The 55,867-nt window shown below is 73.5% G+C and carries 53 protein-coding genes (1 of these 53 cut by a window edge); 36 read left to right on the top strand and 17 right to left on the bottom strand.

The annotated features are described in order from the left end of the window. The 7 genes in view from ABD296_RS20410 to ABD296_RS20380 are tightly spaced (at most 57 nt apart) and all read left to right on the top strand, a layout consistent with a single transcriptional unit that may run on beyond the window. Window positions 1-84, top strand: the 3' end of a protein-coding gene (locus ABD296_RS20410; RefSeq protein ID WP_344269187.1) for an AMP-binding protein. The gene continues 1,572 nt to the left of window position 1, outside the view; the window shows 84 of its 1,656 coding nt (coding positions 1,573-1,656); its start codon lies off the left edge, out of view; it ends in the stop codon at window positions 82-84. 57 nt (window positions 85-141) lie between these two features. Beyond that, window positions 142-1,305, top strand: coding sequence for an acyl-CoA dehydrogenase family protein (locus tag ABD296_RS20405; protein ID WP_344269184.1), 1,164 nt, complete (start codon window positions 142-144; stop codon window positions 1,303-1,305). Further along, window positions 1,302-2,261: a bifunctional MaoC family dehydratase N-terminal/OB-fold nucleic acid binding domain-containing protein gene (locus tag ABD296_RS20400; protein ID WP_344269181.1), complete on the top strand. Its 960-nt coding sequence runs from the start codon at window positions 1,302-1,304 to the stop codon at window positions 2,259-2,261. The genes ABD296_RS20405 and ABD296_RS20400 overlap by 4 nt, the downstream gene beginning before the upstream one ends. After that, complete coding sequence (locus tag ABD296_RS20395) at window positions 2,261-3,331, top strand: acyl-CoA dehydrogenase family protein (protein ID WP_344269178.1); 1,071 nt, start codon at window positions 2,261-2,263, stop codon at window positions 3,329-3,331. The genes ABD296_RS20400 and ABD296_RS20395 overlap by 1 nt, the downstream gene beginning before the upstream one ends. Continuing rightward, window positions 3,328-3,762, top strand: a complete 435-nt coding sequence (locus ABD296_RS20390) for a MaoC family dehydratase (RefSeq protein ID WP_344269175.1) — start codon at window positions 3,328-3,330, stop codon at window positions 3,760-3,762. The genes ABD296_RS20395 and ABD296_RS20390 overlap by 4 nt, the downstream gene beginning before the upstream one ends. After that, the gene (locus tag ABD296_RS20385; protein WP_344269172.1) at window positions 3,759-4,934 is read left to right on the top strand and encodes a lipid-transfer protein; all 1,176 of its coding nucleotides are present in this window, start codon (window positions 3,759-3,761) and stop codon (window positions 4,932-4,934) included. The genes ABD296_RS20390 and ABD296_RS20385 overlap by 4 nt, the downstream gene beginning before the upstream one ends. Further along, the gene (locus tag ABD296_RS20380; RefSeq protein WP_344269168.1) at window positions 4,931-5,719 is read left to right on the top strand and encodes a MaoC/PaaZ C-terminal domain-containing protein; all 789 of its coding nucleotides are present in this window, start codon (window positions 4,931-4,933) and stop codon (window positions 5,717-5,719) included. Before ABD296_RS20385 ends, ABD296_RS20380 begins: the two co-directional genes overlap by 4 nt. A 61-nt stretch (window positions 5,720-5,780) precedes the next feature. Here the strand turns inward: ABD296_RS20380 and ABD296_RS20375 are convergent, their stop codons facing one another. Then, the gene (locus ABD296_RS20375; RefSeq protein ID WP_344269165.1) at window positions 5,781-6,566 is read right to left on the bottom strand and encodes an SDR family NAD(P)-dependent oxidoreductase; all 786 of its coding nucleotides are present in this window, start codon (window positions 6,564-6,566) and stop codon (window positions 5,781-5,783) included. A gap of 130 nt (window positions 6,567-6,696) precedes the next feature. On the opposite strand from ABD296_RS20375, the gene ABD296_RS20370 reads away from it, so the two are divergent. Continuing rightward, the gene (locus tag ABD296_RS20370) at window positions 6,697-7,344 is read left to right on the top strand and encodes a TetR family transcriptional regulator (protein WP_344269162.1); all 648 of its coding nucleotides are present in this window, start codon (window positions 6,697-6,699) and stop codon (window positions 7,342-7,344) included. Window positions 7,345-7,372: 28 nt separating this feature from the next. On the opposite strand, the gene ABD296_RS20365 is transcribed toward ABD296_RS20370, so the two are convergent. Beyond that, a complete protein-coding gene (locus ABD296_RS20365) occupies window positions 7,373-8,089 on the bottom strand; it encodes a MerR family transcriptional regulator (protein ID WP_344269160.1) in 717 nt (238 codons plus the stop codon). A 63-nt stretch (window positions 8,090-8,152) separates the two neighbouring features. Here ABD296_RS20365 and ABD296_RS20360 point away from each other — a divergent pair, with 63 nt between their 5' ends. Beyond that, complete coding sequence (locus ABD296_RS20360; RefSeq protein ID WP_344269158.1) at window positions 8,153-8,614, top strand: DUF6194 family protein; 462 nt, start codon at window positions 8,153-8,155, stop codon at window positions 8,612-8,614. Window positions 8,615-8,647: 33 nt separating this feature from the next. Here the strand turns inward: ABD296_RS20360 and ABD296_RS20355 are convergent, their stop codons facing one another. The 3 genes from ABD296_RS20355 to ABD296_RS20345 are packed head-to-tail and all read right to left on the bottom strand — an operon-like array spanning window position 8,648 to window position 11,110. Then, window positions 8,648-9,847, bottom strand: coding sequence for an MFS transporter (locus tag ABD296_RS20355; RefSeq protein WP_344269155.1), 1,200 nt, complete (start codon window positions 9,845-9,847; stop codon window positions 8,648-8,650). A 51-nt stretch (window positions 9,848-9,898) separates the two neighbouring features. Continuing rightward, window positions 9,899-10,375 carry an RrF2 family transcriptional regulator gene (locus ABD296_RS20350; RefSeq protein WP_344269153.1) on the bottom strand — a complete coding sequence of 159 codons (477 nt, stop codon included), beginning with the start codon at window positions 10,373-10,375 and terminating at the stop codon, window positions 9,899-9,901. A gap of 24 nt (window positions 10,376-10,399) precedes the next feature. Then, window positions 10,400-11,110 carry a TetR/AcrR family transcriptional regulator gene (locus tag ABD296_RS20345; RefSeq protein ID WP_344269150.1) on the bottom strand — a complete coding sequence of 237 codons (711 nt, stop codon included), beginning with the start codon at window positions 11,108-11,110 and terminating at the stop codon, window positions 10,400-10,402. 85 nt (window positions 11,111-11,195) lie between these two features. Between ABD296_RS20345 and ABD296_RS20340 the strand changes: the two genes are divergently transcribed. Further along, window positions 11,196-12,590: an MFS transporter gene (locus tag ABD296_RS20340; RefSeq protein WP_344269147.1), complete on the top strand. Its 1,395-nt coding sequence runs from the start codon at window positions 11,196-11,198 to the stop codon at window positions 12,588-12,590. Beyond that, a complete protein-coding gene (locus ABD296_RS20335) occupies window positions 12,587-12,919 on the top strand; it encodes a nuclear transport factor 2 family protein (RefSeq protein ID WP_344269144.1) in 333 nt (110 codons plus the stop codon). The genes ABD296_RS20340 and ABD296_RS20335 overlap by 4 nt, the downstream gene beginning before the upstream one ends. 146 nt (window positions 12,920-13,065) lie before the next feature. On the opposite strand, the gene ABD296_RS20330 is transcribed toward ABD296_RS20335, so the two are convergent. After that, entirely contained in the window at window positions 13,066-14,925 is a 1,860-nt protein-coding gene (locus ABD296_RS20330) for a CocE/NonD family hydrolase (RefSeq protein WP_344269142.1), read from the bottom strand. A gap of 205 nt (window positions 14,926-15,130) precedes the next feature. Between ABD296_RS20330 and ABD296_RS20325 the strand changes: the two genes are divergently transcribed. Further along, entirely contained in the window at window positions 15,131-16,699 is a 1,569-nt protein-coding gene (locus tag ABD296_RS20325) for a FadD3 family acyl-CoA ligase (RefSeq protein WP_344269139.1), read from the top strand. Window positions 16,700-16,770: 71 nt separating this feature from the next. Here the strand turns inward: ABD296_RS20325 and ABD296_RS20320 are convergent, their stop codons facing one another. After that, window positions 16,771-17,673, bottom strand: a complete 903-nt coding sequence (locus tag ABD296_RS20320) for an acyl-CoA dehydrogenase family protein (protein ID WP_344269137.1) — start codon at window positions 17,671-17,673, stop codon at window positions 16,771-16,773. Then, window positions 17,670-18,800 carry an acyl-CoA dehydrogenase family protein gene (locus ABD296_RS20315; RefSeq protein ID WP_344269135.1) on the bottom strand — a complete coding sequence of 377 codons (1,131 nt, stop codon included), beginning with the start codon at window positions 18,798-18,800 and terminating at the stop codon, window positions 17,670-17,672. Before ABD296_RS20315 ends, ABD296_RS20320 begins: the two co-directional genes overlap by 4 nt. 189 nt (window positions 18,801-18,989) lie before the next feature. Between ABD296_RS20315 and ABD296_RS20310 the strand changes: the two genes are divergently transcribed. After that, complete coding sequence (locus tag ABD296_RS20310; RefSeq protein ID WP_344269132.1) at window positions 18,990-20,159, top strand: acyl-CoA dehydrogenase family protein; 1,170 nt, start codon at window positions 18,990-18,992, stop codon at window positions 20,157-20,159. Next, on the top strand, window positions 20,156-21,163 hold the full coding sequence (locus tag ABD296_RS20305; protein WP_344269129.1) for an acyl-CoA dehydrogenase family protein: 1,008 nt from the start codon (window positions 20,156-20,158) through the stop codon (window positions 21,161-21,163). The genes ABD296_RS20310 and ABD296_RS20305 overlap by 4 nt, the downstream gene beginning before the upstream one ends. 17 nt (window positions 21,164-21,180) lie before the next feature. Here the strand turns inward: ABD296_RS20305 and ABD296_RS20300 are convergent, their stop codons facing one another. Next, a complete protein-coding gene (locus ABD296_RS20300) occupies window positions 21,181-22,014 on the bottom strand; it encodes an SAM-dependent methyltransferase (protein ID WP_344269126.1) in 834 nt (277 codons plus the stop codon). A 160-nt stretch (window positions 22,015-22,174) separates the two neighbouring features. After that, window positions 22,175-22,900 carry a TetR/AcrR family transcriptional regulator gene (locus tag ABD296_RS20295; RefSeq protein WP_344269124.1) on the bottom strand — a complete coding sequence of 242 codons (726 nt, stop codon included), beginning with the start codon at window positions 22,898-22,900 and terminating at the stop codon, window positions 22,175-22,177. Window positions 22,901-22,977: 77 nt separating this feature from the next. Between ABD296_RS20295 and ABD296_RS20290 the strand changes: the two genes are divergently transcribed. Continuing rightward, complete coding sequence (locus ABD296_RS20290) at window positions 22,978-24,819, top strand: ABC transporter ATP-binding protein (RefSeq protein WP_344269121.1); 1,842 nt, start codon at window positions 22,978-22,980, stop codon at window positions 24,817-24,819. Continuing rightward, a complete protein-coding gene (locus ABD296_RS20285) occupies window positions 24,816-26,594 on the top strand; it encodes an ABC transporter ATP-binding protein (protein WP_344269118.1) in 1,779 nt (592 codons plus the stop codon). Before ABD296_RS20290 ends, ABD296_RS20285 begins: the two co-directional genes overlap by 4 nt. An 8-nt stretch (window positions 26,595-26,602) precedes the next feature. Here the strand turns inward: ABD296_RS20285 and ABD296_RS20280 are convergent, their stop codons facing one another. Further along, window positions 26,603-27,211 carry a TetR/AcrR family transcriptional regulator gene (locus ABD296_RS20280; protein ID WP_344269115.1) on the bottom strand — a complete coding sequence of 203 codons (609 nt, stop codon included), beginning with the start codon at window positions 27,209-27,211 and terminating at the stop codon, window positions 26,603-26,605. Between the two features lie 158 nt (window positions 27,212-27,369). Here ABD296_RS20280 and ABD296_RS20275 point away from each other — a divergent pair, with 158 nt between their 5' ends. Then, window positions 27,370-28,821, top strand: a complete 1,452-nt coding sequence (locus ABD296_RS20275; RefSeq protein ID WP_344269112.1) for an MFS transporter — start codon at window positions 27,370-27,372, stop codon at window positions 28,819-28,821. Here ABD296_RS20275 and ABD296_RS20270 read toward each other — a convergent pair. Next, window positions 28,816-29,838: a DUF5954 family protein gene (locus ABD296_RS20270; RefSeq protein WP_344269109.1), complete on the bottom strand. Its 1,023-nt coding sequence runs from the start codon at window positions 29,836-29,838 to the stop codon at window positions 28,816-28,818. The genes ABD296_RS20275 and ABD296_RS20270 overlap by 6 nt on opposite strands. Window positions 29,839-30,058: 220 nt before the next feature. Between ABD296_RS20270 and ABD296_RS20265 the strand changes: the two genes are divergently transcribed. The 3 genes from ABD296_RS20265 (at window position 30,059) to ABD296_RS20255 (ending at window position 33,870) form a co-directional block, all read left to right on the top strand. Further along, window positions 30,059-32,320 carry a SpoIIE family protein phosphatase gene (locus ABD296_RS20265; protein ID WP_344269107.1) on the top strand — a complete coding sequence of 754 codons (2,262 nt, stop codon included), beginning with the start codon at window positions 30,059-30,061 and terminating at the stop codon, window positions 32,318-32,320. A gap of 43 nt (window positions 32,321-32,363) precedes the next feature. Further along, window positions 32,364-32,864 (top strand): inorganic diphosphatase, encoded by a 501-nt coding sequence (locus ABD296_RS20260; RefSeq protein WP_344269104.1) that lies wholly within the window; start codon window positions 32,364-32,366, stop codon window positions 32,862-32,864. 118 nt (window positions 32,865-32,982) lie between these two features. Further along, window positions 32,983-33,870, top strand: a complete 888-nt coding sequence (locus ABD296_RS20255) for an RNA polymerase sigma-70 factor (protein ID WP_344269101.1) — start codon at window positions 32,983-32,985, stop codon at window positions 33,868-33,870. A 35-nt stretch (window positions 33,871-33,905) separates the two neighbouring features. On the opposite strand, the gene ABD296_RS20250 is transcribed toward ABD296_RS20255, so the two are convergent. Next, complete coding sequence (locus ABD296_RS20250; RefSeq protein ID WP_344269098.1) at window positions 33,906-34,412, bottom strand: hypothetical protein; 507 nt, start codon at window positions 34,410-34,412, stop codon at window positions 33,906-33,908. 38 nt (window positions 34,413-34,450) lie between these two features. On the opposite strand from ABD296_RS20250, the gene ABD296_RS20245 reads away from it, so the two are divergent. Further along, the gene (locus ABD296_RS20245; protein ID WP_344269095.1) at window positions 34,451-35,395 is read left to right on the top strand and encodes an HpcH/HpaI aldolase/citrate lyase family protein; all 945 of its coding nucleotides are present in this window, start codon (window positions 34,451-34,453) and stop codon (window positions 35,393-35,395) included. 51 nt (window positions 35,396-35,446) lie between these two features. Next, a complete protein-coding gene (locus ABD296_RS20240; protein ID WP_344269092.1) occupies window positions 35,447-36,883 on the top strand; it encodes a CPBP family intramembrane glutamic endopeptidase in 1,437 nt (478 codons plus the stop codon). Here ABD296_RS20240 and ABD296_RS20235 read toward each other — a convergent pair. Further along, entirely contained in the window at window positions 36,869-37,264 is a 396-nt protein-coding gene (locus tag ABD296_RS20235) for an NUDIX hydrolase (RefSeq protein ID WP_344269090.1), read from the bottom strand. The two genes, ABD296_RS20240 and ABD296_RS20235, sit on opposite strands and share 15 nt — an antisense overlap. Before the next feature lie 83 nt (window positions 37,265-37,347). Between ABD296_RS20235 and ABD296_RS20230 the strand changes: the two genes are divergently transcribed. The 4 genes from ABD296_RS20230 to ABD296_RS20215 are packed head-to-tail and all read left to right on the top strand — an operon-like array spanning window position 37,348 to window position 40,599. Beyond that, on the top strand, window positions 37,348-37,995 hold the full coding sequence (locus ABD296_RS20230) for a DUF6758 family protein (RefSeq protein ID WP_344269088.1): 648 nt from the start codon (window positions 37,348-37,350) through the stop codon (window positions 37,993-37,995). A 37-nt stretch (window positions 37,996-38,032) separates the two neighbouring features. After that, the gene (locus ABD296_RS20225) at window positions 38,033-38,920 is read left to right on the top strand and encodes a PHP domain-containing protein (RefSeq protein WP_344269087.1); all 888 of its coding nucleotides are present in this window, start codon (window positions 38,033-38,035) and stop codon (window positions 38,918-38,920) included. A 10-nt stretch (window positions 38,921-38,930) separates the two neighbouring features. Next, complete coding sequence (locus ABD296_RS20220) at window positions 38,931-39,641, top strand: MBL fold metallo-hydrolase (RefSeq protein ID WP_344269084.1); 711 nt, start codon at window positions 38,931-38,933, stop codon at window positions 39,639-39,641. Between the two features lie 37 nt (window positions 39,642-39,678). Then, complete coding sequence (locus ABD296_RS20215) at window positions 39,679-40,599, top strand: RecB family exonuclease (RefSeq protein ID WP_407061490.1); 921 nt, start codon at window positions 39,679-39,681, stop codon at window positions 40,597-40,599. Between the two features lie 117 nt (window positions 40,600-40,716). Here the strand turns inward: ABD296_RS20215 and ABD296_RS20210 are convergent, their stop codons facing one another. Then, window positions 40,717-41,625 carry an oxygenase MpaB family protein gene (locus ABD296_RS20210; protein WP_344269080.1) on the bottom strand — a complete coding sequence of 303 codons (909 nt, stop codon included), beginning with the start codon at window positions 41,623-41,625 and terminating at the stop codon, window positions 40,717-40,719. 125 nt (window positions 41,626-41,750) lie between these two features. Between ABD296_RS20210 and ABD296_RS20205 the strand changes: the two genes are divergently transcribed. The 3 genes from ABD296_RS20205 to ABD296_RS20195 are packed head-to-tail and all read left to right on the top strand — an operon-like array spanning window position 41,751 to window position 43,966. Next, window positions 41,751-42,209 carry a MarR family winged helix-turn-helix transcriptional regulator gene (locus tag ABD296_RS20205; RefSeq protein ID WP_344269079.1) on the top strand — a complete coding sequence of 153 codons (459 nt, stop codon included), beginning with the start codon at window positions 41,751-41,753 and terminating at the stop codon, window positions 42,207-42,209. 26 nt (window positions 42,210-42,235) lie between these two features. Further along, window positions 42,236-43,654, top strand: a complete 1,419-nt coding sequence (locus ABD296_RS20200; protein WP_344269077.1) for an MFS transporter — start codon at window positions 42,236-42,238, stop codon at window positions 43,652-43,654. Window positions 43,655-43,672: 18 nt separating this feature from the next. Next, window positions 43,673-43,966, top strand: coding sequence for a DUF1330 domain-containing protein (locus ABD296_RS20195; RefSeq protein WP_344269074.1), 294 nt, complete (start codon window positions 43,673-43,675; stop codon window positions 43,964-43,966). Between the two features lie 115 nt (window positions 43,967-44,081). Here the strand turns inward: ABD296_RS20195 and ABD296_RS20190 are convergent, their stop codons facing one another. Further along, window positions 44,082-45,293, bottom strand: a complete 1,212-nt coding sequence (locus ABD296_RS20190; protein ID WP_344269071.1) for an extracellular solute-binding protein — start codon at window positions 45,291-45,293, stop codon at window positions 44,082-44,084. Window positions 45,294-45,590: 297 nt separating this feature from the next. On the opposite strand from ABD296_RS20190, the gene ABD296_RS20185 reads away from it, so the two are divergent. The 4 genes from ABD296_RS20185 to galT are packed head-to-tail and all read left to right on the top strand — an operon-like array spanning window position 45,591 to window position 50,536. Continuing rightward, window positions 45,591-48,488: a nitrate- and nitrite sensing domain-containing protein gene (locus tag ABD296_RS20185; RefSeq protein WP_344269068.1), complete on the top strand. Its 2,898-nt coding sequence runs from the start codon at window positions 45,591-45,593 to the stop codon at window positions 48,486-48,488. A gap of 6 nt (window positions 48,489-48,494) precedes the next feature. Continuing rightward, on the top strand, window positions 48,495-48,872 hold the full coding sequence (locus tag ABD296_RS20180; RefSeq protein ID WP_344269065.1) for a DUF742 domain-containing protein: 378 nt from the start codon (window positions 48,495-48,497) through the stop codon (window positions 48,870-48,872). Beyond that, window positions 48,853-49,464 carry a GTP-binding protein gene (locus tag ABD296_RS20175; protein ID WP_344269062.1) on the top strand — a complete coding sequence of 204 codons (612 nt, stop codon included), beginning with the start codon at window positions 48,853-48,855 and terminating at the stop codon, window positions 49,462-49,464. The genes ABD296_RS20180 and ABD296_RS20175 overlap by 20 nt, the downstream gene beginning before the upstream one ends. Before the next feature lie 10 nt (window positions 49,465-49,474). Then, window positions 49,475-50,536, top strand: coding sequence for a galactose-1-phosphate uridylyltransferase (gene galT, locus ABD296_RS20170; protein WP_344269059.1), 1,062 nt, complete (start codon window positions 49,475-49,477; stop codon window positions 50,534-50,536). On the opposite strand, the gene ABD296_RS20165 is transcribed toward galT, so the two are convergent. After that, the gene (locus tag ABD296_RS20165; RefSeq protein WP_344269056.1) at window positions 50,523-51,974 is read right to left on the bottom strand and encodes a hypothetical protein; all 1,452 of its coding nucleotides are present in this window, start codon (window positions 51,972-51,974) and stop codon (window positions 50,523-50,525) included. The genes galT and ABD296_RS20165 overlap by 14 nt on opposite strands. 136 nt (window positions 51,975-52,110) lie before the next feature. Between ABD296_RS20165 and ABD296_RS20160 the strand changes: the two genes are divergently transcribed. From ABD296_RS20160 to ABD296_RS20150, 3 genes are all read left to right on the top strand, one after another. Beyond that, window positions 52,111-53,022, top strand: coding sequence for a WD40 repeat domain-containing protein (locus ABD296_RS20160; RefSeq protein ID WP_344269053.1), 912 nt, complete (start codon window positions 52,111-52,113; stop codon window positions 53,020-53,022). A gap of 743 nt (window positions 53,023-53,765) precedes the next feature. Continuing rightward, complete coding sequence (locus ABD296_RS20155; RefSeq protein ID WP_344269051.1) at window positions 53,766-55,043, top strand: HNH endonuclease signature motif containing protein; 1,278 nt, start codon at window positions 53,766-53,768, stop codon at window positions 55,041-55,043. A gap of 260 nt (window positions 55,044-55,303) precedes the next feature. Continuing rightward, complete coding sequence (locus tag ABD296_RS20150) at window positions 55,304-55,732, top strand: hypothetical protein (protein WP_344269048.1); 429 nt, start codon at window positions 55,304-55,306, stop codon at window positions 55,730-55,732. Window positions 55,733-55,867: the final 135 nt, after the last annotated feature.

The following is a 55,867-nucleotide window of genomic DNA, read 5'->3' as shown; positions in this document are numbered from 1 at the left end:
GAGTACGAGCCCATGACCGAGGCGGGCAGGGCGGCGCTCCGCGAGGAGTTCGCCGCCAGCGGCCGCGAACGCTTCCTCCCCTGACCGACCCGGCCGACCCGGCCGACCCCTGATCCGACCGACCGACACGAGAGGGCTTACATGGATCTGCGTGAGTCCGCGGCGCACCAGGAACTGCGCGCGGAACTGAGGGCGTACTTCGCGCGCCTGCTGCCCCCGGACGTCCGCCGCCGGGCCGGTGAGGAGGGTGTCGGCGGCGGCACCTTCCGCGAGATCGTAAAGATGCTCGGCAAGGACGGCTGGCTCGGCTACGGCTGGCCCACCGAGTACGGCGGGCAGGGGAAGTCGATCGCCGAGCAGTACGTGTTCTTCGACGAGGTGCAGCGCGCGGGCCTGCCGTTCCCGTTCGTCACGGTGAACACGGTCGGCCCGACCCTGATGCGGTACGGGACCGAGGAGCAGAAGAAGAAGTACCTGCCCGGCATCCTCGCCGGCGACATCGTGTTCGCGATCGGCTACTCCGAGCCGGACGCGGGCACCGACCTGGCGTCGCTGCGCACCAGGGCCGTCCTGGACGGCGACCACTACGTCATCGACGGAAACAAGGTCTTCACCAGCGGCGCCAACACCGCCGACCACATCTGGCTCGCCGCCCGCACGAACCCCGACGCGCCCAAGCACAAGGGCATCTCGATCATCATCGTGCCGACCAGCGCGGACGGGTTCTCCTGGAGCCCGATCCAGACGGTCGGCGGGATGGTCGTGACGGCGACGTACTACAACGGCATCCGCGTCCCGGCCTCGGACGTCGTCGGGGAGGTCGACGGCGGCTGGAAGCTGATCACCACCCAGCTCAACCACGAGCGGATCGGCCTCGCCGCGCTCGGCGGCCGCATGATCCGGCTGTGGGAGGACGTCCGGGACTGGGCCCGCGAGAACGGCGTCATCGACCTGCCCTGGGTGCGCGCCGACCTCGCCCGCACCTACGCGCGGCTCGAGGCCATGCGGCTGATGAACTGGAAGATGACGATGGCCGTCGAGGCGGGCGAGCTGACCGGCGCGCAGGCCGGCGCCGCGAAGTCCTACGGCACCGAGACGCACATCTTCGTGCAGCGGACGCTGACCGGGATCCTCGGCGCGGCCGGGCGGATCCGCCCCGAGTCGCCGGGCGCGGTGCTGTACGGGCAGATCGAGCAGCTGTCCCGGCAGGGCATCGTCAACACCTTCGGCGGCGGCGTCAACGAGGTGCTGCGCGACATGGTCGCCGTCCAGGGGCTCGGGCTGCCGAGGTCGAGGCGGTCATGAGCGAGGACGCGGCCGTGAACGAGAAGTACGAGGCCCGCCTGCAGGCGTGGGTCGGGCGGGAGCTGGTCGCGCGGCGCCCCGGCCAGGACCCGGTGAACGTCCCGATGATCCGGCACTGGGCCGAGGCGATGGAGGACGCGAACCCGGTCTACCTGGACGAGGGCGCCGCGAAGGCGACGGGACGCGACGGCGTCGTGGCGCCCGCGTCGATGATCCAGGCGTGGACGATGCGGGGCTACGCCGCCACCGTCCGCCCGCCGGACGAGCCGAGCGGGTTCGACGAGCTGGTCGCGCTGCTCGCCGAGGGCGGCTACACCTCCGTCGTCGCGACCGACTCGGAGCTGGAGTTCGAGCGCGAGCTGGTCCCGGGCGACCACGTGTCCGTCGAGGAGCACGTCGAGTCGATCTCCCCGGAGAAGAAGACCGGCCTCGGCACCGGACGGTTCGTCAGCACCGTGAAGACGTACCGGGACGCGTCCGGCGCGGTCGTCGCGACGCAGCGGTGGCGGACGCTGCGGTTCCGCCCCGCCGAGAAGCCCGCGCCGAAGGCGCTGCGGCCGCGGCCGGCGGTCAACCCGGACAACGCGTTCTGGTTCGAGGCGGCCCGCGAGCACCGGCTCGTCATCCAGCGGTGCGCCGACTGCAAGTCGCTGCGGCACCCGCCCGGCCCGTGCTGCCCGCAGTGCGGCTCGTTCGCCTGGGACACGGTCGGGTCGTCCGGCGCGGGCCACGTCTACACCTTCACGGTCAACCACCACCCGAAGCACCCCGCCTTCGACTACCCGCTGGTCGTCGCGGTGATCGAGCTGGCCGAGGGCACCCGGCTGATCGCGAACATGACGGGCGTCGAGCCCGCGGACGTCGAGGTCGGCATGCCCGTCGTCCTCGACTGGATCGACCCCGACCTCGACCTTTCCCTGCCGGTGTTCCGCCCGGCCGCACGTGAGGAGCGCTGATGGACTTCACCCTTGGCGAGGAGCTGGAAGCGGTCCGGGACCTGGCCCGGCAGATCTTCACCGACCACGCCACGCAGGAGCGCGTCCGCGCCGCCGAGCAGTCCGAGACCGGCGTCGACCACGCGCTCTGGAACGAGCTGGCGTCCGCCGGCCTGCTCGGCGTCGCGCTGCCCGAGGACGCGGGCGGCGCGGGCCTCGGGGCCGAGGCGCTGTGCGTCCTGCTGGAGGAGCAGGGACGCGCCGTCGCGCCCGTCCCGCTGTGGCCGTCGCTCGTCGCGGCCCTCACCCTGGCCTCGCACAAGACGTCCGGGCTGCTGGTGTCCGGGGTCGTGGACGGGACGGCCCGGCTGACGCTCGCGCTGGAGGAGTTCGCGCCCGCCGACCCGGCGGAGCCGCGCTGCGAGGCCGTCCGCGACGGCGACGGATGGCGCCTGACCGGGACGAAGGCCACCGTGCCGTCCGCCCGCGGCGCCGACTTCATGCTGGTCGCCGCCCGCACCCCCGACGGCCCCGGCCTGTTCCTGCTCGGCACCGGCGTCGCCGGGACGGGCTGGGAGGACGTCGACACCACCGCGCACGACGGCGCCGCCACCCTCGTCCTCGACGGGGCCCCCGCGCAGCAGCTCCCGGCCGGGTCGCTCGCGACCGCGCTGCGGCTGTCGCGGGTCGCGCTCGCCGCGATCCAGGTCGGCGTCACCGAGGGCGCGCTGCGCATCGCCGCCGGGTACCTCGCCGGGCGCGAGCAGTTCGGCCGGCCGCTCGCCGCCTTCCAGGCCGTCCAGCACCAGCTCGCCGACTGCTACATCGAGATCGACGCGCTGCGCGTCTGCCTCTGGCACGCCGTCTCGCTGATCGCGGCCGGCGAGGACGCCGAGACCGCCGTCCTGGTCGCCAAGTGGTGGTCGGACGAGGGCGGCCTCAACGTCGTGCACCGCGTCCAGCACCTGCACGGCGGCATCGGCGTGGACGTCGACTACCCCGTCCACCGGTACTTCCTGTGGGGTAAGCACATCTCCGGGATGCTCGGCGGCGCGTCCGCCGACCTCGAGACCTTGGGCGCCGCCCTGTGAGCCGTACCTACGACGAGGTCGCGGTGGGGGAGGAGCTCCCCGAGCTGCCGATCCCGCTGACCCGCACGATGATCGTCGCGACCGCCATCGCGAGCCGCGACTACCAGGACGTCCACCACGACCCGGCGCTCGCCGGGGAGCGCGGATCCCAGGACGTCTTCATGAACATCCTGACCACCAACGGGCTCGTCGACCGGTACGTCACCTCCTGGGCCGGGCCGGCCGCCGAGGTGAAGGCGATCAGGATCAGGCTCGGCGCGCCCAACTACCCGGGCGACACGATGGTGCTGACCGGCACCGTCTCCGCCAAGCACGACGAGGACCGCCGCGTCGAGATCGCCGTCCGCGGCGTCAACGCGATCGGCCCGCACGTCACCGGAACGGTCGTCGTCCGACTCCCCGTCGTTCAAGAGCAGGGGGAGACCGAATGAGCGTGCTGCCCGGCGCCGCCGCGATCGCCGGCATCGGCGCCACCGAGTTCTCCAAGGAGTCCGGACGCAGCGAGCTGCAGCTCGCCTGCGAGGCCGTCCTCGCCGCGATCACCGACGCGGGGCTGGAGCCGTCCGACGTCGACGGCCTGGTCACCTTCACCGCCGACACCAGCAGCGAGATCCACATCGCCCGCAACCTCGGCATCGGCGAGCTGACGTTCTTCTCCCGCGTCGGATACGGCGGCGGCGCCGCCTGCGGCACCGTCCAGCAGGCCGCGATGGCCGTCGCGACCGGCGTCGCCGACGTCGTCGTCTGCTACCGCGCGTTCAACGAGCGGTCCGGCGAGCGCTACGGCCTCGGCCAGGCGAACCGTCCGATGGACGTCAGCGCCGACCGCGCCGCCTACTCGTGGATGACCCCTTTCGGGCTGTCGACCCCGGCCCAGTGGGTCGCCATGTTCGCCACCCGCTACATGCACGAGTACGGCGCGACCAGCGAGGACTTCGGCCGCGTCGCCGTCGTCGACCGCGCCCACGCCGCCACCAACCCCAAGGCCTGGTTCTACGAGCGGCCGATCACCCTCGAAGAGCACCAGGCGTCCCGCTGGATCGCCGAACCCCTGCACCTCCTCGACTGCTGCCAGGAGAGCGACGGCGGCCAGGCCCTCGTCATCGTCTCCGCGCAGCGTGCCCGCGACCTCCCGCACAAGCCCGCCCTGGTCTGGGGCGCCGCGCAGGGCTCGGGCAACGACCAGCACATGATGACGAGCTACTACCGCTCCGAGATCAGCGGCATCCCCGAGATGGGACTCGTCGGACGGCAGCTCTACGCCCAGTCGAGCCTGACGCCCGCCGACATCCAGGCCGCGATCCTCTACGACCACTTCACGCCGCTCGTCCTGCCGCAGCTCGAAGAGCTCGGCTTCTGCGCCAGGGGCGAGGCCAAGGACTTCATCGCCGACGGCAACCTCTCGCTGACCGGCCGCCTCCCCGTCAACACCCACGGCGGCCAGCTCGGCGAGGCCTACATCCACGGCATGAACGGCATCGCCGAGGCCGTCCGGCTGCTGCGCGGCACCTCGGTGAACCAGCCCGGCGACGTCCACAACGTCCTGGTCACCGCCGGAACCGGCGTCCCGACCAGCGGCCTGATCCTGGGAGCCGACCAGTGAACGAATGGAAGGGCCGCCCCCTCGGCACCCGCACCGTCTCCTACGACGAGACGCGCCCCATCCTCTACGCGCTCGCCGTCGGCGCCCACGCCACCGACCTCGACCTCGTCTTCGAGGAGCGCCTGCGGGTCCTGCCGACGTTCGCGCTGACGCTCGCCCAGTGGGCCCCGGACGCCCTCGGGTCCGCCGGCGCCTTCGACGTCCGCACCGCCGTCCACGGGACGCAGCGCCTCCGCGTCCTGCGGGACCTCCCGCGCTCCGGGGCGGTCGAGATGTCGGCGCACGTCTCCGACGTCTGGGACAAGGGCCGCGCCGCCGTCTTCGACGTCACCGTGACCAGCGACTACTTCGAGGCGACCTGGTCGCTGTTCGCCCCCGGCGGCGGCGGCTTCGGCGGCGACCGAGGCCCGTCCGCCCGCCCCCGCCCGTCCACGGCCCCGGACATTTCCCTCCCCGTCCGAACGAACCCGGACCAGGCGGCGCTCTACCGCCTCCTGGGCGACCGCCACCACATGCACATCGACCCCTCGGCCGCCGAGGCGGCGGGCATGCCCCGCCCCTTCATGCACGGCCTGTGCACCCTGGCCGCAGTGATCCTGCCCCTGGCCGCCGAGGTCGGCGCCCACCCCGCCGACCTGAAGGACCTCGAAGCCCGCTTCGCCTCCCCGGTCTTCCCCGGCGACGAACTCGCCGTAGAAGGCTGGAAAACCGATGACGCAACGACCTTCGAGGCGTCCGTTAACGGCAAACCCGTCCTCACCGCAGCCCAAGCCCGCTTCACCTGACCCGGCCACCCCGACCTGTGGCGTTCTCGTTCTCGCCCGGGGGCGGCGGCTCGTACTCGGGTCAGAAGTGGGTGCCGCCGTCTATGCGGATTTCGGTGCCGGTGATGAAGGCGCCGTCTTCGGAGGCGAGCATGGCGACGACGCCCGCCACCGACTCGGGGCCGGCGAATCCCTTGCCGAGGGCGGGGGACAGCTTCGCGAACAGGCCGAAGTCGGCGTCCTCGGGGAGGCCGGGGCCCAGGCTCTGCTTGCTCTCCCCCGAGCCGTCCGTCATGCCGGAGGAGATCGAGCCGGGCTGGACGGCCGTGAAGCGGATGCCCTGCCCCGCGTACTCGGCGGCCAGGGCGTGTGTCATCGACTGGATGCCGCCCTTGCTGGCTGCGTAGGCCGCCATGTAGGGGTGGGCGAACATCGCGGAGGTCGAGCTGAAGTTGACCACGGCCGGTGCGGTGCCCTCCAGCAGGGCCGGGATCGCCTCGCGGATCATCAGGAAGGTGCCGGTCAGGTTGACCGTGATCACCTTGGTGAAGTCGGCGAGGGACGTCTCGTGCGTGTGCGAGGAGCGCAGGATGCCGGCCGCGTTGACCAGGACGTCAAGGCCGCCGAGGGTCGCGAGGGCGGAGGCGACGGCGGCGCGGACGGACGCCTCGTCCGCGACGTCCACGACGACCGTGGCCAGACGCTCGGCATGGGCGCCCGCCTTGGCGACGGTGTCCTTGAGGCCCGCCTCGCTCACGTCGGCGGCGACCACGTCGCCGCCCTCCGCGAGCAGGCGCAGCACCGTGGCCTGGCCGATGCCCGAGCCGCCGCCCGTGACGAGTGCCCGGCGTCCGTTGTAACGGTCCATGTCGTCTCCGATGTCCTGGTGGGAGGGGGCCTCGACTGGGGCCCTCGATGTCCACGGTACGTCAAGATGGCATGTTTTGTCATAGCGGCTTGTCGTGCCTGACTGTCGTCGCCGGACGTAGGCTTCCCTCATGGACCGCCCCAGGACGAAGCAGGGCCGGACGCCCTCGCTGACCGAGCGCCGCAAGGCCGCGACGCAACTCGACATCGCCCGCGCGGCGGCCGAACTGTTCGCCGACAAGGGCCCCGACGGCACGACGGCCGAGGAGATCGCCGGTCGCGCCGGGGTCGCGCTGCGCACCTTCTACCGGTACTTCCGCAGCAAGCAGGACGCCATCGGACCGCTGCTCGCGTCCGGTGGGGACCGCTGGCGCGCGCTGCTCGCCGAGACCGGCCCGGACGCCGGTCTGGCCGAGGCGCTGGAGTCCGCGGCGGTCGCATCGCTCTCCGCGCCGGGTGACGTGGCGGTCGAGGGCCTGCGCTGGACGCGCGGCCTGCTGCGCGCGGCCCAGGACGACCCCGCCCTGCGGGCGGTCTGGGCCCAGGTGAACCACGATTCGGAGGAGCGGCTCATCCCGGTGGTGGCCCGGCTGGCCGGGCCGGACACCGACCCCTTGGAGGTCCGGCTGGTCGCCGCCGCGGCGACCAGCGCGATCCGTGTCGCCCTGGAGGCGTGGGCGGCGGCGGATGAGGATTCCGCCGAGTCCCCGGCGGACCTGGTGGTGCGGTGCCTGCGCGAACTGACGGGCGGGCTGCGCCTGCTGACGCCCGAACGCTAGGTCCGCTCCCGCAAGGAGACGTTCGAACTCAGGGCATGGGGAGCGCGAGGACGGAGTCGAGGGCCGCGGTTGCTTTGAGGAGGGCCTTCGAGCGGGCGTCGATGGTCGCGTCGCGGGCGGCGAGTGCGGCGGTCAGGTCGTGGTGGCTGCCCGCGCTGCGCAGGTCCGGCATCAGGGCCTTGAGCGGGGTGATGCGGTAGCCGGCGAGGCGGAGTTGGTGGACGATCCGGGCATCTCGGACGTCACCGGGTGCGTACGCGCGCGCCCCGCGCGGAGTGGTCCGGCCCGGCACGACGAGGCCTTCGGCGTCCCAGTGGCGCAGGGTCGAGGCGCGGACGCCGAGGGCGGCGGCGAGTTCGGCGATGCCCATGGAGTCGGACGGGCGGACGTCCTCGATCGGCTCCGCCTTGATCGCCTCGGCGGCCCGCCTGGCCAGGGCCAGGTCGCGGCGCTCGGCGGCGAGGCGGGCGTGCGCGGCGTCCAGGAGGGCGAGCAGGCCGGAGTCCGGGTACGCGTGGGCGGCCCGCATGATCGTCTTGGCCTGGACGGGGCCGGTGCCGGCGGCGAAGGCCCGGTACGCCAGGGCGGAGTGGACGTGGGCCTCGCCGTAGACCCGGTAGCCGGAAGCGGTGCGCGTCGCAGGCGGCAGGACGCCGTCGCGTTCGAGGTTGCGCACCTGCTGGACGGAGTACCCCGCACGGCGCGCGACGTCCACCGTTCTCAGGCCGGAGTTGCGACTTGTCACCTCTCTAGCTTGGTGTCTACGGCACGAAGTCTCCACAAGCACTTGAATGGAACGCTGGAACACATGAGCATCGACGAGATCCTGGAGTTCGTGGGCGGGTTCGATGGCGTGCTGGTCCTCCGGCCGCAGCCCGGCGACGGTTCGCCCGAGATCGCCTGGGGCGACGCGTTCGTCTATTACGCGCCCGACGGGAACGTCCCGAAGGCGACGCAGCCGTACGCGACGATCGTGACCAAGGACTATCCCGGCGACGAGCGCTCGCGGCTCGACCGGCCCGGCGCGTTCCGGCTGAACATCGCCGCCGGGAAAGACGCCTCCGCGCGCTGGGCGGGACGGGAGCCGGACCCGAGCGCGGCGGACGTCCTGATGGCGCACCCCGTCTACGGGAGCGCGGGGTGGCTGGCCGTGGTGAATCCGGGGGCGAGCACCGAGACGGCGGTCCGGGAACTGCTCCGCACGGCCCACGACCTCGCGCGCTCGCGCTACGAGCGGCGTTCCCCCGCCGGTCACTCGCCGGCGGGGTGACGCGCGAACGGCTGAGCCCTGCTGCGGGCGGGGTCAGTGCCGGCGGGTGAGGAACAGGTGGACGAGGCAGAGGGCCGCCAGCCCGGCGCAGGTCGCGAGGGCCGCCGTGGCGCCGAGGGGGAGGAGGGCGCCGCCGAGGACGGTGCCGAGGCCGATCCCGGCGTAGAGGGCGGAGGCGTTCAGGCCGACGACGACGGCGGTCTCCTGCGGGGCGGCGCTGATGAGGCGCACCTGCTGGGCCGGGGTCTGGAACCAGGTCGTGGCGCCCCAGGCGATCATCAGGAGCGCGGTGAGCGGGAGCCGGTCCGCGCCCGCGGCGACGGCCCAGGTGAAGGCGGCGAGCGTCGCGGCGAGGGCGGCGTAGCCGGCGAACTGGACGCGGACGGGGCCGTGCCGGTCGACCCGCGCGCCCGCGACGAGGTTGCCCGCGACCGCGCCGGCGCCGTAGAGGAACAGGAGCCACGGCTCGGCGTCCTCGCCGGCGCCGAGGGCCCGCATGATCGGGACGGCGTACGCGTACAGGCCGTACCCGGCGGCCATGCCGAGGACGGTGAGCGGCAGGACGGCGACGACGCCGGGGTGGCGCAGGGCCGCGAGGCGCCGGCGGAGCGGGATCCGGGGGCCGCCGGGAAGCGCGGGCATAGCGGCGAACACGCCCCCGGCGGCGATCGCGCACAGGGCCGCGACCAGCGCGAGCGCGGCGTGCCAGTCGAGGGCCCGGGCGGCCAGGTTGCCGAGCGGGACGCCGAGGGCGGTGGCGACGGTGAGCCCGCCGATGACGACGGCGAGGGCGCGGGCCCGCTGGGCGGGGGCGACGAGCGAGGAGGCCACCGCGCCGGCGTTGGGGGTGAAGGCCGCCGCGCCGGACGCGGCGACGATGCGCGACACCATGAGGAGCGCGAAGTTCGGCGCCAGCGCCGAGCCGAGGTTGGCGAGCGCCAGCACGGCGAGGGCGGCGACGAGCAGCGCGCGGCGGGGGACGCGGGCGAGGACGGTCGCGAGGATCGGTGACAGGACGGCGTAGGTGACCGCGAACGCCGTGGCCGACTGACCGGCGGTCCCTTCGGACACGTGCAGGGAGGACGCCATCTCGGGGAGGAAGCCCGCGACGACGTAGGCGTCCGTCCCGACGGCGAAGGTGCCGAGCGCGAGGATGAGGGTGGAGTGCAGGCCGCGCGGGGCATCGGCCGGCGGCGCGGTGCGCTCGGCTTGGCGATGTATCGGGGTATTCAACGTCCCTGTTTCTTCCATGGGAGGGCCAGGACGCGTCCGGGCCGGAACGGGTCAGTCCGTGAGGCGGCTGTAGTTGCGGCGGGTACGGGCGGCGCCCTCGGGGGCGTTCTCCATCAGGTCGGCGATGGTGCGGTCGGCCAGCTCGCGGCGCCACGCCAGTTCGGCGCGGCGCATCATGGCGGAGATGCCGCAGGGGCCGTCGAACTCCCGCCCGGCGTCACGGCCGCCGGTTCCGCGCTGCCGGATCTCGGTGCAGCGGAACGCCTCGAGCGGCCCTTCGAGCGCGGTGACGACGTCCATCACCGTGATCTCCGCGGGCGGGCGGGCGAGGGACCAGCCGCCCCGCACCCCCGGGCCGGAGGCCAGGATTCCGGCCCGGGCGAGCGGCTGGAGGCGCTTCTTGAGGTACTCCTGCGGCAGGTCGAACCAGCCCGCCAGCCGCCGGATCGACACCGGCGCCCGGTCGTCCAGCCAGCCGAGCGTCACGCAGCAGTGCAGTCCCCATTCGACGCCTTCGCCCATCCGCATAACCGGGACTATACATGTCCCTGTTTACGCGGTCAGGCCCAGTGAGGCGATCAGGTCGCGCATCTCGTCCCGGTAGACGGCCGCCGGATCGTGGACGAGCGGGCGCAGGTGCCCGTAGATCTCCAGCGCGACCAGGCCGTGCATCCGCCCCCACGTGCGCAGGGTGACGGCGAGCGCCTCGGGCGGCAGGCCGGGGAACTCCTCCCGGACGTGGCGGACGAGCCCGGGGTCGAAGTCGTCCCAGGTGTAGCGGCGGCCGTCCGGCTGGAGCGCGGCGGCGGCCGGCCAGGCGGCGGCGACGAGGCCGACGAGGCCGGTGCAGGCGCGCAGCTCGGCGTCCTTGCCCGGGCCGTCCTCGGGCGCCCGGTAGCCGGGCACCGGGTCGCCGTAGATCAGCCGGAAGCCCTCGGGGTTGGCCACCGCCCACTCCCGCACGGCCTGCGCCCAGGCCATGATCCGGCCGCCCGGGTCGGACGCGGGGACGGCGTCGCGGGCGGCCTCCGCCGCGTCCACCACCGCGCCGTACACGTCGCCGATCAGCGTCGTGACCAGGTCGTCGCGGGTGGCGAAGTAGCTGTAGATCGCGCCGGCGGTCATGCCCATCTCGCGGGCGATGGCGCGCAGCGAGATCGCGTCCGGGCCGCCCTCCGCCATCAGCTTGAGCGCGATCGCCTTGATCTCGTCGCTGGCCTGCGCGCGCAGCCGGGCGCGGCGGCTCGGGGTCGGGTCGTTCACGCTTGACACTCTACAGCGTTGGACTACTGTACGGCGTGCTTGAACTGAACGGTGTGTATTAAATCAACGGCATGTAGGAGATGGCATGGAAACGCACCGGCTGCGGCTCGGGCTGCTGGCGTTGACGCAGCTCATCGTGGCTCTCGACTACAACATCGTGTACGTGGCGCTGCCCGGCATCGGGACGGCGCTCGGCTTCGGACCGTCGTCCGTCCAGTGGGTGGTCAGCGCCTACTCGGTCGGGCTCGGCGGGCTCCTGCTGTTCGGCGGGCGGGCCGTGGACCGGCTCGGCGCCCGCCGGATGTTCATGACCGGCCTGGCGCTGTACGGCGCCGCCTCGCTCGCGGGCGGCCTGGCGTCCGACGCGGGGACGCTCGTCGCCGCCCGCGCGGTGCAGGGCGCGGGCGGCGCACTGCTCACCCCGGCGACGCTCACCCTCATCTACCGGGGATTCGCCGAGGGCCCCGCGCGCAACAAGGCGCTCGGCGCCTGGGGGATGGCGGGCAGCGCGGGGCTCGCCGCCGGCTCCCTGCTGGGCGGCGTGCTCACCAACTACCTGGGCTGGGAGTGGGTGTTCTTCGTCAACGTGCCGCTGGCGCTCGGCTGCGCCCTCGCGGCGCCGCGGCTGCTGCCCGCCGATCCCGCCCGCGCGCCCGGCTCGTTCGACGTCCCGGGCGCGGTGCTGGCCACCGCGGGGTCGGCGCTGCTGGTGTTCGGGCTGGCGAGCGGGCCGGACGCCGGATGGGCCTCCCTTCGCGCCGCCGGATCGCTGGCCGCCGGCGCCGTCCTGCTCGCGGCGCTGCTCGCGGTGGAGGCCCGCACCCGCGACCCGCTCATCCCGCTGCGGCTGGCCCGCGGCCGCGGCCTCGCCACCACCATGATCGTGATCGCCGTCTTCCAGGGCACGCTCGGCGGCGGCTACTACATCCTGACCTCCTACCTGCAGCCCGTCCTCGGCTACAGCTCGCTGGAGGCGGGGCTGACGTTCCTGCCGCTCACGCTGGTCTGCATGCTCGCCGCGCTCAAGGCCACCCCGGTGCTGCTCGGACGCTGGGGCATCCGCACCACGCTCGCCGTCTCGACGATCGGGACCGGCGCGGGCATCGCCGCGATGGTCGCCGGCACCACGGCCGGCGGCGGCTTCTGGACGCTGCTGCCCGGCAGCGTCGTCTGGGGCCTGTTCGGCGGCGTCGCGTTCGTGACGCTGTTCGCGTCCGCGGGCGCGGGCGTCCCGCCGGAGCAGCAGGGCGTGACGTCCGGGATGGCCGGCAGCGCCAAGGAGATCGGCGGCGCCATCGGGCTGGCGGCGTTCGTCGCGATCGCGGGCGGGCCGGACGACCTCCTGCACGGCCTGCACGCCGCCGGATGGGTCGCCGCGGCCGCCACCGCGGCGGGCGGCCTGATCGCCCTCGCCCTCAAGCCCTCCCGTCCCGGCATCGGGGACCGGGAGCCCGTCTCTCTCGAAGGAGCCGTCAAGTGACCACCACCGACCTGATCAACGCCTACCTCGACGTCTGGAACGAGCGGGACGCCGCGGCCCGGGAGGCGCTGATGAAGTCCGTCCTCACCGGCGACTCGGTCTACAGCGACCCCGACTACGCGGGCCTGCGCGGGCACGCCGAACTGTCGGAGGCGATCGGGCGCGCCCAGGCGAACTTCGGTGACCTGCGCTTCGCCCTCGGCGACGTCATCGGCGCCCACCACGACCGGGCGCTGTTCACCTGGCGGCTCGGCACGGCGGCGACGGGCTACGACGTCGTCGAGTTCGACGGCGACCGCATCCGCAGCGTCGTCGGGTTCTTCGCATGAGCCGGAAACGTGACTGGGTCGCAGCCTGGACCACCGCGCCGCAACGCCCCGGCCCCAGCTTCGCCCCCAACCGGTCCGAACAGGGCCTCGGCGGACGAACGGTCCGCCAGACCGTCCGGCTCGGCACCGGTTCCGGGCGGCGCGGGTCAGGGGAGGGTGGACAGGTCGATGGTCGAGACGGCCGCGGCGTCGTGGTGGATCGCGTACCGGCCGCCGAACAGCGACGGCAGGTCGGCGAGCGGGACGAGGTGCGGGAAGTCGGCGGTCGCGACGCGCACGCGAAGGCGGTGACCTGCGGGGACGGTGGCGAACGCCGGGCGGATCTGGATGTCGTACCGGGTGACCTTCCCCGGCGCGACGGGACGCTGCGCCGCGCGGGTCAGCGGGTGGTACGGATACACCCAGCCGCCGGACGCGCCCTTCCAGCTGCGCGCGCCGTCGACCGCGCGCATCGAGCCCATGAGCGCGCCGCCGCTGAGGTCGGTGGACGTCCCGTCGGGTGCGACGTCCTCAAGGGTGAGCGCCCACAGTGTCTCCGGACGGGTGGACGCCGCGCGCAGTGTGACCCCGATCGGCCCGGCGAGCTTCAGTGGCTTGCCCATCGCCGGTGACGTGTAGGTAGTCTCGCCCGGTCCATTGACGGGTTTGCGCTGGGAGCCGGTGCAGGGCGAGGGGATGCCCGCGCTGGCGAAGAGCTGCGACAGCATTCCGGCGGCGAACTGGTCGGTGGACCGGGTGCACGGGTTCGACAGGCCGGTGAAAGCGATGGAGTCGGCCGGTTCCGCGCCGGTCGGTGCCGCAGAGGCCAGGCGTCCCTGCGAGCGCAGGAACATTCGAGTCGGGCGCGCCTGCGCAAGGGGGTAGTCGGCGGTGTCGTAGCGCTTTCCGCCGGGCTCGATCACATGGAAAGGGGTGGAGGTGGAAACGGTGCCGCGTCCCTTGAGCCAATGGTCGAACCAGTGCAGCTGGATTTCGTCGAGGTTCTGCCCGCTGCCCATGTTGCCGTGCGTCCACGGGCCGTAGAGCAGTTGATACTTGTCGGAGACGGGCTGGCCGGGCGTCATGGGCGCGGTCACCGGACGGCCCGCCGCCGCGTTCTGCAAGCCGCTGTAGAGGAGCGGTTCGCCGCGCTGGAAAACGTCGTAGAGCCCGCCGACGAGATAGACGGCGACGTCGTTGGCGACGATTCTGCGGAGGACGCTTTCGGGCGCCCGTTTCTTCCACCACGCGTTGTCATATCTGCGCGGACCATTGGTGAGCATGTCGCGGGCGATCGTCAGCTCGAACGGCCCGGCCTGCATCAGGTGCTCATAGGAGAGGATGAGCGCGGCCGTCGGGTCCTTGGGCAGTTCCAGGAACGGCGTGGCGACCCGCGTGACCCCGTAACCGAACACCAGGCCGAGCGGCGATTCGACGTTCAGCGCGCCGCCGCTGACGAACAGGTCGCGGTAGGGGTCCGCCGAGGCGGCCATCGGGAAGATCGCCTTGAGCGGGGAGTGCGGGCCGACCGCGGCGGCGGTGAACAGCTGGTCGATCGCCAGGTACGACAGGCCGAGCATACCGACCTTCCCGCTGGAGTTCGGCAGGCGTGCCGCCCAGTTGACGATCTGCGCCCCGGCCTGCGCCTCGGACGGCTCGAACAGGTCGAACTTCCCCTGCGAGCCGCCGGTCCCGGGGACGTCCACGACCAGCCCCAGGTAACCGCGTTCGATCAGGTACGGGTTGAGCCCGCCGGTGCCGGGGGAGCCGGTCTGCGCCGACGGCGTCTTGCCGTACGGGGTGAACCCGACGATGACCGGGAACGGGCCGCGCGCCGGCTTCCCGGTGCCCCGGTCGGTGGGCACGTGCAGGTCGGCGCGCAGCAGCGTCCCGTCCTTCAGCCGCAGCGTGAGGTTGCGCTGCACGGCGATGCCGTAGGGCGCCGCCGGCGCGGGAGCGGCCGGAGCCGGGGCGGCGAGCGCGGCGAGGGCCAGGATCAGGGAGCACACAACGGCGAAGCGGCGCATGGCGCGACTCCCGGGGTCGGAGGTGGTGCCTGAGCGGGACGCTAACAACCCGCGCGGCGCCCGGGAACCCCAAACGAACAAATATGTTCCTTTGATTTGCCACCCGGCCCTGGAGCTGCGAGCCGGTTCGGGAACGGTGCGCCCGAGTACCGGTGAGCGGGACGGTCTAGCCGACGGCCGGGGCACCGGGCCACCATGTGGTGTCATGGGCGAGCTGACGATTCCGGCGGTGTTGGGACGGGCGGCGGAGGCGTTTCCGGACGCCGAGGCCGTGGTGGACGGGGACGTCCGGGTGACGTTCGCGCAGCTGCGGGACCGGGTGCGGGAGGCGGCCGCCGCGTTCGCCGGCGCCGGGATCGAGCCGGGCGACCGGATCGCGATCTGGGCGCCGAACGGGCTGCCGTGGATCGTCACCGTGCTCGGCGCGATGGGCGCGGGCGCGACGCTCGTCCCGCTCAACACCCGGTACAAGGGCGACGAGGCGCGGTGGCCGCTGACCCGCGCCCGCGTGAAGATGCTGTTCGTCGCCGACGGGTTCCTCGGCATCGACTACCCCGGCATGCTCGGGGTCGATGAGACCGGCGCCTACCCGGGCCTGCCCGACCTGAAGGCCGTCGTCACGTTCAACGGCGACGAGCGGCCGGGCGTGACGTCGTGGTCCGGGTTCGTCGGCAAGGCCGTCCCGCTCGCGGACGCGGACGCGCGGGCCGCCGCCGTCCGGCCGGGCGACGTCGCCGACATCCTGTTCACGTCCGGGACGACCGGGCGGCCCAAGGGCGTGATGTGCACGCACGAGCAGAACATCCGGACGTTCGAGGCGTGGGCGGCGCGGACCGGCGTGCACGCCGGCGACCGGTACCTGATCGTGAATCCGATGTTCCATTCGTTCGGCTACAAGGCCGGCGTGATCGCCTGCGTGCTGAAGGGCGCCACGATGGTGCTCCAGCCGGTGTTCGAGGTGGCGGAGACGCTGCGGATCATCGAGGCGGAGCGGATCACGGTGCTGCCCGGCCCGCCGACGATCTACACCACGCTGCTGGACGCCCCCGGCCGCGGGGAGCGCGACCTGTCGTCGCTGCGGCTCGCGGTGACCGGTGCCGCCGACGTCCCGGTCGCGCTGGTGCGGCGGATCCGCGAGGAGCTGTTCCCGCAGGTCGTCACCGCCTACGGGCTGACGGAGTGCACCGGCACGGTGACCGCCTGCTCGGTGGACGACGATGACGAGACGATCGCGACGACCTGCGGCAAGCCCATCGACGACGTCGAGGTGAAGATCGTCGACGACCAGGGGGACGCGGTCCCGGCCGGTGCCGACGGCGAGGTCCTCGTCCGCGGCTACAACGTGATGAGCGGTTACCTCGACGACCCGGAGGCGACCGCCGAGACGATCCGGGACGGCTGGCTCGACACCGGCGACCGGGGCCGGCTCGACGAGCGCGGCAACCTGTCGATCACCGGCCGGTCCAAGGAGATGTTCGTCGTCGGCGGTTTCAACGTGTACCCGGCCGAGGTGGAGGACGTCCTCGCGCGGCACGACGCGGTCGCCGAGTCCGGCGTCATCGGCGTCCCGGACGCCCGCATGGGCGAGGTCGGCCGCGCCTACGTCCGGCTGCGCCCCGGCCGCACCGCGACGGCGGACGAGCTGGTCGCGCACTGCCGCGAGCGCCTCGCGAACTTCAAGGTCCCCAAGGAGGTCGTCTTCGTCGACGACCTCCCGAAGACCGCCTCCGGCAAGGTCCGCCGCGTCGAACTCAAAGAGCAGGCCGACGCCTGACTCGTTGACTTGCGGCGAGTCGTCGTTTTGAGCGGCTCCATAACGACGACTCGCCGCAACTCAACGGATTGCTAGAGGGCGGCGACGACGCGGGCTCGGTGGTGGGTGGGGGCGCCCCAGGCGGAGTGCAGGGCGCGCGCCTTGCGGATCCACAGCGACGGGTCGTACTCGTCGGTGTAGCCGATGGCGGCGTGCACCTGCAGGGCCGTCTTCGCGGCGAGGTACGAGGCGTCGGACGCGGCGACCTTCGCGGCGGAGGCGTCCCGCGCGAAATCCGCCGTCCCGTACGACAGCGCCGCGCCGTAGACCAGCGGCCGCGCGAACTCCAGTTCCACCATCGCGGTGGCGAGGTGGTGCTTGACGGCCTGGTACTCGCCGATCGGCCGCCCGAACTGCTGCCGCGTCCTGGCGTACTCGACCGAGACGTCCAGCAGCGCGCGGCCGAGCCCGATCTGCTGCGCGGCGCACAGCATCACGCCGAGGTCGGTGAGGCCGGACGGCGCGCCGTCGACCCGGAACAGGCGGCGGGCCGGGTCGAGGGACGCGACGCGCTCACCCGGCTGAACGGCGGACCCGTCGGCGGCGATGACCAGGTCGGCGACGTCGGCGTCCAGCGCGTGCGGGACGGCCATCGACACCAGCGCCTCGCCTTCGGCGATCCTCGCCCGCAGGTCGCCGTCGGTCACGACCTCGGCGGCGGCGAGCGTCTCGACGTACGGGCCGGGCGCGGCGGCGCGGCCCAGCTCCTCCATCGCGACGGCCAGCTCGACCGGCAGCGGTCCGATGCCGCCGTGCTCCTCCGGGACGGCCAGCGCGAACACGCCCGCCTCGGCGGCCTGCGACCACACCGCCCGGCCCGGAGCGGCGTCGCCCGCCGCCCATGCGCGGATCGCCTTGGCGGTGCCGGCGTCGGCCAGCAGCCGGCGCAGCGTCTCGCCGAACATCCGCTGCTCGGCGGAGAGAACGAACTTCACCGGGACCCCCTCGGGAGGCCGAGCAGCCGCTCGGCGATCACGTTGCGCTGGATCTCGTTGGTGCCCGCGTAGATCGGGCCGGCCAGGGAGAACACGTAGCCCTCCAGCCAGTCGGAGTCGAGCTCGCCGTCCGGGCCGAGCAGGTCGAGCGCGGTCTCGTGCAGCGCCACGTCCAGCTCCGACCAGAAGATCTTGTTGAGGCTGGACTCCGCGCCGATGTCGTCGTCCCGCGAGATCGTCTCGAAGCCCTTCAGCCGGTACGCGCGGGACCGGATCCACGCGTCCGCGACCCGGTCGCGCAGCGCGGTGTCGGCCGGGTCGGCGCGCTCCTTCCACAGCTCGACGAGCCGCTCGGTCGCGGCGGTGAACCGTCCGGGGCTGCGCAGCGTGAGGCCGCGCTCGTTGCCGGCGGTGCTCATCGCGACGCGCCATCCGTCGCCGGGGGCGCCGATGACGTCCTCGTCCGGGACGAACACCCTGTCCAGGAACAGCTCGGCGAACGCCGGCTTGCCGTCGAGGCGGCCGATCGGGCGGACCGTCACGCCCTCGGCGTCCAGCGGGAACATCAGGTACGTCAGGCCCTTGTGCCGCGACGACTCCGGGTCGGAGCGGAACAGGCCGAAGCCCCGGTCGGCGAACGCGGCGCGGGAACTCCACGTCTTCTGGCCGTCCAGCAGCCAGCCGCCGTCGGCGCGGGTCGCGGTCGAGCGCAGCGCGGCGAGGTCGCTGCCCGCGCCGGGCTCCGACCACGCCTGCGCCCAGATCACCTCGCCGGCCGCCATCGGCGGCAGGATCCGCGCGAGCTGCTCGGGCGTGCCGTGCTTGAGCAGCGTCGGGGCCAGCAGGTTGATGCCGTTCTGGCTGACCCGGCCCGGTGCGTTCGCCGCGTAGTACTCCTCCTCGAAGACCAGCCACTGGAGGAGCGAGACGCCGCGCCCGCCGTACTCCTCCGGCCACGACACGACACCGAACCGCGCATCGCCGAGCCGGCGCTCCCACGCGCGGTGCAGCGCGAAGCCCTCCTCGGTCTCCAGCGACGGCAGCGGCTCGGCCGGCACGTTCGCGCGCAGCCAGTCGCGCACCTCGGCGCGGAACTCCTCGTCCGCCGCCCCGAACTCAAGATCCATGCGGTGCCTCCTCGTCGTCCCCGGCGGCGGCGCGCCGCTCGTGCTCGACGACCACGCTTCTTTCTAACAACTGTTTGGTAGAGTAGCCGCCGCCGTCCACCGCCCCCGCCATCGCCTCCCGTCCAGCGGGACGCGTCGCGGGCCGGTGCCGCCGAATCCCGTTCTGGCGGCATCCGGTAAGAAGGTGCCGTGCCCGCACTGAGACTGGACGCGGCGGCCCTGCCGCCCGAGCTGGACGACCTGCGCCGGGACGTCCGCGCCTTCCTCGCCGAGGAGACCGCCGCCGGACGGATCGCCCCGCACGCCGACAACTGGCTGGCCGGCTGGGATCCGGCGTTCAGCCGGCGGCTCGGCGAGCGCGGCTGGATCGGGATGACGTTCCCGCGCGAGTACGGCGGGAGCGAGGCCGGGTCGCTCGCCCGGTTCGTCGTCACCGAGGAACTGCTGGCGGCGGGCGCGCCGGTCGCCGCGCACTGGATCGCCGACCGGCAGTCCGGGCCGTCGCTGCTGAAGTTCGGCACCGAGGAGCAGCGCCGCGCCTACCTGCCCGGCATCGCGCGCGGCGAGACCTCGTTCGCGATCGGCATGTCCGAGCCCGACTCCGGCTCCGACCTGGCGTCCGTCCGGACGCGCGCCGAGCGCGCGGACGGCGGCTGGACCGTCAACGGCACCAAGGTGTGGACGAGCGGCGCCCACCTCGCGGACGCCATGATCGCGCTGGTGCGGACGGGCCCGGCCGGGGAGAGCCGGCACGAGGGCCTCACCCAGCTGATCGTCGACCTGCGCTCGCCCGGCCTGCAGATCCGCCCGATCCGGCTGCTGACCGGCGAGCACCACTTCAACGAGGTCGTCCTCACCGACGTGTTCGTGCCCGACGACCGCGTCCTCGGCACGGTCGGCGACGGCTGGCGGCAGGTGACCAGCGAGCTGTCGTTCGAGCGCAGCGGCCCCGAGCGGATCCTCAGCACGTTCCCGCTGCTCGCGGCCGTCGCCGGGCGGCTCGCCGAACGCGGCGCCGACGCCGCCGACCGCGCCCGCGTCGGGATGGTCGTCGCGCGGCTGTGGGCGCTGCGGCGGATGTCCCTCGCGGTCGCCGCGCGGCTCGCCGCCGGGGACGCGCCCGCGACCGAGGCCGCCGTCGTCAAGGACCTCGGCACCCGGTTCGAGGGCGCGCTGACCGAGACCGTCCGGCTGCTCGCCCGCGTCGAACCCGATCTCGCGTCGTCCGATCCGCTCGCCCGTCTGCTGGCCCAGTCCGTCCTGCACGGTCCCGGGTTCACGCTGCGCGGCGGGACGAACGAGATCCTGCGCGGCGTCGTCGCCAAGGCGATGCTGGCCGGAGCAGGGGAGGCGCGATGAACGACGTCGTCGAGGCGCTGGTGTCCACGGTGGACGCGGTGTGCGCCCGGTACGCCGACCCGGAGCAGACCTGGAACCCGCGCCTGTGGGACGAGCTGGAAAAAGTCGGCGTGACGCTTCTGCCGGTGCCGGAGGAGCGCGGCGGCGCCGGAGCCGACCTCGCCACCACGGTCGAGGTGCTGCTCGCGGTGGGACGGCACGCGGCGGCCGTCCCGCTGGCTGAGACCGCGCTGCTGGCCGGGTGGCTGCTCGCCGATGCCGGCGCCGACGTCCCGTCCGGGCCGCTGACCGCCGCGCTCGCCGGATCCGACGTGACACTCCGGCAGGACGGCGACGCATGGAGGCTGTCGGGCACGCTGCCGCGCGTCCCGTGGGCCCGGCACGCGGAGGGCATCGCGGTACTGGCCGACGGCCATGTCGCGTACGTGGTGCGCGGCGGCTTCGAGGTGGAGGAGGGCGCGAACCTCGCGGGCGAACCGCGCGACACCGTCCACCTGCGCGACGCCGCTCCCGCGCAGGTGCTCGCCACGACGGCGACCGCGCAGGCGTTCCGGGAACGCGGCGCGCTCGGCCGGACGGCGCTGATGGCCGGCGCGATGGAGACCGCGACCGGCCTCGCGCTGCGCTACGCGGGCGAACGCGTCCAGTTCGGGCGCCCGCTGGCGAAGTTCCAGGCCGTCCAGCAGCACCTCGCCGAGATGGCGGGCGAGACGCTGATGGCGCGGGTCGCGGCGCAGGCGGCGGCCGCCGAGGGCACCGGCCTCGCCGTCGCGGCGGCGAAGGCGGCGGTGAGCGAGGCCGCCGGGACCGTGTGCCGGCTCGCGCACCAGGTCCACGGCGCGATCGGGTTCACCGACGAGCACGGCCTCCGGCACGCCACCACGCGGCTGTGGGCCTGGCGCGACGAGTCCGGCAACGAGGCCGAATGGGGCGAACGCCTCGGCGGCCTGGCCCTCGACGCGGGCGCCGGCCTCTGGCCCCTCGTCACGGGCGGGGACGCCTAGGGCACGGGCGGGGACGCCTAGGGGACGCGGGCGACGCCGCAGAACGCGTCGACCTCGGCGGGCTCGCCGAACGGCGACGGCTCGGGCCGCCACCGCGACACCGGGACCACGCCGGGCTCCACCAGCTCCAGGCCGTCGAAGTACGCGGTGATCCGCTCCGGTGGGCGCAGGTTGTAGGCGACCCCGCCGGCCTCCACGTACCGGGCGATCGCGCGGGCGCGGGCCGTCTCGTCCGGCCCGTCATCCTGCCCGCCGTCATCGTCCTCGCCGCCGAACACGTTCGTGCCGTCGTTGACGACGACGTAGCTGCCCGGCGCCAGCGCCTTCACCAGCTGCGCGAGGATCGCCTCCGGGTCCTCCTCGTCGGTCACGTGGCCGAGGATTCCGAGCAGCAGCAGCGCGACCGGCTCGCCGAAGTCGAGGGTCTCGGCCGCCTTCGTCATGATCGCGCCGGGCTCGCGGATGTCGGCGTCGATGTAGGAGGTGGTGCCCTCGGGGGTCGAGGTCAGCAGCGCGCGGGCGTGCGCCAGCACCAGCGGGTCGTTGTCGACGTACACGATCCGGGCCTCGGGCGCGACGCGCTGCGCGACCTCGTGGGTGTTGTCGACGGTGGGCAGCCCGGTCCCGATGTCGAGGAACTGCCGGATGCCCGCCTCGCCCGCCAGGAACCGCACCGCCCGGCCGAGGAACGCGCGCGAGTGCCGGGCGATGTCCACCTGGCCCGGGAAGATCTGGACGAACGCGTCGCCGACCTCTCGGTCGATCGGGTAGTTCTCCTTGCCGTCCAGCCAGTAGTTCCAGATCCGCGCCGAGTGCGGGACGGACGAGTCGATCTCCGGATGATCGGGCATGGAGCCTCCGTCGGGACGGGGAAGACCGGTCGCCCGCCAGTCTTCACCGCGATGCCGCGCCCGCCACCCCGGTTGGCCAAGATCGGCCGAGCGCGCGCCGGGCCCCGGGAGAACGCGTAGCCGTCGCGGATCGCGAACGCCGGCCCGTCCCCGTCCACCGTCACTCCGTCCGCGACGCCGAGTCGGGCACGCCGCCGGGTGCGGTGTCGGTGAGGGCGGCCGCCGCGCGCTGGAGCGCGATCGCGCGGGCGTCGTCCGGCTCCGGATCGGGACGCATGCCGCGCAGCAGCAGCTGGACGGTGAGGACGGTGAGCGGCAGCCCGGTCCGCTCCGTGACGCCGGCGGCCCGGGCCATCGCGGCCTCGCGCTGCCCGGCGGCGATCGTGGCGTGCACCAGCACCGCCGCCAGCGACTCGGCGGGCTCTCCGGCCGTAATCTCGCCGCGCCGCTGCCCGGCCGCCAGCACCTCGCTCAGCGCGAGCACGGGGTTCGGGACATCCTCGCCGAGATGGTCCGACAGGCGTTCGGGCCGGTCGGCGATGCCGCGCATGATCGCGTCGCGCAGCGGGCCGGGCGCCGGCGCCGCGCGGCGCAGGGCCGTGAAGGCGTTGCCGACGATCACGCTGGTCCCCGCGCCGCTCGCCAGGCCCGTGCGGCAGGCGTCGGCGAACGCCGCGCAGGTGGCGATGGCGGCCTCCAGGACCACCTCGTCCTTGCTGGGGAAGTAGGTGAAGAACGTGCCCCAGCTGACGCCGGCGGTGGCCACGATGTCCTCGATCCGGGCGGCGTCGACCCCGACCCGCTCGAACTCGGCGATCGCCGCCGCGTAGACGCGGCGGCGCGTCTCGATGGCGCGGGCCTGGCGCGGACGGCGGGCGGTCGGCATGCGGGAACCCTCTGGTGCGGCGGGCCGGACGGTTCTATTCTGCCAAAGTTGATGCGCATCAACTTTTGGAGGCGCCGATGATCACGCGTTTGGCGGCACTGCCCGGCCGGCTCGCCGAATCCGGCCGGGTGCGCGCGCTGCGGATGCTCTGGGGCGCCGGCAAGGGCTGGACGGCGGCGGTCGCCCTGCTGGTCGCGGCCAACGCGGTGCTGCCGAACGCGAGCCTGGTCGCCCTCGGCTACGCGGTCGGGCGGATCCCGGCCGCTGCCGCCGCGCACCTGCACGGCGCCCCCGGACGCGCCCTCGCCGTCGCGTTGCTGGTCGCGGGCCTGGTCTACGCGGCGACGCTGCTGACCGGCCCCTACCAGGAGTGGCTCAGCGCCTGCGTGAAGGCGCGCCTGGTGGACGACCTGCAGAGCCGTCTCATGGCGGCCGTCAGCGGGCCCGTCGGCGTCGCGCACCTGGAGGATCCGGAGACCCAGAACCAGCTCGAACTGGCCAAGGGAAGGTTAACCGGCCACGTCCCGGCGGACGCGCCGGTCGCGCTCGCCTCGGCCGCCGGGTCCCGGCTCGCCGGGATCGCGGCGTGCGCGGTGCTCGCCACCTTCCGGTGGTGGCTCGGCCTCGCGCTGCTGGCCGTCTGGCTGCTGATCCGGCGCCCGCTCCGGAAGATCGTCCTCACGCAGATCGTCGGGTTCCGGACGAAGGCCGAGGTGCTGCGGCGCGCCTGGTACTTCCTGTACCTGGCGATCCGTCCGACCGCCGCGAAGGAGTTGCGCGTCTTCGGCCTCGGCGACTGGACGATCGACCGGTACCGCGAGCACTGGGCGCGCGGCATGGCGACGACCCGGGAGAGCTACGCCCGGCTCGGCCGCCGCGCCTACCTGCTCGCCGGCGTGGTCCTCGCCGTGTACCTCGTCGCGTGCGGCACCCTCGCGTACGCGGCCCTGCACCACCAGATCGGCCTGCGCGAGCTGTCGGTCATGCTGCCGCTGCTGCCCGCCACCATGTACGCGGGCACGGTCACCACCGGCGACATCTCCGCCGAGTGGATGGTCTCCGCCCTGCCCGACCAGGCCGCGCTGGAGACGCGCCTGCACGCCGCCCGCGCGGAGCTGAGCGGCGGCCGGGACGCGGCCGGCCTGCCCGAGCGCGGCATCCGGCTGGAGGGTGTCCGCTTCGCCTACCCCGGCGGCGAGCCGGTGCTGGACGGCCTCGATCTGGACGTCCCGGCCGGACGCTCCACCGCGATCGTCGGCGTGAACGGCGCCGGCAAGACCACGCTGGTCAAGCTGCTCGCCCGCATGCACGACCCGACCGGCGGGACCATCACCGTGGACGGCGTCCCGCTCCGCGATCTGGACCCGGCGCGCTGGCAGCGCCGCTTCGCCGCCGTGTTCCAGGACTTCAACCGCTATCCGCTGACGCTCGGCGAGAACATCGCGCTCGGCGCCGTCGAGCACGCCGCGGACGAGGACGGACGCGCCCGCGCTGCCGAACGCGCCGGCGCCCTCGCCCTCGCCGAGGAGATCGGCTGGGACACCGTCCTGTCCCGGCAGTACGCGGGCGGAACGAACCTGTCGGGCGGGCAGTGGCAGCGCGTCGCGCTCGCCCGCGCGCTGTTCGCCGTGGAGCACGGCGCGAAGCTGCTCGTCCTGGACGAGCCGACCGCTTGGTTGGACGTCCGCGCCGAGGCCGCGTTCTTCGACCGGTTCCTCGACCTCACCCGCGGCCTGACGTCCATCGTCATCTCGCACCGCTTCTCGACCGTGCGCCGCGCCGACCGGATCTGCGTGCTGGACGGCGGCCGCCTCGCCGAGCAGGGCTCGCACGACGAGCTGATGGCGGCTGGCGGGATCTACGCGGAGATGTTCCGTCTCCAGGCCGCCCGCTTCCACGCCCCGGAGGAGGACGCATGACGAGGGTCCGCCGCACGTTCCGCGTCCTGGTCGCCGATGGGTTCCGCGCGGCGCCGCGCCCGATGGCCGTCGCCGCGCTGACCACCCTCGCGACGGCACTCACGCAGGTCACCTACCCGATCGGCATCCGCACGATGGTCGACGCACTGGCGCGGCACGACGTGTCCGGCGAGATCGCCGGGACGGTCACCGTCGCCGTGCTGTTCACCCTGTCCTGGACGCTGATGATCGTGTCGGCGGGACGGCTGATCGCGCTGACCGACGAGGTGTCGGTGTGGCTGTCGGCCCGGATCGCCGGGCTCGTCAACGCCGTCCCCGGCCTGGAGCACTTCGAGCGGCCCGACTACCTGACCGAGCTGGAACGGCTCGAACGGCGCCGCCCGATGCTCGCCGCCGGGCCCCGGCAGGCGCTCACCCTCGCGTCCGTCGCCGTCCGGACCGCCGGGATCGCCGTGCTGCTGGCGACCGTTTACTGGCCGCTCGCCCTGCTCCCGCTCGCCGGGCTGCCGCCCTACCTCGCCGACAAGCGATCCGTGAAGCTGCGCGAGCGCGCCGAGTCCGCCGTCGCGGCCGAGCGGCGGCTCGCGGGGGAGCTGTTCGAACTGGCCGCGACCGCCGGGCCCGCCAAGGAGCTGCGGACCTACGGCCTCGGACCCGAACTGCGCGCCCGGCACGACCGGCTCAGCGCCACGGCCCGCCGCGCGACCGTCCGCGCCGCGTCCGCCGGCGCGCTGTGGAGCGCGCTCGGCTGGTTCCTGTACGCCGCCGCCTTCTCCGGCGCGATCGCGCTCATCGCCGTCCGGGCCGCGCGCGGCGACGCGTCGGCGGGCCAGGTCGTCCTGGCGGTCAGCCTGCTGCGGCGCGCGCAGCTCACCGTGTCGCAGGCGTCCAACGCCATCGGCCAGATCGTCACCACGGCGTTGGCCGCGCAGAGCCTGCTGTGGCTGGAGGACCACGCGGACGCGCAGCGCTCCCCGGGCGCGCCCGCGCCCGACCGGCTCGACCACGGCATCACGCTGGAGAACGTCGCGTTCACCTACCCCGGCACCGACGCGCCCGTCCTGCGCGACGTGGACCTCACCCTGCCCGCCGGCGGCACCGTCGCGCTGATCGGCGAGAACGGCGCCGGCAAGACCACGCTGGTCAAGCTGCTGACCGGCATGTATCCGCCGACGGGCGGGCGCATCCTGCTGGACGGCGCCGACCTGGCGGCCGTCGACCGCACCGCGTGGCGCGCCCGCACGTCCGCCGCCTTCCAGGACTTCGTGAAGTGGAACCTGCTCGCGGGCGAGACCGTCGGCATCGGCGACCTGCCTCGCCTCGGCGACGAGGACGCCGTCCGCACCGCCCTCGACCGCGCCGCCGGGACCGGCGTCGTCGACGAGCTGCCGGCCGGGCTCGACACCCCGCTCGGCCGGTCGTTCCAGGGCGGCGCCGACCTGTCCGGCGGGCAGTGGCAGAAGCTCGCCCTCGGGCGCGCGATGATGCGCGACCGCCCGCTGCTGCTCGTCCTGGACGAGCCCACCGCCGCCCTCGACGCGCCCACCGAGGACGCGCTGTTCCGCCGCTACCTCGACGCCGCCCACCGCACCGCCGCCGGGACGGGCGCGATCACGGTCCTGGTGTCGCACCGCTTCTCGACCGTCCGGATGGCCGACCTCATCGTCGTCATGGACGGCGGCCGGGTCGTCCAGGCCGGCGACCACGCCGCCCTCCTCGCCGAGGGCGGCCTGTACGCCGAGCTGTTCGAGCTTCAGGCCCGCGCGTACCTCTAGGGGAGCCTCTAGGGGAGCCGGACGCCGACGAGCTTGGTGAGCAGCCGGTCGACCTGCCGGTCCAGCGGCTCCCATGAGGCATCCGGCTGGTTGAAGCGCATCGAGACCGCGCCGTGCACGGCCGCGCGCAGGTCGAGCGAGACGGCCGCCGCGTCACCGGCCGGGGCCAGGCCCTCGTCCATGCACCGCTGGACGGCCGCCGAGGTGCGCTTGCCCAGCTCCATCTTGAACGACACGTCGCACCGCTGGTTGACCGCGCTCTCGTGCAGCACCTTGTACAGGCCCGGGTGCTCGTACGACCAGGTGCCCATGACCTGCACGCGCGCGCGCAGCCCGCCGACCGGGTCGCCGGCGGCTGCCTCGGCCTCGTCGCAGGCCCGGACCAGGTCGGCGTGGCTGCGCTCCATCGCGGCGAGGACCAGCGCGTCCCGGTCGGCGAAGTGCAGGTAGACCGACGTCGCCGCGATGCCGACCTCCCGGGCCACCGCGCGCAGCGACAGCGCCTCGTCGTCGCCCAGCTCGTCCAGCAGCCGCAGCGCGGTGGTGACGATCTCCTCGCGCAGCCGTTCGCCCTCGCCCCGCCGGTTCCGCCCGCGCGAGGGCCGCGTCGTTCCCATGCCCGCCATTCTATTCGGACGACCGTTGCGCTACAGTCGTAGCGCTACAACTGTTCAGTCAACGGAAGGGCGCACCATGTCCACCACGACCGCAGCCACGGCTCCGCACGACACCGAGGCGACCGCCGCGAACGACAACGGAATGTTCTGAGGCGGCCATGAGCACCGAAACGGTTCCCGGGCGGCGGGACGGCACGGAGCGGACCGCGCCCGACGCGCGGCGGTGGTGGGCGCTGGCCGCCGTCGCCACCGCCCAGCTCATGATCGGCATCGATATGACGATCATGAACATCGCGCTGCCGTCGCTGCAGCGCTCCCTGCACCTGTCCGACCCGGGCCGGCAGTGGGTGATCACCGTCTACGCGCTCGGCTACGGCGGCCTGCTGCTGCTCGGTGGCCGGCTGTCGGACCTGATCGGCCGCCGCCGCGCGCTGCTCATCGGCCTGACCGGGTTCGCGCTGGCGTCCGCGCTCGGCGGCGCGGCCCCCAGCCCCGGCCTGCTGCTCACCGCGCGCGCCGCCCAGGGCGTCTTTGGCGCCCTGCTCACCCCGTCCGTGCTGGCCACACTCGCCGCGACGTTCCCCGCCCCGGCCGAGCGCGGCCGGGCGTTCGGGATCTACGGGACGGTGATGGGCAGCTCCTCCGGACTCGGCGTCGTGCTCGGCGGCGTCCTCACCGACTACCTCGACTGGCGCTGGTGCATGTTCGTGAACGTGCCGATCGCGGTCGCCGCCGGGACCGGCGTGCTCTACGCGGTCCGCCCGGTGCCGCGCGCGGCGGGCGTGAAGGTCGACGTCGCCGGGGCGCTGCTCGCCACCGCCGGGCTGATGGGCCTCGTCCTCGGCTTCGCGCGGGCGGAGCCGGACGGCTGGGGCGCCGCCACGACCGTCGGACCCCTGGCGGCCGGTGTCGCGCTGCTCGCGGCGTTCGTGTGGACGCAGACGAAGGTGACCGGGCCGCTGCTGCCGCTGCGGGTCGTCCTCGACCGGCGGCGCGGCGGCTCCTACCTGGCGGTCCTCGGCCTTTCCGTCGGGATGTTCGCCGCGCTGTTCTTCCTCACCTTCTACCTGCAGAACGTGCTCGGCTACTCGCCGGTGCGGGCGGGCGTGGCGTTCCTGCCGCTCACGGCCGGGCTGATGATCGGCGTGCGGGGGGTGAGCCGGCTGCTCATGCGGGCACCGGTGCGGGCGCTGCTGGCCCCCGGCCTGTTGGTGATCGCCGCCGGGCTCGCGCTCCTCGGGACCGCGCGGGCCGACGGCGGCTACTGGACGCACGTCCTGCCGGTGTTCCTGCTGGTCGGGCTCGGCACCGGCTGGGTGCTCGTCACCGCCAACAGCACCGCCACGCTCGGCGCCGGCCCCGACACCGCCGTGGCCGGCGCGACCGTCATGACGTCGCAGCAGATCGGTGCGTCCCTCGGCACCGCCCTGCTCAGCACCGTCGCCGGGACCGCCGCCGCGCACTACCTGCGGGCCCACCCCGGCGCGGCGGCGCGCGCGGCGGTGCACGGCTTCGACGTCGCGAGCCTCGGCGCGGCGGGCGCGCTGTGCCTCGTCGCGGCGGCGGTGTTCCTGATCACCGGCCGGGCGGGCGCCGCCCGGCCGTCATGAGGTCTCCTCCTGCTCCTCGTCCTCGTAGGCGGCGCCGGACAGGCCGTAGCGCTCCTGGTCGGAGGGGCGCGGGGCCTCCGGCCCGTCGCGGCCGAGGCGCAGCATCCGGGAGATGCGGACGGTGCGGAACTCCCGCCCCGCCGCCGTGAACGCGTGCCCCGTCGCCCGCTCGATCTGCTCGGCGGCCCGCTCCCACTCCGCGAGCTCCTGCGGCGCGGGCGGGTCGCCCTGGAACTCGCGCAGCCGGGGCAGCAGGTCGCCGAAGTAGCGGGCCAGCCGGCGGCGGGTCTGCTCCGGGTCGTCGCCGCCGGTCAGCGGCGCCCAGCCGTCCTCCTTGACCTCGACCGCGATGAACGTCGGCGGCAGCAGGATCACCCCCGGATGCGCCAGCACCGCGTGCCGCGCCTCGGTCTGCACCATGTCGGGGACGGTGCCCGGCACCGGCATGTGGCCCACCAGGTTCAGCCGCAGCTGCGCCTCCCACTGCCCGGCCGGCGCCGCAGGCTCCAGCAGGTGGCCGCGCAGCGTCCCGTCACCGCAGGCGCCGGGCGTGTCGGTCGGCCGCGGCGGCTCCATCACCCGGTCGCCGAGCAGCGTGTACTTCTCCACCCGGATGATCCGGTAGCGCCGGTCGCCGATCTCCCACTCGTCCTTGGGGAGCTGCTCGCCCTCCTCGGGGTCGAGGCGGTCGGCCACCGCGAGCATCGCGTCCGCGAGGCCGGATCCGTCCGGGAGGCCGGGCGCGTCCGCGGGTGCGTGCCCGCCGGTCGCCGCCTCCCGGCGCAGGTCGGCGGCCAGTCCGTAGCGGGCGGCGGACGGGTCGGCCGAGCCGAGGCGGCCGATGCGCCACTCGGCGCCGGTCTGCACCGCGTACCCGAAATCGGGCGAACCGGCCGGGAGGAGCTTGGGGTAGGCCAGGATCGCGTCGCCGATCTCGCGGTCGCGCACGGCCGCGACCGGATCGAGGGAGGCGACCAGGTTGATGTGGTCGAACCCCGGCATCAACGGGAAGGTCATGCCACTCATATTCGGTACGCGGGGCGCGGCCCGCAGCGGATTCCGCGGAACCGGACGGCCACTGACATGCGACTTCTCCTGGTCAGCGGCTTATGTCCGACAGGTGAGGCGGAGCTCACCGGACATTCCTCCCGGCGGCCGACTCGGCGCGCGCGACCGCCGCCGTTCCGGCGGGGCCCCGTCTAGACTGGTGGCCGGATCGAGACCGGGGGATGAGGCGATGGTCCCGGATGCCCGCGACACGGCCGGTGCCGAGGCGGCCCGCGCCGGCCCGTCCGAGGCCGGCACCGCTCAGGCCGACAGGGCGCTGTTCGGCGCGCTGGTCACCGAGGTGCCCTTCGGCGTCGCGTTCCTCGACGCCCGGCTCCGCCTGCGCCGCGTCAACGCGGCCCTGCGCGCGCTGCTGCGCGTCGGCGATGCCGGGGAGGGCGGCCGCAACGGCACCGACCTGGACGGACGGCCGCTCGGCGAGGTGCTGGACGGCGAGTTCGCCGCGGCCCTCGAACCGGCGCTGCGCGGCGTCCTGGCCGACGGCCGCGCGGTCACCGGCCTGGAGGTGCGCGCCCCCGTGCCCGCGACCGCAACCGAGGCCGGTTCCGCGCCCGCCGCCGCGTCCGAACCCGGCGGTACGGACGCGGACGCGCGCGGCGAGCGGGTCTGGGTCTGCGCGTGCCTGCCGGTCCGCGGATCCGGCGGCGCGACGCTGGGCGCGGCGCTGATCGTCCAGGACGAGACGGTCCGCCGCGCGGTGGAGGAGGCCATCACCCGCCGCACCGAGCGGTACCGGTCGCTGGTCGAGGCGACGACGCCGGTGGTGTGGACGACCGCGGCGGACGGCTCCGCCGGCGAGGACGCGCCGCACTGGCGCGCCGTCACCGGCCAGAACCCGGAGGACTACGCGAGCGGCGGCTGGCTCGCCGCCGTGCACCCGGAGGACTACGACCGCGTCGCCGCCGAGTGGCGCGACAGCATGCGCGACGGGCGCGTCCTGGAGGTGGACTGCCGCGTCCTCACCGGGTCCGGCGGGCGCCGGCACTTCGAGGTGCGGGCGGTCCCGATCCGGCGGGACGGCGAGGTCATCGAGTGGGTCTGCGCCGGCACCGACGTCACCGGCCGCCGCGACGCCGAGGAGATGCGCGGCCGGCTCACCGGCCAGTTGTCGGCCGCCGCGCTGCGCACCGCCCGGCTCCAGCAGGCCACCTCGATGCTCGCGGAGGCGCTGACCGTCGGCGAGGTCGTGCGGGTCATCGTGGAGGTCGGGCAGTCGGCGGTCGGCGTCGACCACTGCACGGTCGCGCTGCTGGACGACGGCAAGGCGTGGCTCGCCCCCGTCGCCCCGGCCGAACCCCCGCCCGCCGCAGGAACCGCCACTGGGGCCGCCACCGGTTCCGGCGGCGATGAGGAGGACCGCGAACGCGCCTCCGGGGCCGTGCCGACGTGGCCGGACGTGGTCGCCGTCACCGACCCGACCGTGATGTCGGCGGCGGCGCGCGAGGGCCGCCCGTTCGTCGCCGAGAACCCCGCGGAGCTGCGGCGGCTGCTCGGCGAGGACGCCGCCGCGCAGGAGATGCGGCGCGGCCCCGGCGAGCAGGCGTGGGTGGCGCTGCCGCTGCTGGCGGCGGGCGCGGCGATCGGCGTGCTGCGGTTCGCCTTCACCCGGACGCGGTTCCTCACCGAGGACGAGCAGGTCTTCCTGGAGGCGCTGGCCGGGCAGTGCGCGCTGGCGGTGGAGCGGGCGATCCTGTTCGAGCGCGAGCACCGCACCGCCGAGCAGTTGCAGCGCAGCCTGCTGCCGGGCGATCTGCCGAGCTCCCCGGAGCTGCGGATGGCGGCGCGCTACGACCCGGTGACCCGGCACGTGCAGGTCGGCGGCGACTGGTACGACGTGTTCAAGCTGCCCGGCAACCGGCTCGCGGTCGTCGTCGGCGACGTGATGGGCAAGGGCGTGCTGGCCGCCGCGATCATGGGCCGGATCCGCAACGCGCTGCGCGCGCTCGCGCTCACCGACCCGCAGCCCGCCGCCGTGCTGTCCGGCCTGGACCGGCTGTTCACCGCCACCGAGGACGCCGAGCAGTTCACCACCGTCGCCTACCTGGTGATCGACCCGGCGACCGGGCAGGGCCTGTACACCAGCGCCGGGCATCCGCCGCCGCTGCTGCTGCCCGCGGACAGGCCGCCGGAGCTGAGCGACGTCGAGGCCGGCACCCCGCTGGGCTGGCCCAGCCACCGGCAGCAGACGAGCTTCTCGCTGGCGCCCGGCGACACCGTCGTGCTGTACTCCGACGGCCTGGTGGAGAACCGCAGGCGCGGCGTCGACACCGGGCTCGACGACCTGGTCGCGGCGGCGGCGGAGATGCCGCCGGGCGGGGCCGCCGATCCGGCCCGGCTCGTCGACCACCTGGTCGCGCGGCTGCTCGCCGGATACGAGCAGTCCGACGACGTGACCCTTCTCGCACTGCACGTTCCGGCCACGGGTGAGTAGGGGAGCCCGGTCCGCCGGGTATGGCCCCTGCGGGGAGGACACCATGGAAATCGAAATGATCGTCGAGATCCCGCGCGGATCCCGCAACAAATACGAGATGGACCACCGGCTCGGGCGCATCCGCCTGGACCGGATGCTCTTCACCTCGACGCAGTACCCGGTCGACTACGGCTACATCCCCGACACGCTCGCCGAGGACGGCGATCCGCTGGACGCGATGGTCCTGCTGGAGGAGCCGACGTTCCCCGGCTGCCAGGTGTCGGTGCGCAGCGTCGGCGTGTTCTGGATGCACGACGGCGGCGAGCCCGACGCCAAGATCCTCACGGTGCCGGCGCGGGACGTCCGCTACGAGTCCATCCGCGAGCTGTGCGATGTGCCCAAGTACTTCCTGGACGAGATCGCCCATTTCTTCGACATCTACAAGAATCTGGAACCCGGCAAGGACACCGACGTGCGCGGCTGGCAGGACGGCGCCGTCGCCGACCAGGAGATCGGCCAGTCGATCGAGCGCGCCGCCGACGCGCACCTCGCGAGCTCGCCCTAGCCGCCCGGCGCCCGGGACTCGGCGGTTTCGCGTGCCGGCATGTCACGATCCGGGCGGGCGTCCCGTCCTCGGTGGTGAGGGCGGGCGTGCGTGCCCGGTCGTGAGAGGCTGAACGATCATGTCTGATGTCTTCGAGGAGCACCGCAACCTGCTGTTCGCGGTCGCCTACCGGATGCTCGGCACCGCCGCGGACGCGGAGGACGCCGTCCAGGACGCGTGGATCCGCTGGTCCGCCGCGGACCGCGCGGACGTCCAGGATCCCAAGGCCTATCTCGTGCGGATCACCACGAACGTGGCGCTGGACCGGCTGCGGTCCGCGCGGGCGCAGCGCGAGACCTACGTCGGCCCGTGGCTGCCGGAGCCGATGCTGACCTCGCCGGACGTCGCGGAGGGCGCGGAGCTGTCGGAGTCGGTGTCGATGGCGATGCTGGTCGTGCTGGAGACCCTCAGCCCGCTGGAACGCGCCGTCTTCGTGCTGAAGGAGGTGTTCGGCTACCCGTACGCGGAGATCGCGCGGGCGCTGGACCGGACGGAGGCGTCGGTGCGGCAGCTCGGCACCCGGTCGCGCAAGCACGTCGAGGCGCGCCGCCCCCGCTTCGAGGCCGGTGCCGCCGAGCGGCGCGCCGCGACCGAGCGGTTCTTCGACGCGGTGGTCGGCGGAGACGTCAACCGGCTCATGGAGAGCCTCGCCCCGGACGTGACGATGTGGACCGACGGCGGCGGCAAGGTGCGCGCGCCGAAGAAGCTGGTGCACGGCGTCGACCTGGTCGGCCGTTTCCTCTCCGGTATCCGCGACCGCCCGTACGAGGGCGTCGACCCCAGCGAGTGGCGGATGCGCCGCGTCGAGATCAACGGCGCGCCGGCCCTGGTCGTGGACGGCCCGGACCGCCCGATGAGCGCGATCACCGTCGCCGTCGGCGACGATGGGCGCGTCGAGGAGATCCACATGGTGGCGAACCCGGACAAGCTCCGCGCGATCGCCGAGGGCCGCACCCTGGAGATGTGACCGCCCGGCCGCCCGCTGCCGCCGCGGTGGCGCCCCTAGCGGTCGGCGCCGCGGCGCCTGCCGCCGAACATCCTCGGCGGCGGGCCCGCGGTCGTCGCCGGGGTCGGCACGGGACGCACCGTCGCGTACGCGTCCGGCGCCGGGTCGTCGACCGCGTCCGACGGGGTCAGCCGGACGACCCACGACTCGTCCGCCCAGGTCTCCAGCTGGCCCTCGTGCGTGCGGGCGTTCAGCCGCTCCTTGGCCAGCAGCGGCGCGACCTCGTCCCACAGCTCGGTGCCCGGCTCGACCGGCGCGCAGTCGGCGGTGAACGTGACGAGCCGGCCGCCCTTGTCCTTGCTGCGCAGGATGACGGTGACCCGGCCGGTCTCGGGCAGGCCCGGCAGCGGCTGCTCGCCCTCCCCGCCGGTCAGCACGTACGCCGACCCGTCGTGCCAGACGTGCCAGGCGGCGCGCGGCTGCGGCAGCCCGGGCAGGTCGAGCCAGAGCAGCCCGGACTTCTTCGCCGCCTCTTCGACCAGCGCGCGGTTCAGCTCACCCACGCGGAAAGCGTCTCACACCGCCGGATAGCATCCGCGTCATGCAGCGGTCTCGACGTACCACCCTCGCGGTCCCCGGCAGCAATCCCCGGTTCATCGAGAAGGCGCAGGGGCTCCCCGCCGACGAGATCTTCCTGGACCTGGAGGACGCCGTCGCGCCGTCCGCCAAGGAGGGCGCGCGCAAGACCGTCGTCGCCGCGCTCAACGACGGCGACTGGACCGGCAAGGTCCGGGTCGTGCGGATCAACGACCTGGAGACGCACTGGGCGTACCGGGACGTGATCGAGGTCGTCGAGGGCGCGGGCGCGAACCTCGACGCGGTCATGCTGCCGAAGGCGTCGGACGCCGCGCACGTCCAGTGGCTGGACCGGCTCCTCACCCAGATCGAGCGGGCGATGGGGTTCGAGCCCGGCCGCATCGGCATCGAGGCGCAGATCGAGGACGCCAAGGGCATGGTGAACATCGACGCGATCGCCGCGTCGTCGCCGCGCCTGGAGTCGCTGGTGCTCGGGCCCGGCGACCTGATGGCGTCCATCAACATGAAGACGCTGGTGGTGGGGGAGCAGCCGCCCGGCTACACCGAGGGCGACGCCTACCACTACATCCTGATGCGGATCCTGATGGCCGCCCGCGCCAACGACCTCCAGGCCATCGACGGCCCGTACTTCAACGTCCGGGACGTGGACGCGTTCACCCGGGTCGCGAAGCGGTCGGCCGCGCTCGGGTTCGACGGCAAGTGGGTGCTGCACCCGTCCCAGATCGAGGCCGGGAACGCGGTGTTCTCCCCGTCGCAGGACGACTACGACCACGCCGAGCTGATCTTGGACGCCTACGACCACTACATCACCGTCGAGGGACGCGGCGCCGCCACCCTCGGCGACGAGATGATCGACGAGGCGTCCCGGAAGATGGCGCTGGTCGTCGCGGCCAAGGGACGCGCCGCCGGCATGGCGCGCACCAAGCGCTTCGACCCCCCGGGCACCTGACGGGACGTACCATTCGTCCCACACGGGGAAGCCGTCGCGGGAGGGGACCAGGTGCCGGAACCAGCGGACGAGAAGGGCTGGGCTCCGCTCGACCCCGGCATGTCGGGCGAGGCCCCGGCCCCGCCGCCGCAGCAGCAGCCGCTGCCGCATGCACCCGGTCCGGTGCCGCAGCCGCCTGTCCCGCAGCCTCCCGTGCCGCAGGCGCCCGCCGCGGGGTGGACGTGGCCCGCCGGCCAGGGCGCGCACCAGGCACCTCCCGCCCCGATGCACCCGCCCTATGGCGGCGCTCAGCCCTATAACGGTGCCCCGCCCTACCAGGGGCAGTACGCCGCGCCGCACCAGCCGGCCTACGGGCCGCCGCCTTACGGTCCCTATGCGCCGCAGGGCTTCGCGGGCTACGGTCCGCCGCCCCCGAAGGGGCCGTGGACGGTCGCGCCGCCGCCCGGCACCCCGTTCCACCGGATGGCGCGCACGTCGCTGCACCGCTGGTGGCGGCCGCTCACCGGCACCGTCGCGATCGTCGTCGCGGGCATGGCGCTGGCGATCGGGATGGTGATCGCGGGGATCGTCGTCCGGGTCGTGGCGACCGGCGGCGCGCCCGACACCTCCGGCTCCGACGCCGACACGGTCTTCGGGAACTCGACCGCCGACCTGGCGTTCAACCTGGCCACGATCGCGATCTTCCTGCCGATGGCGCTGCTGGCCGCGTGGCTGCTGCAGCGGCGCAGGGCCGGCACCCTGATGTCGGTCGCCGGCCGGGTGCGCGGGCGCTGGCTGCTGACCTGCTGCGGGCTGGCGCTGGCGTTCTGCGCCGTGTCGTACGCGTCGTCGATCATCGCCGGCGCGTTCGTGGACGACACCTCCTCGGGCGGCGAGCACTGGGTCGGCTGGGGCCGGTTCGTCCCCGCCGCCATCGTGATCGTCCTGCTGGTGCCGCTGCAGTCGTCGGCGGAGGAGGTCGTCTTCCGCGGCTGGCTGCTGCAGGCCGTCGGCGCCTGCACGCTGGAGAACCGCACCGGACGGGTCGGACGCGCCCTCAGCGCCGTCTTCCGCACCCCGTGGCCCGGGATCGTCATCGGCTCCGCCGCGTTCACGTCCCTGCACGGCTACACCGGCTGGGGCATCCTCGACATCTTCGTCTTCGGCGCCGTCGCGGCCTGGCTCGCGACGCGGACGGGCGGGCTGGAGTCGGGCATCGCCCTGCACGTGTTCAACAACCTGCTGGCGTTCCTCGGCCCCGCCGCGGTCGGGCAGCTCGACATCGACGAGGGCGGCGTGCCGTGGCAGTACGTCGTCGCCGACATCGTGCCGATGCTGCTGTACGCGGTGGCCGTCGTCTGGCTGGCGCGGCGCAGGCGGATCCAGACCGTCACCTCCGGCCCGGACGACGCCCAAGACGACGCCCCGGACGACGCCGCGGAGCATGCCGCGGGCGTCGACGCGCCGGTGCGCGCCGCCGAGCCCGAGTTCGTCTCACGGGCCGAGTAGCCCCCACGACTCCAGCGCCTCGACCAGTCCCTCGGTCAGCGGAAGTTCCCGCAGCTCGGCAGGGGTGACCCAGCGGACCTCGGCGGCATCGTCGCCGGCGCGGAGATCACCGCCGACCGCCTCCGCCGCGTAGTCGTGGATCTCGTAGACGACGCCTCCGGGCCCGGGCCGGTCGACCGATCCGGCGAGCGCGCCCACCGCCACGTCCAGGCCCGTCTCCTCCCTCAGCTCCCGGGCGACCGCGGCGGCGTCGTCCTCGCCCGGCTCGACCCGCCCGCCCGGCACCGACCACAGGCCGGCGCCCGGCGGCCTGCCCCGCCTCACCAGCAGCAGCCGCCCCGCCTCGTCCCGCACGATCCCGCCGACGCACCGCACTCTCATGGCACCATTTTGTCGCGCCTTGCCCGGTCCGCTACCTCGGGGAACTTGACGGCGCGGGGAACCGGCGCGCAGGGTGGGTAATCATGAGGGCGGAGCCCACATGCCCGCGATGCGCGGGTCCGCTGAGCGCGCCGGACCTCTGGTCGAGCGACTGGAGCTGCGGCGTGCACGGTGCCGTACTGCCCCGCCAGCCGTCCAAGCGCCCCGGTCCGGAAGGGCTGGCCGCCGTGCTCCGGGACGCGAGGGTCCCGGTCTGGACGCCCTGGCCCCTTCCGCCGGCCTGGCTCGTCACCGGGTTCGCGGCCGTCGGCGACGAGCGTTCGGGCACCCGCGCGGCGGCCGTCGCCTTGTCCGGGCCGGGCCTGACCAGCGGTCCGGCCGACCTGGTGCTGATCGCCGAGCAGCCCGGCATCGGCCTCGGCGGCCACCACGCCGGGCTGGACGGCGGCGACCCCGGCGAGGTGTTCGACGGCAGCCCGCCGGACGCCAAGATCGACGTGAGCGGCCCCGCCGCGACCTGCGGCCATTCCGTCCCGCTGTGGGCGGTCGGCACCAGGGCGGACCGCGCCGTCTACGTCGGCGAGGCGATGGGCGACTGGCTGTGGGCGGTGCTGTGGCCCGCCGAGGCCGGAGTGCTGATGCTGGAACGCCAGAACCTCCTCGACCTGCGCGAACCCGGCATGGACCTGGACCTGCCCTACGGCGCCCACAGCCCCCGGCTGGAGGAATGACCGGCGCCCGCCGGAAGCGCCTGTTAGAAAGAGGCACATGCGGATCGACCTGCACTGCCACAGCGACGTCTCCGACGGGACGCGGCCGCCCGCCGAGGTCGTCCGGCGCGCCCGCGCGAACGGCGTGGACGTCCTCGCGCTGACCGACCACGACACCGTCGCCGGCTGGGACGAGGCGGCCGCCGCGCTGCCGGACGGGCTGACGCTCGTCCCCGGCGTCGAGCTGTCGTGCAAGCACGACGGGCGCAGCCTGCACATGCTCGGGTACCTGTTCGACCCGTCCGAGCCCGTCCTGGCCGCCGAGCTGGCCCGGATCCGCGACGACCGCGTCATCCGGGCCCGCACGATGGTGGACAGGCTGCGGGAACTCGGCGCCGACGTGACCTGGGAGCGGGTCCGCGAACTGGCGCGCGGTGAGGCGGTCGGACGGCCGCACATCGCCCGCGCCATGATCGAGGCCGGCGTCGTGGCGACCCCCGACGAGGCGTTCACCCCCGACTGGATCGCCGAGGGCGGCCGCGCGCACGCCGACCGCTACGCGCTCGACCCCGAACGCGCGATCCGGCTCGTCCGGGCGGCGGGCGGGGTGTGCGTGCTCGCGCACCCGCGCACCCGGCGCGGCGGCTACGTCTTCTCCGACGAGGTCATCGCGGCGCTGGCCGCCGCCGGGCTCGCCGGGATCGAGATCGACCACCCCGACCAGGACGCCGGCGAGCGCGCCGCGCTCCGCGCGCTGGCCCGCGACCTCGGCCTGGCCGCCACCGGCTCCAGCGACGACCACGGCGCCCTGACCGGCGACCGGCTCGGCGCCGAGACCACCGCCCCCGGCGCGTTCGCGGCGCTCACCGCGGCGGCGTCCGGCGCCGTCGCCCCCATCGGGGGGACCGGTGCGATGCGGCCCGGAACCGCCCCCGAAGCACGGTAGGGTGCCAGGCGTGGACGCGCGCATCGAACAGGTGACGACGTCGGGGAAGATCACCCTCGACGACGCCGAGTACGACGTCGAGAGCAACACCTACATCGTCGGCGACGACGACGAGGTCATCGTGATCGACCCGGCCTTCGACGCCGACGCCATCCTCAAGGAGGTCGGCGAACGCGAGGTCATGGCCGTACTGCTCACCGACGGCTACGAGCACCGCCTCGAGGTGGTGCTCGAGGTGGCCGCCGCCGGCGAGGAGGACGAGGAGAACTGGGCCCCGATCGCGCTGCACCGCGGCGACCGGGTGCTGTGGCGGGACTACTTCGGCCGCCTCGCCCGCGAGGAGAAGGACGAGGACGACGCCAAGGCGCTGCGCTCCCTCGAACCCGACATCTGGCTGGAGGACGGCGGCATCTTCGAGATCGCCGAGGCCCAGCTGGAGGTGCTGCACACCCCCGGTCACACGCCCGGCAGCGTCAGCGTGATCAGCGAGCAGCTCGGCGTGCTGTTCTCCGGCGACACCCTGCACCGCGGCCGCCCCGGCTCGATCGGCGGCGTGTACGACGAGCTCGGCAAGCAGCTGAACTCGATCGGCGCGCTGCTCACCCCCCTCCCGAAGGACCTGCGGATCCTGCCCGGGCAGGGCGGCGAGACCACGGCCGGGGACGAGGACGCCCGCTGGGAGACGTGGGGCTCGCTCGCCCGCGAGCAGGACGACGACTGATCCGGTGGCCGGGGCCGAGCAGCTGGGGTTCGACGGGATGCCCCAGCGGCTGTACGCGTGCACGCCGTCCCGGCTGAACACCTGGCTGGACTGCCCGCGCCGGTACCGGATGACGTACCTGGACCGTCCGATGCCGCCGAAGGGCCCGCCGTGGGCGCACAACAGCGTCGGCGCGAGCGTGCACAATGCCCTCGCGGGCTGGTGGCGGCTGCCGCGCGCCGAGCGGACCCCGGAGGCCGCCGGCACCCTGCTGGTGCGCGGCTGGCTGACCGACGGGTTCCGGGACGAGGCGCAGTCCGCGGCGTCGCGCGATCGCGCCCGCGAGATGACCGAACGGTACGCGGCGGGCCTCGATCCGGCGGACGAGCCGATCGGCGTCGAGCGCACCGTCGCGGCCCGCACCGAGCGCATCGCCGTGTCCGGCCGCATCGACCGGCTCGACGCCCGCGGCTCCGAGCTGGTCGTGGTGGACTACAAGACGGGCCGGCACGTCCTGACCACCGACGACGCGCGCGGCTCGCTCGCCCTGGCGATCTACGCGGTCGCCGCGTCCCGCGTGCTGCGCCGCCCCTGCCACCGCGTCGAGCTGCATCACCTGCCGTCCGGCGAGGTCGCGGTCTGGGAGCACACCGACGAGTCGCTGCAGCGGCACGTCCGGCGCGCCGAGGGGATCGCGGCCGAGGCGTCCGCCGCCGACGACGCCTACCGCGCCCGCGTCCCGGCTCCGCGCCGGGGCGAGCCCCGCACCCGCGTCACCGCACGAGGCCGCGACGCCGGGCGCGACGCCGGGCCGGGCCGTGACGCGGCACCGCCGGTCGACCACGCCCCGTTCGACGAGCTGTTCCCGCCGCGTCCCGGCCGGCTGTGCTCGTGGTGCGACTTCGCCCGCCACTGCCCCGAAGGCAGCGAAGCCGCCCCGAGAAAAGAACCCTGGGCCGCCCTGCCCACCGAGTCCTGACAAGCCCCCGCACACCCCGCACCCGCCCGCGTCCCGCCATGAACGGTCGTTCACTTGCGGCGAGTCGTCGTTATGCGGGCTGCCATAACGACGACTCGCCGCAAGTGAACGGAAGGGTCAGGCGGGGGCGAGGGTGCGTCGGGACGGCCAACGCCGAGGGTCGCGAAGGCCGTAGAGGCCCTTGGCGGTGTCGTAGCCCTCGGCGCCGAGGCTCTGCCGGGCGCGTTCGAGCATGTCGCGGGTGGGCTTGGCGAACGCGTAGTCGTGCAGCTTCTCCGGCACCGAGTTCATCGCCAGGCGGAACGAGCGCAGCGCGGCGGTGACGGCCGACTGCGGGACCTCCGGGAGCGCCCCGTACATCTTGCGGGCCCAGTCGGGCAGCGTGTAGTAGCAGAGCGCCCCGAACGGGAAGTAGCCCGGCTTTCCGGGCGCGAGGAACTTCAGGTTCTCCGGCATCGTCGGCCACATCAGGAACTTGACGGTCGCCGCCGCCTCCTCCGTGACGCGCAGGTGCGGGCGCATGCTCGCCAGGTACCGCTCCATCTCGGCGACGCTGCCGGGGACGTCCTCGGCGTGCAGGCCGACGTGGGTGGCGGTGTGGCGCTGCTCGTCCAGGTACTGGTCGGCCATGGCGTCGGTGAGGAGCAGCCCGGCGCGGCGCGCGACCTGGAGGTAGGAGTAGACCTCCGCGCAGTGCACCCACCGCAGCAGCTCGGGCTGGTCGAGGCGCTCCCTCTTGCCGGTGTCGTGGTTGAGGATCCGCAGGCTGCGATGGATGTCGCGCACCTTCTTCGCCAGTGCGTCGATCTCCTCGCGCGTGCCGAACGTGGCGACGCCGACGAAGTCGGCGGTGCGCTGCAGCCGGCCGAACGGGTCCTCCTGGAAGTTGGAGTTCTGCCAGACGCCCCACATGGCCATGGGGTGCAGGGCCTGCAGCATGAGGCTGCGCACCCCGCCCACCCACATGGACCGGTCGATGTGGACGCGCCAGGTCACGCTCTCCGGGGGCTGGACGGTCGCGGACATTCACACCTCACCAGAAGTCGTGCGACAAACTGATGTAAGTGTCTCATTACTCGGCATCGAGCCCGACACCGGCCCCGGGTCGGGATATACATAAAGGATGCATATAAATCTGCTATGCTTCAGCCATGAGTCGTCAGGGCGCCGCGCACGGCGCTTCCGAGGCCATCGGGTCGGCCCTCTACGGGCTGGCCACCAGGGCCGTGAGACGCCTTCCCCGCGACATGAGCCTGACGTCCGCCGCCACCTTGGCCACCCTGGACAAGACCGGCCCGCGACGGATCACCGATCTGGCGGCGGCCGAGGGCGTCACCCAGCCCGCGATGACCGTCCTGGTCCGGGTGATGGAGGAATCCGGGCTGGTCGAGCGGACGGGCGATCCGTCCGACAGGCGGGTCACGCTGGTGTGCCTGACCGAGGCCGGCGCGTCGTACGTCCGGACACGGCACCAGGCGGGCGTCGACGCGTACGCGCGGTTGATCGACGAACTCACCGGTGACGAGGTCGAGGCCTTGGAAGCAGCCCTTCCGGCGCTGCTGCATCTGGCAGAGCTCGAAAGCCACGCCCGAGAGAAGTCGGACCGGTGACCGCGGCCCAGGCTCATGACCGGCCCGTGAGTACTGCCCCGACACGTTCCGAGGCACGTCTGCTGGTCCCCGCCCTGATGTTCATCGCCCTGGTCGTGGCGGCGGTCGCCAGCCTCGGGACGCCGCTCATCACCAGCGTGGCGACCACGTTCCACGTCTCCCTCGACAGCGCGCAGTGGACGCTGACCATCGCCCTGCTCAGCGGCGCCGTCGCCACACCCGTCCTCGGCCGGCTCGGCGCCGGTCCGCACCGGCGGGCCACGATTCTCGCCACGCTGGCGATCGTCGTCGCCGGCAGCGCGCTCACCGTGCTGCCGCTGCCGTTCGCCTGGCTGCTCGCCGGCAGAGCGGCCCAAGGCGTCGGACTCGGTCTCACGTCGCTGATGATGGGCGTGGCCCGCGACCATCTTCCCGAGGAGCGCGGCGCGGCCACGATCGCCCTGATCTCGGTGGTCTCCATCATCGGAGCCGGCGTCGGCTACCCGCTGGCCGCGCTGCTCGCCGAGTTCGGCGGACTGCGGGCCGCCTACGGCCTCGGCCTGCTCGTCACCGCCATCGCATTCCTGACCGCCTGGCGCTCCATGCCCGCAGCTCCCGAAGGCCGCTCCGCTCACGTGAACGTGGCCGGTGCGCTCGTCCTGGCGGGTGGACTGCTCCTCGTCCTGTTCCTGGCCGGCGAGAGGAGCCTGTGGAGCCGACACCTCGCCGTGGCGGTGACCCTTGCCGTCGCCGCCGTGTTCCTGCTGTGCGTCTGGACGGCCTCCGAACTGCGCAGCACGACGCCTCTGGTCGACGTCCGGGCGGTACGGCACCCGGCGGTCGCCGGGGCGAACCTCGCCATGTTCGTCGGCGGGATCGGCATGTACCTCCTGCTCACGCTCATCACCCGCTACGCGCAGACGCCGCACGGCGCCGGCTACGGCTTCGGGCTGACCACCTTCGTCGCCGGGCTGGTCCTCATCCCGTTCTCCGTGCTGGGGTTCGTCGCCGGCAAGCTCACGCCCCGGGTCCGCGAACGGATCGACGGTCCCCTGCTCCTGGCCGGCAGCGCCGCCATCGTCGGCGGCGGGTTCGTCCTGTTCGCGGCGGCCCGGTCCAACCTGGCCGAACTGCTCGTGGCCATGGGCGTGCTGGGCTTCGGCGTCGGCGGCTTCTCGGCCGCCATGCCCGGCGTCATCCTGGCCGTCACGCCCAGGAGCGAGACGTCGAGCGCCATGAGCTTCAACTACGTCGTCCGCAGCGTCGGGTACTCCCTGGGCAGCGCCATCGGCGGTCTGGCCCTGGCCGCCGGCACCGACACCGGCCGCCTCTTCCCGAACGACGGCGCCTACACCACCGCGGCGCTGGTCGGCGTCGCCGCGATGGCGATCACGACGATGATCGGCCTCGTCCTCGCCCGCCGGCGCTCACCCGAGACCGATCCGACCGCAGCCCCAGCCGATTGATCGAACACAGGAGGTACCGTGCCCAAGGGCTACTGGGTCAGCGTCTACCGCACCATCGCAGACCCTGAGAAGCTTGCCGCCTACAACAAGCTGGCCGGTCCGGCCGTCAAGGCCGCGGGCGGGCGGACGTTCGCCCGCGGCGGGCGGGTCGTCGCACACGACGCCGGCGTCGCCGAGCGCGTCGTCCTGATCGAGTTCGACAGCTTCGAACAGGCGGTCGCCGCACGCGCGAGTGCGGCCTACCAGGAGGCGCTGGCCGTACTCGCTGACGGCGTCGAGCGCGACTTCCGCATCATCGAAGGCCTCGGCTGACGGCCGATGCCGCGTCAGGGAGGAGCACGGTGCCGGCCGCGGGGACCACCGTGCCGGCCGCGGGGACCACCCCGGCTCGCCGGCGCGCCGCACCGCCGAGCGCGGTCCCCGCCGGTCAGCCCTTGATCTGCGTCCAGGCCTGCGTCCAGCGCGAGTAGTCGACGCACTTGTCCCCGCGGTCGTCGCCGCAGTCCTTCACCGGCGTCCGCCAGAACGCCAGCCGCTTGTAGAAGTCCGGATCGCCGACGTGGTACGTCGAGCAGAAGCCCTTGGCGGTGTACGCGCACGCCTTCGGGTTGGCGGGCGCCTCGCCGAAGTACTGGGCGACCTCGGCCTGCACCCTCGGCTTGGTGATCCAGTTCATCCACTGGTACATGCACGCCGGATGCTGCGCCTTCGACGAGATCATCCAGGTGTCGGACCAGCCGGTGGCGCCCTCGGACGGGATCGTCGTCGCGACCGGCGCCCGCTCGTCCATCGCCAGGTTCGCGGTCACCTGCCACGCGGTGCCCGCGTAGTTGTCCGCGCTCTTGAACGACTGCAGCTCGTCGAGGTAGTTCGCCCAGTACTGGTTGACGTTCGGCCGCTGCTGCTTCAGCAGGTCGACGGCCGCCTCGAACTGCTCGTCGGTCAGCTCGTAGACGTTGTCGATCTTCAGGTCCGGGCGGTGCGCCTTCAGGTACAGCGCGGCGTCGGCGATGTAGATGGGGGAGTCGTAGGCGACGACGTGCCCCGCGGCGGGGGAGTCCTTCTTCCACACCACGTCCCAGGACGTCGGCCGCTGCGTCAGCTTGTCCGTCCGGTACATCAGCATGTTGGCGCCGTAGCCGTGCGGGACGCCGTACATCTGCCCGTCGACCGAGTTGTACGGCTGGTTCTTCAGGAACTGGGCGATGTCGCCGTAGCCGCTGAGCAGCCGCGTGTTGACCGGCGCGACCGTCCCGCCGTAGATGAGCCGCAGCGTCGCGTCGCCGGACGCCGAGACGCCGTCGTACTTGCCCGTCTCCATCAGGGCGACCATGGAGTCGGACGTGTCGGCGACCTTCGCCTGGACGCGGCAGCCGGTGGCCTTGGTGAAGGGGGTGACCCAGTCGGTCTTCGGGTCGTTCGAGCCGTCCTCGGCATAGCCCGCCCACACGACGAGGTCGAGCCTGCCCTCCGGGGTGCCGATCTCCTGCTGCATCGGGACGTCGGGCGGCGCGGCCGGGCCGGACGACCCGCCGCCGCACCCGGCGGACAGGGCGGCAACGGAGAGAACGGCCGCTGCCAGCGCGGCCCCCCGGCGCGCGGTTCGCGCCCGGGATGCCGGTTTCGGAGTGTTCGCCATCACGCTGAGAGATCGTAGGGCTATTTTTGGTCATGTGCGCACACAAAATGTGATGATCTGGAAACTGTCGACACACGGCGCGGGATCGTCCTAGGCTTCCGTGCGTTCCGCGCAAAGCCGTCGGTTCCACCACGAAACCCCGGTGGTTCCGCTGAAACCCTGGCGAACCACCCGCCCCCCCAAGCGAAAGTCTTCACCGAAGTGCCAAAACGAGGTCGCTCCCCGGACCCCGCCGCCGGCCACCGTCGGGCGCCCAAGGCCGCGCGGTTCCGGTCCATCCGGTTCAAGGTCGTCCTGATGGTGACCGTCTCGGTCGTCTCGCTCGGCGTGCTCTGGGCCTTCGCCGCGAGCATCGCGCTCGGCCAGGGACTCAACCTGCGGCACGTCGAGACCGTCCAGGACCATTTCGGCTACCCGTCCGGCGCCCTCGGCAGCGCGCTGCAGAACGAGCGGCGGCTGTCGATGGTGTACCTCGGCAGCCACACCGACGGCGACCGCGCCGCGATGGAGTCCGGCCGGCTCGTCACCGACCGGCAGGCCGAGCTGTTCCGCCGCCTCGTCGCCGACTCCGGCGCCCGCGACGCCGCGCCCCCGCAGGCCCGCCGGCTCGCCGACCGGATCGGCGGCGAGCTGGCCGCGCTCGGCACCGGGCGGCGCGCCATCGACGGCGGCGCCACCAGCCGGACCAAGGCGTTCACCGACTACACCGCCCTGCTGTCGGACGTCGGGTCGCTGCAGGGCTCCCTCGCCACCCTCGACAACTCCGAGGTCGCCAAGGACGCCCGCAACGAGGCGTCGCTGTCGCGGGCCCGCGAGACCCTCGCCGAGGAGGACGCCGTCCTCGCCGGCGCGCTCGCCGCCGGGCGGATGACGCCCGCCGAGCACGCCCAGTTCGTCAAGCTCGTCGGCACCCAGCGCTCGCTGTACGGGTTCTCCTCGTCCGAGCTGCGCACCGCCGACCAGGCGTACTACGAGCACGTCATCGGCATGCCCGAGTACGCCCGGCTCCGCAGGCTGGAGGACGGGTTCGTCGCGTCCCGCGCGCTCGTCCGGCCGTCCAGCACCGCCGGCGCGCTGTGGAAGACCACCGCCGACTCCAACCTCACCCGGCTGCGCGGCCTGGAGCTGTCGGTGACCGCGGGCGCGGAGAAGCGCGCCAAGCCGATCTCCGACGGCATCATCACCCGGGTCGTGCTGGCCGGCGCCCTCGGGCTCCTCGCCGTCATCGCGTCCCTGGTCATCGCGGTGTGGGTGGCCCGGTCCGTCATCCGCGAGCTGGCCCGGCTGCGCCGCGAGGCCATCGACCTCGCCGACGTCCGGCTGCCCGGCGTGATCCGCCGGCTGCGCCGCGGCGACGAGGTCGACGTGGCCGCCGAGGCGCCGCCGCTGGCGTTCGGCACCCGCGAGATCGACCAGGTCGGCGAGGCGTTCAACGCCGCCCGCCGCACCGCCATCCAGGGCGCCGTCGAGGAGGCGACGCTGCGCCGCAACGTCAGCGACGTCTTCGTCAACCTGGCCCGCCGCAGCCAGACGCTGCTGCACCGCCAGCTCAAGCTGCTGGACTCGATGGAACGCCGCATCGAGGCGCCCGACGACCTGGAGGACCTGTTCCGGGTCGACCACCTCGCCACCCGCATGCGCCGGCACGCCGAGGGCCTGATCATCCTGTCCGGGCAGGCGCCCGGCCGCGGCTGGCGCAGCCCCGTCGCGATCGTCGACGTCGCCCGCGCCGCCGCGTCCGAGGTCGAGGACTACACCCGCGTCAACGTCGCCCCGATGACCCGCGCCGCGATCGTCGGCCCGGCCGTCGCCGACGTCATCCACCTGCTGGCGGAGCTGATCGAGAACGCCACCGCGTTCTCGCCGCCGCACACCACCGTGCAGGTGCACGGGCAGGCCGTCTCGCACGGCTTCACGCTGGAGGTCGAGGACCGCGGCCTCAGCATGGACGAGCCGAGCCTCGCCGCCGCCAACGAGCGGCTCGCGAGCGGCGGCGAGTTCGACCTGTCCGACGCCTCGCAGCTCGGCCTGTTCGTCGTCGGCCGGCTCGCCCGCCGGCACGGCGTCAAGGTCACCCTGCGCACCTCCCCGTACGGCGGCATGACCGCGATCGTGCTGCTGCCCGAGGACCTCGTCGTCCGCGCCGACACCGACGCGCTGCAGTCCCCGCCCGCGCTCACCACGCGGCGCGCCGAGGACGCCCTCGTCCCGGTCGGCGCCATCGTCGGCGGCCACCGGGCCGACGCGCCGGGGCCGTCCGTCGAATCCGGGCAGGGCGGGTCCGTGCTGCGCCTTCCGGCCGGGCGGCACGCCGCGACCCCGCGTCCGGAACCCGCGGAACCGAGGCCCGCGGAACCGCGGCCCGCCGAGCCACGGCCGGTCGAGCCGCTCGCGCGGCCGCCGCAGCCCGGCGACCCGCTCAGGCCCGTCTCCGGCGCTCCCGGCTCCGACGCCCCGGGGAGCCGCCCCGCGTGGTTCGGCGACCGCGCCGACGACCGGCCCACCGGCCCGATCGGCCTTCCCTCGAACGGCCTGCCCTCGGACGGTCCGGCCACCGGGCCGATCGGTCTGCCCTCGAACGGTCTGCCGTCGGACGGCCCGGCCACCGGCCCGATCGGCGTCCCTACGGACGCGGCGTCCGGCGGCCCCGCGACCGGGCCGATCGGGCCGATCGGGTGGGGACCGGCCGACACGTCCGGCGATGCCCAGGCGGAGCGCTTCGGCGAGCCGTCCGGCGGTGCCGGCGCGGAGCCGGGGACGTCCGGGGAGGCGTCCGAGATGACGGGGCCGCGGCCGGTCTTCGCCGAGCCCGTGCAGGGGCCGCTGCCCGTCCAGCGGCAGTCGCCGTCCGCCTGGGGAGAGCCGCCCGCGGTGCCGGAGGAGCCCGCCGGCCGGCAGGAGGAGCGCTCCGCGCGCGAGGAGGAGCGGCCCGCCGCGCCGCCGACGCCGCGCTCGCCGCGCGAGGTCCGGCGGCGTCCCCCCGGCGCGGGACGGACCGACCGGCCGCCGCGGCCCAAGCGCGTCCGGCAGGAGAACATGGCCGCGCAGCTGCGCGAGGAGCCGCCCGCGCGGCCCGCCGCCGAGCCGGAGCCGCGCGCCGGCCGCACCCCCGAGGAGCTGCGCTCGATGATGTCGTCCATCCAGAAGGGCACCCGGCGCGGCCGCGCCGAGTCCCTCGACACCGAGGACTCGTGACCTCGCATGAGCGGTCCTGGGAGCGAATGGCTCGATGACGAGGCCGGGCCGATCGTCCGGTCGTACGCGCTCACCCGCGGGCGCGCCAGGCCCGCCACGGCCGAGGCGTTCGACATGATCACGATCGTCGCGACCGCGGCGCGGCCCCGGTCCGGGTCGCCCGGCATCGGCCCCGAGCACCTGGACATCCTCGAGATGTGCCTGCAACCGCAGCCGGTCGCCGAGATCGCCGCCCGGATGCGGCTGCCGCTGGTCGTCATCCGGGTGCTGCTCGGCGACCTGCTGCACCACCGGCTCATCACCGTCACCCGTCCTCGACAGGAGAGCCCGCTCTCCAAGGAACGCCTGCTCAGGGAAGTGCTGCATGGTCTCCAAGCCCTCTGACGACGCGGCCGCCGCCCCCGCCGCCCCGATCGCGGTGAAGATCCTCGTCGCGGGCGGCTTCGGGGTCGGCAAGACGACGCTCGTCGGCGCCGTCAGCGAGATCCGGCCCCTGCAGACCGAGGAGCTGCTCACCGACCGGGGCGTCGGCGTCGACGACACCGCGGGCGTCGAGCAGAAGACCACCACGACCGTCGCGATGGACTTCGGCCGCATCACCATCCGCGACGGCCTCGTCCTCTACCTGTTCGGCACCCCCGGGCAGGACCGCTTCTGGTTCATGTGGGACGAGCTGTCGTTCGGCGCGCTCGGCGCGGTCGTCCTCGCCGACACCCGCCGCCTCGCCGACTGCTTCCCCGCCGTCGACTACTTCGAGAACCGCGGGCTCCCGTTCGTCGTCGCCGTCAACATGTTCGACGACGGCTACGACTACACCGGCGACGAGATCCGCGAGGCCCTCGACCTGAGCGACACCACCCCGATCGCGCTGTGTGACGTCCGGGAGCGCAACTCCGGCAAGGAGGTGCTGACCACCCTGGTGAAGCACCTGCTGGCGGTGCACGAGGCGGAGGCGGCCGGTGCCGGGGCCCGGTAGGCTGCAGGCGATGCACCGGACACGCGCGCGGCTCTCCGACGGCCGCGAACTCGTCTACTACGACGAGACGCCCGGGCGCGTCCCCGTCCCCGACCCGCGCGGGCTGCCGCCCGTCGAGCCGGTGTGCGAGGTCCGCCGCGACCCGCTGACCGGCGACCACGTCACGGTCACAGCGCACCGCAACACGCGCACGTTCCTGCCGCCGCCCGACCAGTGCCCGCTGTGCCCCGGCGGCCCCGCCTCGGAGATCCCCGACGACTCCTACGACGTCGCCGTCTTCGAGAACCGGTTCCCGTCGTTCGACACCCGCACCCCCGCCGTGCCGGCCACGGTCGACGGCGCGGAGGTTTTCGCCCGGTTCCCGGGCGCGGGGCGCTGCGAGGTCGTCTGCTTCACCGACGACCACACCGCGGCGATGCCGGCGCTGCCCGTCTCCCGGGTCCGGACGGTCATCGACGCCTGGGCCGACCGCACCGCCGAACTGTCCGCGATCCCGACGGTCCGGCAGGTGTTCGCCTTCGAGAACCGCGGCGTCGAGATCGGCGTGACGCTGCACCACCCGCACGGCCAGATCTATGCGTACCCGTTCATCACCCCGCGGACCGAGCGCATGCTGGCGATGGCGTCGCGGCATCCGGGGCTCTTCGACGACGTGCTGAAGGCGGAGCGGTCGGGCACGCGGGTGGTGCTCGCGGGCGAGCACTGGACGGCCTACGTCCCCGCCGCCGCCCGCTGGCCCGTCGAGGTCCACCTGATGCCGCACCGGCACGTCCCCGACTTCGCCGCGCTCGACGCCGGGGAACGCGACGAGCTGGCCGTCCTCTACCGGGACCTGCTCCGCCGCTGCGACGCCCTCTACGAAACGCCGCTGCCGTACGTCGCGGGCTGGCACCAGGCGCCGACCGGCGAGGGCCGCGACCTCCTCCGCCTGCACCTGGAGCTGTTCTCCATCCGGCGCGCCCCCGACAAGATCAAGTACCTGGCGGGATCCGAGTCGGGCATGGCGGCGTGGATCAACGACGTCCCGCCCGAGGCCGCCGCCGCCCGGCTCCGCGAGGTCACTGCCGGCTGAGCGTCCGGGTGATCCCGGCGGCGATCGTCGTCGCGAGCACCCACCCCGCGATGACCAGGCCGTAGGCGAACCACTGGTGCCAGCCGGCGGGCTTGAACGCCTTCTCCTGCCCGAAGTCGATGATGGGCAGCAGCAGGTCGAGGGTGTAGAACAGCGCGTTGAACGGCGGTTGCTCGCCGGCCTTCAGCGGCGCGGGCGCGTGAAGCCCGAACACCGCCGTGCCCACAGCCAGCAGCCCGGCGAGCCACGCCGCCGCCCACATCGGCCGGAACCCGTACCCGACCGTCACGTCCTGGAGGTATCCCCACATCCGCGCGTACCGGGGCCGCGTCGACCGGTGCCTGCGCTGCTTGGCCAGCAGGACGTTTCGCGCCGCCCGGTCGTCGCCCGCCTGCCGGTACGCGGCGGCGAGCTGCTCGTACGCGTGCGGGACGTAGCCCTCCTCGTCCCGCTCCAGCATCGCGATCCGGGCCTTCGCGGGGAGCCGCGGCGTGAGCAGGCCGTACGTCAGGCCGTCCAGCCAGACCGTGCCGCCGAACGCGCCGGGCGCCGCGTGCAGCAGCCCGAAGCGGCCGCGCAGCAGGTTCACCGGGCCGTCGACCCGCGCCTCCCGCAGCCAGACCTCCCCGATCACCGCGCTCGTCGCCCGCAGCGCGCAGGACGCGTCGGACAGCCGCGCGCTCGTCAGCACCAGCAGCCCGGGGATCGTCGCGCCGCGCACGCTCACCTCGCCCTCGATGCGCGCCCCGGTGGCGACCACGTCCGACCCCACGGAGAGGTTCTCGCCGTCGAACGCCCGCCCGCCCGGGGTCAGCAGCACGGCGCCTCTGAGGTTCAGCATGCCCGTGACGGACGCGCCGTTCAGCCGGATCTGCCCGCGCGCCTCGAGGCCGGGCGCCCAGACGTCGTCCTCGACGGTGGAATGGTTGAGGTGCAGGACCTCCTTCGGTGCGCCGTCCTCCCCGAGCCGCGCGCGCTCCAGGAAGAAGGCGCCGGCCAGCCGCGCTCCGCCCAGGCGGATCTGCCCCGGGACGCGGCAGTCCGTGAGGCGCAGGACCCCGTCCATCCTGAGGGTCTCCGCCACCAGGCTCGGCAGGAAGGAGCCGCTGAGGTTCAGCTGCCTCAGGTGCGCGCCGTACAGTTCCGGCGGCTCGTCGAAATGGCAGCCCGACAGCCGTACCGGATGCCCGACCGCCGCGTACCGCAGGTCGAGCCGCCCCGAGATCCGCGCGCCGTTCACCCGGAGCGCCGCGACCTCCCCGTCGACCGCCGGCCGCAGCAGCAACTTCCGCAGCACGCTCGCCCGGACCGTCCGCCCGGCCCCCCAGCCGCCGCCGTGCTCGGGATCGTCGTCGCCGTCCCGAAGGTCGATCGGCAGGCCCGTGGGGAACGCCCGCCACACGCGCCGCTCGACGGGGGTCAGATCGATCGGCTCCACGACCAAGGAACCTATCGGCATCATCCGGTCCTTCGCCCGCATAACCGGACGGCGGGATTCGCCTGCCGCCGGAGGCGGCCTCCGCGTTTTCGGCACTTCGTGGAACGATCTCACTCCGGTGCCCTAGCCTCCCTGCATGCTCGAAAGCGTGCTGGCGCAGGGAGCGTTCGACGGCGTCGCCGCCACCGCCGCGGGACCCCCGCTGGCCTTCACCACGCGGGCCGGCCAAGGCGCCAACATCGGCCAGGCCTGGGATCTGCGCACGCGCTCCGCGCTCGGCCCGCCGATCCCCGACTTCCCCGACCACCGCGCGGAATGGGCGTTCGGACTGCTGCCGGACGGCTCGCCGGTCGCAGCCTGGACGCACCGCGACCGGGTGCACGTCCACGACCCGTCCACCGGCGCCGAGTTCACCGTGGACGGGCAGCCCGACCTGATCGGGCTCGCCGTCCACGACGGCCGCGGCGCCGTCGTCGCCGTCTTCGGCCCGGCGAACGACGCGAAGGTCGTCGTCTGGGACGCCCGCAACGGCGACCTCCGCGCCGAGTTCGGCATCTGGCTCGGGCACTGGACGGCCATCGACCGCTGGATCCTGCACGCCGCCCCCGCGAGCGGCCCCCTCGTCGGCCTCGCCTGCGACACCGAACGCACCATCGGGATCCTCGACATCGAACGCGAGGAGGAGACCGCGTCCCTGCCCTCGTCCGGCTCCCACGCGATGCTCGCGCCGAGTCCGGACGGGCCGCCGCTCCTCGTCCAGCCCGACGGGGCGGAGCTGCTCGTCCGAACCCTGGACGGCGACCTCGCGGCCACCCTCACCGCCCCCGCCGACATCGGCGCGGTCGCCGCCTCCGTCGTCGACGGCCGGTTCCTGGCGGCCGCCGCCGTCCACGACTCTCTGCTGGTGTGGGACGCCGCGTCCGCCACCCCGTCACGCCGGGTCCCGATTCCCGCCGCGGTGAACGACCTGGCGCTGACCACGGACGGAACCCTTCTCGCCGCCACGGACACCGGCCTCCACGCCGCCTCCCCGCAGGCCGCTGCTTGACCGCCCTGCGCGGCGTGCCCCGCCCCGGCACCCGCACCGACCGCCCGCTCCTCTACTAGGTCCCTTGCTGGGTCTCCCGCCTCTGCCCCACGTGGCTTTTTCCACGTATGAATCACGTTCTGACGATCCGCACACGCCGCTCCTTCAAATACCACTCATGCGCAAATGGGCCCCGATACTCCGGCACGCTGACGGTCGTCCTTTCGCCTGGGTGGACGACATCATTCCCTGGACGATCAGGCGCCAGGCTTTCCTGTACCGCCGAGCCGTGAAACTCGTCCCCGTGAGGCCGGACGAGGGCCTGATGCGGCGGCACATAAGCCGCCTGCTTCGGTGGAGTGCGGGAAGGAGTGGCGAGCGGACGCGCGCAGGGACGGCAGGTTCCTTTTAGGGGTGGCTGGCCTTGGGGTGTTTGTTCGGGTGTTCGGGTGATGGGGGCATGGGTGTTCGTGTGGTGGGGTGGCGCTGGCGTACGGGGCCGCCCCTCCAAAGTCAAGGGCGCCTTCGGCGTCGCTTCGCGATGGACTTCGTCCACCCTTGACTTTGGAGCCTCTACGGCCCCTGAGGCAGCGCTTAAGGGGCAGGCTCCGCCTGCCCCGCCCCGGGTCGCGCCACCCCACCACCCCCTTCCGCATGCGTGTTCGCAAACCCCCACAAAACGACAATCGACATCTTTCTCCAAAGCATCGAAATAAAGGCCTGCTGAGCCGACTATTGTCGGCCACGTAGGGTATGCTTTACCTATGCAATCAGTGACGGTCGACCTTGAGGCCGCGTCCACCACTCAATTGGTGGAGGCGGTCTCGGCGATCGCCGCTGAACTCGCCCAGCGCCAAGCGCCCGAATCGGCGGCCGCATGCCTGGAACTCACCGAGACCCTGGCCGCCGCCTGCGATATCCAAGAAAGCGCCCTCGCCGGTTTCATCCGCCGCGTCGATGTAACTGGCGAGCAGAAACGCTGGGGATATCCCTCCACGCGGGCGTGGCTGCGGTCGCGGTTGGGGATGCGGGAGACCCGCACCACCGAACGCCTCATCCTCGCCCGCCAACGGCACCGCCTCCCACAGGTCGCCGAACGCCTCGCGGCCGGGGAACTGTCCTACGGGTACGCGGCCACGGTCGCGCAGAGTGTGGCGCGGCTGGAGGACACCGACTGCGCCGGGGCCGAGACCACCCTGCTGGGTTTCGTCGACCAAGGGTTCTCGGCCGCGAAGGTGGCGGTGTTCGGCCGCCGCATCTGCGACGTCATCGCCGAACGCGACGGCACCGAAACCGCACCCGGCCAGGACGCCAAGCGCGGCTACGCCAAATCCTGGATCACCAGCACCGGGTCCCTGGACGGCGGCCGGTACATCAAGGGCTGGCTGAACGCCGAAGACGCCGCCATCTGGGACGGGACCCTGGGCCCGCTGGCCAAGCCGGCCGGGCCCGACGACCACCGCGATGCAGGAGAGCGCACCGCAGCGGCCCTGTCCAGCGTCCTGTCCGGTGGGCACAAGGCCACCAAGGTCACCGTCATCTGCGACCTGGACACCCTCACCGGCGGCAACGCCCCCGCCCGCCTGACCGACGGGACACCGATCCCCGCCGCCCAAGCCCGCCGCATCGCCCTGTCAGCCGGTGTATCGCCGCTCCTGCTGGGGCGCGGGCACACGCCGCTGTATCTCGGCTATCGGGAGCGGTTCGCCAGCGCCGCTCAACGGCAGGTACTGGAGACCCTGTATCCGACCTGCGCGGTGCGGGAATGCGAGATCCCGGGAACGTTGTGCGAGGTCGACCACGTCAACGGCTGGGCCCTGGGCAACAGCCCCACCGACATCGATCAGCTCACGCTGACCTGCGGGTGGCACAACCGCTTCAAACACACCAGCCCCCATCAGATCGGGATCAGCAAAGACCCCGACGGGCAGTACGTCTACCGGCTGCTACCACCACCGGGCGCCCGATCAAGAACCCGAAATGGCAGCGGGCCACCGGGCACGATCGGCCCACCCGACACCACCATCAACTGGGCCGCATAACCCACCCCACACCGCATTCATCGACCGGTTCGCCCGAATCCAACCTGGATCTCGGGCGAACCGGCATGCCCGTAGCCGCCCACCTGCCGCATGTTCGGCAGTCGCCACCCATTGGCCGTCGCTTGGCCGAGAGAGATGGGCGCGTACCGCGACTGGGCTGGTGATCAGCAGATCGAGTTACCGTTCGGTCCGGTGCTCAAATATTCGACGAGGCGCTCGGACGCAGGTGGGTGCCACTGGACGCGGGAAGGACCTCGGCAATGAGCAAGGTGCCCAGCCGCCGAGCACGCTTGGCGCACGCCGCGAAACACGCCGAGCTATGGAATGCGGGGAAGAAGGACGAATGGATCGCGTCTTGGCGCACCATTGTGCCTGCCGAGGTGCGCATGTTCGACCCGGTCGACACGGAGGAGAAATCCGGGTTCGACGCTGCGACCACCCACGCGTGGGACCTGTTCCAGCACCTTCTGCGGATTACTATGATCACTGTCCAGGTGAACGGTGACGAAATGGCTTGGGTGTGCGAAAACCGTTTCGGCGCTGACCCTGACGTCTACACCGTCCACAGCATCGAGACCTTCGCGTGGGACGACGCGGGCAACCTGCTGATCAAGACCTATTACCCTATGCCCGAGCACATCGGCGCAGACCAGGACCCCTACGCCCACATCCTGGGCGAACGCCATTAGTAACTGCTGATGAGCCGATAGGAGCGGGAACCAGCCGGTCCACTCGTCCGGGGGAGCGGGGGACTGTCTGAAAGTCTGTGGGTGAGGCGGTGATCGGTTTTCAGTTCAGGGTGATGCGGTCACCGTAGTGCAGCG

Origin of the sequence: Actinomadura napierensis, from assembly GCF_039529375.1 — a bacterium.
Lineage (GTDB): Bacteria > Actinomycetota > Actinomycetes > Streptosporangiales > Streptosporangiaceae > Spirillospora > Spirillospora napierensis.
Note: the sequence above shows the minus strand (reverse complement) of the source record. Positions and strands in the feature narration are given on the sequence as shown.

Coding starts and splice junctions, on each gene's coding strand:
- ABD296_RS20405 (WP_344269184.1), top strand. CDS start 142: ATGGATCTGCGTGAGTCCGCGGCGCACCAGGAACTGCGCGCGGAACTG.
- ABD296_RS20400 (WP_344269181.1), top strand. CDS start 1,302: ATGAGCGAGGACGCGGCCGTGAACGAGAAGTACGAGGCCCGCCTGCAG.
- ABD296_RS20395 (WP_344269178.1), top strand. CDS start 2,261: ATGGACTTCACCCTTGGCGAGGAGCTGGAAGCGGTCCGGGACCTGGCC.
- ABD296_RS20385 (WP_344269172.1), top strand. CDS start 3,759: ATGAGCGTGCTGCCCGGCGCCGCCGCGATCGCCGGCATCGGCGCCACC.
- ABD296_RS20375 (WP_344269165.1), bottom strand. CDS start 6,566: ATGGACCGTTACAACGGACGCCGGGCACTCGTCACGGGCGGCGGCTCG.
- ABD296_RS20370 (WP_344269162.1), top strand. CDS start 6,697: ATGGACCGCCCCAGGACGAAGCAGGGCCGGACGCCCTCGCTGACCGAG.
- ABD296_RS20360 (WP_344269158.1), top strand. CDS start 8,153: ATGAGCATCGACGAGATCCTGGAGTTCGTGGGCGGGTTCGATGGCGTG.
- ABD296_RS20350 (WP_344269153.1), bottom strand. CDS start 10,375: ATGCGGATGGGCGAAGGCGTCGAATGGGGACTGCACTGCTGCGTGACG.
- ABD296_RS20340 (WP_344269147.1), top strand. CDS start 11,196: ATGGAAACGCACCGGCTGCGGCTCGGGCTGCTGGCGTTGACGCAGCTC.
- ABD296_RS20330 (WP_344269142.1), bottom strand. CDS start 14,925: ATGCGCCGCTTCGCCGTTGTGTGCTCCCTGATCCTGGCCCTCGCCGCG.
- ABD296_RS20325 (WP_344269139.1), top strand. CDS start 15,131: ATGGGCGAGCTGACGATTCCGGCGGTGTTGGGACGGGCGGCGGAGGCG.
- ABD296_RS20315 (WP_344269135.1), bottom strand. CDS start 18,800: ATGGATCTTGAGTTCGGGGCGGCGGACGAGGAGTTCCGCGCCGAGGTG.
- ABD296_RS20305 (WP_344269129.1), top strand. CDS start 20,156: ATGAACGACGTCGTCGAGGCGCTGGTGTCCACGGTGGACGCGGTGTGC.
- ABD296_RS20300 (WP_344269126.1), bottom strand. CDS start 22,014: ATGCCCGATCATCCGGAGATCGACTCGTCCGTCCCGCACTCGGCGCGG.
- ABD296_RS20295 (WP_344269124.1), bottom strand. CDS start 22,900: ATGCCGACCGCCCGCCGTCCGCGCCAGGCCCGCGCCATCGAGACGCGC.
- ABD296_RS20290 (WP_344269121.1), top strand. CDS start 22,978: ATGATCACGCGTTTGGCGGCACTGCCCGGCCGGCTCGCCGAATCCGGC.
- ABD296_RS20285 (WP_344269118.1), top strand. CDS start 24,816: ATGACGAGGGTCCGCCGCACGTTCCGCGTCCTGGTCGCCGATGGGTTC.
- ABD296_RS20280 (WP_344269115.1), bottom strand. CDS start 27,211: ATGGGAACGACGCGGCCCTCGCGCGGGCGGAACCGGCGGGGCGAGGGC.
- ABD296_RS20275 (WP_344269112.1), top strand. CDS start 27,370: ATGAGCACCGAAACGGTTCCCGGGCGGCGGGACGGCACGGAGCGGACC.
- ABD296_RS20270 (WP_344269109.1), bottom strand. CDS start 29,838: ATGACCTTCCCGTTGATGCCGGGGTTCGACCACATCAACCTGGTCGCC.
- ABD296_RS20265 (WP_344269107.1), top strand. CDS start 30,059: ATGGTCCCGGATGCCCGCGACACGGCCGGTGCCGAGGCGGCCCGCGCC.
- ABD296_RS20260 (WP_344269104.1), top strand. CDS start 32,364: ATGGAAATCGAAATGATCGTCGAGATCCCGCGCGGATCCCGCAACAAA.
- ABD296_RS20255 (WP_344269101.1), top strand. CDS start 32,983: ATGTCTGATGTCTTCGAGGAGCACCGCAACCTGCTGTTCGCGGTCGCC.
- ABD296_RS20245 (WP_344269095.1), top strand. CDS start 34,451: ATGCAGCGGTCTCGACGTACCACCCTCGCGGTCCCCGGCAGCAATCCC.
- ABD296_RS20235 (WP_344269090.1), bottom strand. CDS start 37,264: ATGAGAGTGCGGTGCGTCGGCGGGATCGTGCGGGACGAGGCGGGGCGG.
- ABD296_RS20230 (WP_344269088.1), top strand. CDS start 37,348: ATGAGGGCGGAGCCCACATGCCCGCGATGCGCGGGTCCGCTGAGCGCG.
- ABD296_RS20225 (WP_344269087.1), top strand. CDS start 38,033: ATGCGGATCGACCTGCACTGCCACAGCGACGTCTCCGACGGGACGCGG.
- ABD296_RS20215 (WP_407061490.1), top strand. CDS start 39,679: ATGCCCCAGCGGCTGTACGCGTGCACGCCGTCCCGGCTGAACACCTGG.
- ABD296_RS20210 (WP_344269080.1), bottom strand. CDS start 41,625: ATGTCCGCGACCGTCCAGCCCCCGGAGAGCGTGACCTGGCGCGTCCAC.
- ABD296_RS20205 (WP_344269079.1), top strand. CDS start 41,751: ATGAGTCGTCAGGGCGCCGCGCACGGCGCTTCCGAGGCCATCGGGTCG.
- ABD296_RS20190 (WP_344269071.1), bottom strand. CDS start 45,293: ATGGCGAACACTCCGAAACCGGCATCCCGGGCGCGAACCGCGCGCCGG.
- ABD296_RS20185 (WP_344269068.1), top strand. CDS start 45,591: ATGGTGACCGTCTCGGTCGTCTCGCTCGGCGTGCTCTGGGCCTTCGCC.
- ABD296_RS20180 (WP_344269065.1), top strand. CDS start 48,495: ATGAGCGGTCCTGGGAGCGAATGGCTCGATGACGAGGCCGGGCCGATC.
- ABD296_RS20175 (WP_344269062.1), top strand. CDS start 48,853: ATGGTCTCCAAGCCCTCTGACGACGCGGCCGCCGCCCCCGCCGCCCCG.
- galT (WP_344269059.1), top strand. CDS start 49,475: ATGCACCGGACACGCGCGCGGCTCTCCGACGGCCGCGAACTCGTCTAC.
- ABD296_RS20160 (WP_344269053.1), top strand. CDS start 52,111: ATGCTCGAAAGCGTGCTGGCGCAGGGAGCGTTCGACGGCGTCGCCGCC.
- ABD296_RS20155 (WP_344269051.1), top strand. CDS start 53,766: ATGCAATCAGTGACGGTCGACCTTGAGGCCGCGTCCACCACTCAATTG.
- ABD296_RS20150 (WP_344269048.1), top strand. CDS start 55,304: ATGAGCAAGGTGCCCAGCCGCCGAGCACGCTTGGCGCACGCCGCGAAA.